This is a genomic window from Paenibacillus sp. ALJ109b, assembly GCF_010747435.1.
GTDB lineage: Bacteria > Bacillota > Bacilli > Paenibacillales > Paenibacillaceae > Paenibacillus > Paenibacillus taichungensis.
Map to the genome: position 1 here is coordinate 1 of NZ_JAAIFP010000029.1, position 50,094 is coordinate 50,094.

33 protein-coding genes and 4 pseudogenes are annotated in these 50,094 nt (G+C 42.8%); 4 read left to right on the forward strand and 33 right to left on the reverse strand.

The genetic code is table 11. The features are described from left to right. On the reverse strand, positions 1-266 hold a 266-nt coding region (locus G3352_RS25100), incomplete at its 3' end, for a MarR family winged helix-turn-helix transcriptional regulator (protein ID WP_163760977.1). 148 nt (positions 267-414) lie between these two features. Here G3352_RS25100 and G3352_RS25105 point away from each other — a divergent pair. Next, positions 415-1,887 carry an MFS transporter gene (locus G3352_RS25105; protein ID WP_163761005.1) on the forward strand — a complete coding sequence of 491 codons (1,473 nt, stop codon included), beginning with the start codon at positions 415-417 and terminating at the stop codon, positions 1,885-1,887. A 542-nt stretch (positions 1,888-2,429) separates the two neighbouring features. Here the strand turns inward: G3352_RS25105 and G3352_RS25110 are convergent. Next, positions 2,430-3,401 (reverse strand): aldo/keto reductase, encoded by a 972-nt coding sequence (locus G3352_RS25110; RefSeq protein WP_163760978.1) that lies wholly within the window; start codon positions 3,399-3,401, stop codon positions 2,430-2,432. A 299-nt stretch (positions 3,402-3,700) separates the two neighbouring features. On the opposite strand from G3352_RS25110, the gene G3352_RS25115 reads away from it, so the two are divergent. Continuing rightward, positions 3,701-4,237, forward strand: a complete 537-nt coding sequence (locus G3352_RS25115) for a MarR family winged helix-turn-helix transcriptional regulator (RefSeq protein WP_240343215.1) — start codon at positions 3,701-3,703, stop codon at positions 4,235-4,237. Positions 4,238-4,626: 389 nt separating this feature from the next. Here G3352_RS25115 and G3352_RS25120 read toward each other — a convergent pair whose 3' ends face one another. The 16 genes from G3352_RS25120 to G3352_RS25195 form a co-directional block, all read right to left on the reverse strand. Continuing rightward, positions 4,627-4,926 (reverse strand): immunity 53 family protein, encoded by a 300-nt coding sequence (locus G3352_RS25120; protein WP_240343216.1) that lies wholly within the window; start codon positions 4,924-4,926, stop codon positions 4,627-4,629. 204 nt (positions 4,927-5,130) lie between these two features. Next, the gene (locus G3352_RS25125; protein ID WP_240343217.1) at positions 5,131-5,913 is read right to left on the reverse strand and encodes a protein kinase family protein; all 783 of its coding nucleotides are present in this window, start codon (positions 5,911-5,913) and stop codon (positions 5,131-5,133) included. A gap of 276 nt (positions 5,914-6,189) precedes the next feature. Next, positions 6,190-6,621: a hypothetical protein gene (locus G3352_RS25130; RefSeq protein ID WP_205525051.1), complete on the reverse strand. Its 432-nt coding sequence runs from the start codon at positions 6,619-6,621 to the stop codon at positions 6,190-6,192. 368 nt (positions 6,622-6,989) lie between these two features. Then, a complete protein-coding gene (locus G3352_RS25135) occupies positions 6,990-8,492 on the reverse strand; it encodes an IMP dehydrogenase (RefSeq protein WP_163760982.1) in 1,503 nt (500 codons plus the stop codon). A 1-nt stretch (position 8,493) separates the two neighbouring features. Further along, a complete protein-coding gene (locus G3352_RS25140; RefSeq protein WP_163760983.1) occupies positions 8,494-8,955 on the reverse strand; it encodes a MarR family winged helix-turn-helix transcriptional regulator in 462 nt (153 codons plus the stop codon). A 442-nt stretch (positions 8,956-9,397) separates the two neighbouring features. Next, entirely contained in the window at positions 9,398-10,288 is an 891-nt protein-coding gene (locus tag G3352_RS25145) for a GNAT family N-acetyltransferase (protein ID WP_163760984.1), read from the reverse strand. A 404-nt stretch (positions 10,289-10,692) separates the two neighbouring features. Continuing rightward, entirely contained in the window at positions 10,693-12,813 is a 2,121-nt protein-coding gene (locus G3352_RS25150; RefSeq protein ID WP_163760985.1) for a galactose-binding domain-containing protein, read from the reverse strand. Between the two features lie 112 nt (positions 12,814-12,925). Beyond that, complete coding sequence (locus G3352_RS25155) at positions 12,926-15,979, reverse strand: glycosyl hydrolase (protein ID WP_163760986.1); 3,054 nt, start codon at positions 15,977-15,979, stop codon at positions 12,926-12,928. An 18-nt stretch (positions 15,980-15,997) separates the two neighbouring features. Then, on the reverse strand, positions 15,998-16,999 hold the full coding sequence (locus G3352_RS25160) for a glycoside hydrolase family 130 protein (RefSeq protein WP_076291348.1): 1,002 nt from the start codon (positions 16,997-16,999) through the stop codon (positions 15,998-16,000). Positions 17,000-17,031: 32 nt separating this feature from the next. Continuing rightward, entirely contained in the window at positions 17,032-17,859 is an 828-nt protein-coding gene (locus G3352_RS25165; protein WP_163760987.1) for a carbohydrate ABC transporter permease, read from the reverse strand. 12 nt (positions 17,860-17,871) lie between these two features. After that, positions 17,872-18,774 (reverse strand): carbohydrate ABC transporter permease, encoded by a 903-nt coding sequence (locus G3352_RS25170; RefSeq protein WP_163760988.1) that lies wholly within the window; start codon positions 18,772-18,774, stop codon positions 17,872-17,874. Between the two features lie 72 nt (positions 18,775-18,846). Next, a complete protein-coding gene (locus G3352_RS25175; RefSeq protein WP_163760989.1) occupies positions 18,847-20,211 on the reverse strand; it encodes an ABC transporter substrate-binding protein in 1,365 nt (454 codons plus the stop codon). A 172-nt stretch (positions 20,212-20,383) separates the two neighbouring features. Then, the gene (locus tag G3352_RS25180; protein ID WP_163760990.1) at positions 20,384-22,045 is read right to left on the reverse strand and encodes a response regulator; all 1,662 of its coding nucleotides are present in this window, start codon (positions 22,043-22,045) and stop codon (positions 20,384-20,386) included. Then, a complete protein-coding gene (locus G3352_RS25185) occupies positions 22,042-23,856 on the reverse strand; it encodes a sensor histidine kinase (RefSeq protein ID WP_240343218.1) in 1,815 nt (604 codons plus the stop codon). The genes G3352_RS25180 and G3352_RS25185 overlap by 4 nt, the downstream gene beginning before the upstream one ends. Before the next feature lie 239 nt (positions 23,857-24,095). After that, entirely contained in the window at positions 24,096-24,968 is an 873-nt protein-coding gene (locus G3352_RS25190) for an AraC family transcriptional regulator (RefSeq protein WP_163760991.1), read from the reverse strand. Beyond that, positions 24,965-25,807, reverse strand: coding sequence for a serine hydrolase domain-containing protein (locus tag G3352_RS25195; RefSeq protein WP_345940806.1), 843 nt, complete (start codon positions 25,805-25,807; stop codon positions 24,965-24,967). Before G3352_RS25195 ends, G3352_RS25190 begins: the two co-directional genes overlap by 4 nt. A 781-nt stretch (positions 25,808-26,588) precedes the next feature. On the opposite strand from G3352_RS25195, the gene G3352_RS25200 reads away from it, so the two are divergent. Continuing rightward, positions 26,589-27,188, forward strand: a complete 600-nt coding sequence (locus tag G3352_RS25200) for a hypothetical protein (RefSeq protein ID WP_163760993.1) — start codon at positions 26,589-26,591, stop codon at positions 27,186-27,188. A gap of 397 nt (positions 27,189-27,585) precedes the next feature. Here the strand turns inward: G3352_RS25200 and G3352_RS25205 are convergent. The 13 genes and pseudogenes from G3352_RS25205 to G3352_RS25265 form a co-directional block, all read right to left on the reverse strand. Next, positions 27,586-28,015 (reverse strand): annotated as a pseudogene (locus G3352_RS25205) (MFS transporter); the annotation flags it as partial. A 251-nt stretch (positions 28,016-28,266) separates the two neighbouring features. Next, positions 28,267-29,050: pseudogene (locus G3352_RS25210) on the reverse strand (alpha/beta hydrolase). A 400-nt stretch (positions 29,051-29,450) separates the two neighbouring features. Then, on the reverse strand, positions 29,451-30,008 hold the full coding sequence (locus tag G3352_RS25215; protein WP_163760994.1) for a dihydrofolate reductase family protein: 558 nt from the start codon (positions 30,006-30,008) through the stop codon (positions 29,451-29,453). A 461-nt stretch (positions 30,009-30,469) separates the two neighbouring features. After that, positions 30,470-30,643 (reverse strand): annotated as a pseudogene (locus G3352_RS25220) (alpha/beta hydrolase family protein); the annotation flags it as partial. A 480-nt stretch (positions 30,644-31,123) separates the two neighbouring features. After that, a complete protein-coding gene (locus G3352_RS25225; RefSeq protein ID WP_163760995.1) occupies positions 31,124-32,086 on the reverse strand; it encodes a glycosyl hydrolase in 963 nt (320 codons plus the stop codon). 36 nt (positions 32,087-32,122) lie between these two features. Beyond that, positions 32,123-33,774 (reverse strand): annotated as a pseudogene (locus G3352_RS25230) (ABC transporter substrate-binding protein). Between the two features lie 96 nt (positions 33,775-33,870). After that, on the reverse strand, positions 33,871-34,809 hold the full coding sequence (locus tag G3352_RS25235; protein WP_163760996.1) for a carbohydrate ABC transporter permease: 939 nt from the start codon (positions 34,807-34,809) through the stop codon (positions 33,871-33,873). Positions 34,810-34,825: 16 nt separating this feature from the next. Continuing rightward, a complete protein-coding gene (locus tag G3352_RS25240; RefSeq protein WP_163760997.1) occupies positions 34,826-35,785 on the reverse strand; it encodes an ABC transporter permease in 960 nt (319 codons plus the stop codon). A gap of 226 nt (positions 35,786-36,011) precedes the next feature. Then, positions 36,012-38,174: an alpha-galactosidase gene (locus G3352_RS25245; RefSeq protein ID WP_163760998.1), complete on the reverse strand. Its 2,163-nt coding sequence runs from the start codon at positions 38,172-38,174 to the stop codon at positions 36,012-36,014. Positions 38,175-38,274: 100 nt separating this feature from the next. Further along, the gene (locus tag G3352_RS25250; RefSeq protein WP_240343219.1) at positions 38,275-39,891 is read right to left on the reverse strand and encodes a glycosyl hydrolase; all 1,617 of its coding nucleotides are present in this window, start codon (positions 39,889-39,891) and stop codon (positions 38,275-38,277) included. 224 nt (positions 39,892-40,115) lie between these two features. After that, entirely contained in the window at positions 40,116-41,684 is a 1,569-nt protein-coding gene (locus G3352_RS25255; RefSeq protein ID WP_163760999.1) for a response regulator transcription factor, read from the reverse strand. Beyond that, positions 41,645-43,435, reverse strand: coding sequence for a cache domain-containing sensor histidine kinase (locus G3352_RS25260; RefSeq protein WP_163761000.1), 1,791 nt, complete (start codon positions 43,433-43,435; stop codon positions 41,645-41,647). Before G3352_RS25260 ends, G3352_RS25255 begins: the two co-directional genes overlap by 40 nt. Before the next feature lie 403 nt (positions 43,436-43,838). Further along, positions 43,839-44,510 (reverse strand): NAD(P)H-dependent oxidoreductase, encoded by a 672-nt coding sequence (locus G3352_RS25265; RefSeq protein WP_163761001.1) that lies wholly within the window; start codon positions 44,508-44,510, stop codon positions 43,839-43,841. A gap of 240 nt (positions 44,511-44,750) precedes the next feature. On the opposite strand from G3352_RS25265, the gene G3352_RS25270 reads away from it, so the two are divergent. Continuing rightward, positions 44,751-45,104, forward strand: coding sequence for a winged helix-turn-helix transcriptional regulator (locus G3352_RS25270; RefSeq protein ID WP_163761002.1), 354 nt, complete (start codon positions 44,751-44,753; stop codon positions 45,102-45,104). Positions 45,105-45,230: 126 nt separating this feature from the next. Here G3352_RS25270 and G3352_RS25275 read toward each other — a convergent pair whose 3' ends face one another. Together G3352_RS25275 and G3352_RS25280 are read right to left on the reverse strand one after the other, a co-directional pair. Next, positions 45,231-45,629: a VOC family protein gene (locus tag G3352_RS25275; protein WP_163761003.1), complete on the reverse strand. Its 399-nt coding sequence runs from the start codon at positions 45,627-45,629 to the stop codon at positions 45,231-45,233. Positions 45,630-45,813: 184 nt separating this feature from the next. Then, a complete protein-coding gene (locus G3352_RS25280) occupies positions 45,814-50,052 on the reverse strand; it encodes a golvesin C-terminal-like domain-containing protein (RefSeq protein WP_163761004.1) in 4,239 nt (1,412 codons plus the stop codon). Positions 50,053-50,094 lie beyond the last annotated feature (42 nt).

Here is a 50,094-nt window from a genome sequence, read left to right on the forward strand (position 1 = left end):
TAAGAACGACGATCGCGAGAGTCCACCGAACGGTAAATGTATCCAGCATCCTCTAGCTGCTTGACGCAACGGGTCGTAGTCGCTTTATCGAACTTCACTTCATTTGTGAGCTGGTCCTGGTTGAGGCCGGGATTCGACAAGATCGCCTTAAGATAATTGTGGTGCCCGCCCCCGCCGATATCAAATGGTTTTAATATGCTAGCCAATTCTTTTTGGTTAATACGATGAATGTAGGACAACATTTTGCCAATCGAAGGTTTCTTCAACCCAGTACCTCCTTAAGATCTTTTGTATCCAAAAATTTTACCTCATACAAGTTGCGTACGCAACTAACTTAAAGTATAATCAAAACCAAATTAGTTGCTAATGCAACTAATTGTTTTTGACGATAGTAAGGAGTGATTTTTAGTGAAACTGGAAGACGAGAATCGTTTCATTACTTATCAAGATGACCCAGTAATCCAGAAAAGACGTTGGGTCATCCTGATAGTCCTGAATTTATTTACATTTATGTCGACGCTCGACGGCAGTATCGTCAATATTGCTCTGCCCGTTATCGCGAAGCGGATGGATCTGACAGTCGCTGAAGCGGAATGGATAGTCACCGCTTACCTGATGACCATTTGTGCAGCGATCCTCTTTTTCGGCAAGCTCGGCGACATCGTTGGTAAAATTAAAGTGTTCAAATGGGGTATGATTATTTTCACGGTTGGTTCCCTTCTGTGTGGGCTCAGCTTCAGCCTGCCGCTTCTCCTGGGTTCACGACTACTCCAAGCCCTTGGCGCAGCGATGACGATGGCCAATAGCCAGGGCATCATTACAGACATCTTCCCAACAAAAGAACGGGGAAAAGCGTTGGGGCTGATCGGTACATTTGTCTCGCTTGGCAGCATTGCTGGACCGAGCCTCGGCGGTATTATCGTATCCGGACTGGGTTGGGAGTACATATTTTTGGTGAATATCCCGGTTGGACTGATCGCGATTGCGATTGGGTGGAAGGTACTTCCAGCTGATCGCACCAAGCTGAAGGTCCGTATCGATAAGGCCGGGGGTTTGCTATTCCCTCTATTTATCATAGCTTTATTTTCAGGTCTACTGCTCGGGCAGCAGGTCGGTTATGGGGATATGCGGATCGTCGCTGCGTTAATCATCTCCGCCATTGTTTTTGTTATTTTCCTATTCGTTGAGATTCGTAATCCAGAACCCATGCTAAAGCTCGACCTGTTTAAAAATCCGCTGTTCAGCTTAAGCATTTTATGCGGTTTTCTGGTATTTGTGGCCAACTTTTGTTTTAACATCATCGCACCGTTCTACACACAAAGTATTTTGAATCTTACACCCTCCCACGCTGGGCTCTTGCTAATGCTGTTTCCAATTGTCATGGTAATCGTAGCTCCACTCAGTGGCGCACTATCGGACAAAATTGGTTCCGAGCTGCTCACTTTCGCAGGACTCGTTGTGATGGTCATCGCTCAAGTCGGACTTGCTCGACTCCATAGCGGCAGCTCTATTATTCTGGTTGGGAGTTGGATCGGTATGCTCGGTCTCGGCAGCGGTTTGTTTCAATCTCCGAACAACTCGTTGGTAATGTCAAAAGTCCCCAAAACCCAACTCGGAATAGCAGGCAGTATTAACTCGCTCGTCCGGAATATGGGCATGGTCGTGGGAATTACGGTTGCTACTACCACCCTGTTTGGTGTTATGAGCAACTTGGCTGGTCGTAGGGTTACAGGACTTGTGCCGGACCGCCCCGATCTTTTTCTATCAGGCATGCACGTGGTCTTCATGACCTCCGCTTCAATATGCTTAGTAGCCGCAGTACTTACGGGTTGGAGGCTGTGGTCGGCAAAACGGCCTTTACGCAGCGAACATTTACGGTCACGATAATAATATACTGGAACTGTAAATCAACTGAGGTGCTGTTTTAGTCAAAAAAAATAAATTATTTGAAAAGTAAAAATATTAATTAGTAAAATTATTGATGTACTCTTTTTGTTTCGGGCATAAATTAGATTGATACCCAATCATAAAATAAAGGCACTCAGTAATTGCGTGCCTTCATGCCCGAAAGATACAACCCTTTTCGCTTCTAATCTCCGCCAAATGGAAAAACCTCTCTAATATAGCTGACCTCGTGTTAATTGTTAACAGTATTTTTTGCGCTATCGATCATCAATCCATGTTCAATAGATTAGAGGTTGTTCCAGAAAGTTCCCCGCCATTTGGCCTATAAGGTATGCCTGAACCAGGTTTATCTTTTTTTAGTCGGCTCCCAAATGTCTTCAACTGCTTGTCACATCGAAAAAGCGAATAAACTCTTCAAGGATCGCATCCAAGAAGAGTTTATTACAAAAGTTTTAGCTTATAGAATCGATGTTGGTGAGGATATCGATACAGAACGGTATCTTAGTAAAGGATATGTGTCCAATTTATACTAATGGATGTGGTATATAAAGTTCTTCTAAACGGGTAATCTCTTCAGACGTTAATTTAACCGATAACGCTGAAACCGCATCTTCGAGATGGCTGATTTTGGTCGAACCGATTATTGGTGCTGTGACCTCTTCCTTTTGCAGCAACCATGCAAGAGCAACTTGTGCGCGCGGAATCCCTCGGTTAGCGGCAACTTCCGCTACTCTTTCAGCAACTTTGCGATCAGCTTCTTCCGTTTTAATAAACAACGCTTTTGCTATTTGGTCATTCTCGGATCGCGAGGTCTGCTCATTCCACTCCCGGGTTAACCGGCCTGCCGCGAAAGGCAGGTAAGGAGTGATGCCAACGCCCTCATCTTTGCAAAGGGGGAGCATTTCTCTTTCTTCTTCACGATAAAGCAAGTTAAGTCTATTTTCCATGGAAACGAAACGTGTCCAGCCATGGCGCTCCGCGACATGCTGCGCTTTGGCAAATTGCCATGCCAACATGGAAGATGCTCCGATATATCTAACCTTTCCCGACTTAACTAAATCGTGAAGAGCCTCCATTGTCTCCTCAATTGGTGTATTAGGATCCCACCTATGGATCTGGTACAAATCGACGTAGTCCGTTCCAAGCCGTTTTAGACTGTTATCAATTTCGGTCATGATGGCTTTACGGGAAAGCCCCATTGCATTCGGACCTTTGCGCATCGGAACAAATACCTTTGTAGCAATGACGGTTTCATCACGACGGGCGAAATCCTTTAATGCACGTCCAAGAATTTCTTCACTTGTTCCGTCCGAATACATATTAGCAGTACTAAAAAAATTAATGCCCATTTCGATTGCTTCTTTAATAATCGGTCTGCTGTCCTCTTCATTCAATGACCATGGGGTATTGCCGCGTTCAGGTACGCCGAAGCTCATGGTTCCAAGACTTAATTTCGAAACATCCAAACCGCTTTGTCCCAGTTTCACATATTCCATTTAATAACACACTCCTTATATTTGTAGGCGTTACGCCTAATATTCTCCGAGGATCTTCTAGTGAGTCAGTACTAGAGATTAACTCGCTGTCGTTTCTCATTTGAGAACGTTGATGAGCACGGTAAATCCTTGTGACGCGAGATTTTTCGTTATTTAGTGCCCGTTTCCTTTGTTTGCCCCAGTGACCAAGGCACAGGTTTATGCACTTTTCTCTCCTTCCTATACATCTTTTGCAGATCTTTATAACCCTCTTAAGTTGACATATCAACCTAAAGACAAATTCAACCCCTTCGGTTGACATGTCAACTCATAAAACAAACTCTAACACCTTGTGGTTGATGTGTCAACCATGGTATTATATTGGCATGGATATTAATGAACTAAACGAAGACGAAATGCGACTATGGAATACGTGGAAAGGCTCTTTTAAACGCGTCTTCGGTCGCGTTGTAAAAGAAATGTCTGAATATACAGGACTTTCAGAAGGTGATTTTGGAGTATTAGATCGGTTAGTTCAATTTGGGGATGGTAAACTTCGCCAACAGGAACTAGCTGACTCGATGGACTGGGATAAGAGCCGACTATCTCATCATCTAACGCGTATGGAAAAACGAGGTCTAGTTCTGAGGAAACCACTAGACACAGATCGCGGTGTGCAAGTCATTATTACTCCCGTCGGAAAGTCAGCCTTGGATGAAGCCCTTCCCATAGTCTCAAAGGCAATACGCAAGTATTTTCTAGATCTATTAACTGATCAAGACATTAAGTCAATAACTGAACTGGCGGAACGAACCAAAAAAATTGACAGATCGCCTAATAACAACTCTTCATCTTGATCGCTGTTTTGGAGGGCATGCACAATATATAAGTACTGCAATTGACAAGTAACGGGCCTCTCTCGCTGAAAATAGCGGAGGGGTCAGTTTAATTTTTCCAGTAGAAGCCGTATTGGTAAAGCAGCCGAAACTTTATTAAATAATCATCAAACAAATCAGTAATCAAACCACGGTCGTATCCTTTACGGAAATAAATCGGTACAAGTTCTTGTCCTCGATTCGGGACACAAAGATGTGGCGATAAAATAAAAAAGTCGCTAAAAAAGCGACTTTCAATGGGAATTGTCTTGTTCCTTGACATAAAAGTTATTGTTTTTTTATTATGGCACTAGTGTCCTAAAACAATATTAGGGCAGCTCGATAGAACACATCGATAACTTCCGTAATTATCATCTTTCTATGCTTGAAGCCCAATTTTTAAAGTGAATTAGTATCTCTTCTAGATTCGTAGCTCCGCCTGCACCATGAAATACTCCATCCCTCACAATACAGTAAAACCAATCTTCATCAGTTCTCTCTTCTTCTATCGAATCAAATGGCGTATCCTCTAAATAAGTTTCCGCCAAATTGATTTCAACATACCAACCGGGATTATCGACTGTATCAATTTTCACACCATATGAATGTTCCCAATCTCCATTACAATTTTCATAATACCAGTTCTGAAGCCATTTTAATGCATTCATCATCTCTACCTCTTCTTTGGAATTCCATCTGGTCTAGTTGGTCTAACTCCCCCAGGTATTGACTTACCATTAACATGAGGTGTTGGCACATTCTGTTTTGTTATTTTATTGATGTGGCCTTTTCCTTTTCCATCAAAAAGTTGTACTTTTTCAAATCCACTTCTAGGAACTAACAAGACCTAAACTTAACTATAAGATTCTAAAGTACTAAACAAGCTTTGCACCTGAGTAAAATGGATCGAACCCCTTTTTTGTACAGATCCGTTCAATCTCCTCAACTGGAAAAATCGTAGTTCTGCTCATCGAAACAAAATTGGTGTAGAAATCATTCATCACTACGGCTATTGGAGCGTACCGCATGATAATCTTTGCTGCTGAATCCATCAGCTCAGGCAACTCGTCGCGCTCAGCACAACGGCGTATGAAGTCTATACGTTCAGTTCGGTTTACCATGCCAACCAATGCCGTTACAAGCCAGTTCACTAACGTTGTTACCACATAACACCCATCATGAGTCTTGTTCGCTTCAAGAAAATTCAATTCGGAATCAGACAGTTCAAACCTAGAAGACGTCGCAAGACCAAAGTCCGAAATATAAACACGGTTTCCGTCGGTTAAAACATTCTTAAAGTGAAGATCGAAATGCTGTAACTTGTTTGGATCCATAAAGGAGACAGCGGATCGCAGATTCAAATCCACCATGGATAGTGCTGAAGCGGCTTTACTCTCACCAATAGCAATCTGTTCGGAAAGCCAGTCGTGCAGGTTGTAGGGAATGTTCTCACAGAACAGTACAACACTGTACTCGGATTGTTCAAGTGCCTCAATACGGTCACGCATTTTTGAAGTATCCCAAAACTCAACAATACCGGAAACATCGCTCAGTTCATCAGAGATTGGAGTTCGTCGTTCTGGACTTTTTAGCACCCGCCAGTGGTACATTAACGGAAAACTCGCACAGTGATTTGCCAGCACCCAGTTGGTGGTCATGGTATGGGCTGCAACCTCGCGCCACACACTAAAAGCTGGAGAACCTAGGCAGTGGACACGATAGCATAGCGGGTAAGGCGAGTGTCATGAGACACATAAGACTCCTTCGGTGATGATTTCATAGGGGGTATTCTCCTTTTTTCCCAGATCGGATGGCGTGAAGTATGTACATTTTGTACATTGACATAAAGTTCCCGACTACCTCCCTGAAAGACAGGAAAGATATATCCACTCTTAAATACGGCCGAAAGAACAGCTCTTTACATAAGGTACTCCCTAACTTTCTCTGATCATAGCATATTCAACGACGTTCCATTGCCCTTGCTGGTAAGCAAGTTTCATGTCTAAAGAGATTGATCCCTCGTTTGCACGATACTTACTAACCTCAATAGTCATCTCATCTGGGTTGATCGATTGCTTCTGCTTTTCAATGGTTAGAAGAATGCCTTTAAGCATCGTTTTCCCCTGCTCATATAACTTTTGCTCTATTAATTGTTCATAGGTGTAGTTATAAATCTTGATGTTATATTCTTTTTGTAAGTATTCTTCAATAACTTGTTTATCAGAACTTTTCAAAATAACTCTCTCTTCCCAAACCAGAGAAATATACTCCATATCGGCATTAAGAGCTGTATCATTTGAAATCACTTCATCCAACGCTACGCGATAAGGTCCAGTAAGATCCTCCTGTGAACCTGAACTAGTCAAACTGCTGGAGCAAGCTGATGTTAGAATAATCAGTATAATGTTGAGAATAAAATATAAATATTTTACTTTTATTATAATCCTCCACCTTTAAAGTACTCACTTAAATGAACGCAATACAACTATATAATGTTGCCAAATAACGAAACAATGCTCTTGTCCCGTGACACGAAATGGTTGGGGTTCCGGATTAACTACTCTTCTACGGTCTCTCGAGTCCCCCCAATTAAAAAATAAAGTGTCGAGTAAGTCCCTAAGACTTTCTCGACACTTTAAGGAACTGTGATCACAGTTCTCAAACATATATAAGCTACATCTCATTTATATAAAAATCTAATTTATTCAGTGAACGATTCGCTAACAATGATGTGTTACAATATCTGACGACTATCTTTAAGTAGAACATCGTGTGCACTACCCTCAACAATACTTGTAGAAGAAACTAAGGTTATCTTCGCATTTTTTTGTAGTTCAGAAATTGTCAGGAAACCACAATTACACATTGTTGAACGTACTATGCTTAAAGAAAGTCCAACATTATCTTCTAAACTTCCTGCATAGGGTACAAACGAATCAACTCCTTCTTCAAAAGAAAGTTTTTCGTCACCGCCTAAGTCATATCTTTGCCAATTTTTTGCCCTTGTACTTCCCTCTCCCCAATACTCCTTCATATAATTACCGTTTATATTCACTTTTTTAGTGGGGCTCTCATCAAATCGGGCAAAATATCTGCCTAACATTAGAAAATCTGCTCCCATAGCTAGCGCCAATGTAATATGATAATCGTGTACAGTACCTCCATCAGAACAAATTGGTACATAGATTCCTGTCTCATTAAAATATTCGTCACGAGCCTTCGCTACCTCAATTAATGCGGTAGCTTGACCTCTCCCTATACCTTTTTGTTCTCGTGTAATACAAATTGCACCGCCGCCAATTCCTACTTTTACAAAATCAGCACCAGCTTCGGCTAGGAAACGGAAACCTTCTTTATCAACTATATTTCCTGCCCCTATTTTTACGGTATCACCATAATTCTTCCGGACGTATTCAAGAACAATCTTTTGCCATTCTGTGAATCCTTCGGAACTGTCAATACAAAGAACGTCTACTCCAGCTTGAAGTAATGCTGGAATTCGTTCAGCATAATCTCTAGTATTAATACCTGCACCAACCATATATCTTTTTGATTCATCAATCAACTCATTCTCATTATTCTTATTAGTATTGTAATCTTTTCGAAACACCATCGAAATCAATCTTTGTTCATCATCAATGATTGGAAGACAATTTAATTTGTGTTCCCATATAATATTATTCGCTTCTTTTAATGTGGTATCTTTATTACCACAGATTATTTCTTCGAACGGTGTCATAAAATCTTTAACTTTAGTGTCTAAAGTCATCCGACTAACTCGATAATCTCTGCTAGTTACAATGCCTACTAATTCACCTCTAGAACTTCCATCAATTGTTACTGCTACAGTCGAATGATTTGTTTTCTTCTTTAACATTAACAGTTCGTCTAAAGTAGCTTCAGGAGATATATTTGAATCACTAACAACAAATCCAGCTCTATAACTTTTACCACGAGCAACCATTTGTGCCTGACTTTCAATAGATTGTGATCCGTAAATAAAAGAAAGTCCACCTTCTTTTGCTAAAGATATTGCCATTGTATCATCAGAAACAGACTGCATAATTGCTGATGTCATAGGAATTTTCAAAGAAATAGGAGGTTTATTTCCCTTTATAAATTTTACTAAGGGTGTTTGTAAGCTAACATTTGCCGGTATACACTCTACAGATGAGTAACCTGGTATTAGTAAATACTCACCAAAGGTGCGCGATACTTCATTCAGATAAACTGCCATATTATTTTCCCCCTTGTTCTTGAGCTGTTTTTTCCATAAGTTTATATAGACCTTGATACAATCCCATAAGCATCTCATCATCGAAGTCAGTAAATAACTCCTCTATATACTGTTCTTCCTCCTTACCTCTTTCCAAGTAATACTTTTTACCCTCAGATGTTAAAGCAACACGTAAACTCCTTCTGTCAGTTTCATCTTTTCCTACTGTAGCAAAACCTTTTTTCTCAAGAATATCTATGATTTTTTTCACATTCTGACTCGAAGTACCGACAATTTGAGCAATATCTTTTAGGTTCAGAAAGTAATCATCATAAAGAGAAATATTCCACAACACAAAAGCTTGTTTTAATGAAAGATCCTTATATCTTCTATCACCTAAAAGTTGCAAACGGTTAGACAATGTGAAAATTGATCCATAAACATAGGCTTTAGGTGTGATTTTTTTTTCGATTGGAAATTCCAATATTTCCACCTCCAAAATAGGTAACTGGTTATGTATTAAAATATCTAACCAGTTACCTTTTGTCAAGTAATTAAGAGGATACAAACGAAAGTTTTAATAAGGAAAGTGGATTTTTGCCGGCTGCCTGCGTCACTTCGTTTACTTATAATGATAGGGAATGAAGATATAATTGCATTGCTTGCAAGTGTTAAATGGTTTGGTAAAACTGTTCATTCTAATTTTTTGCTCGAATTACTTCTTAGCTAAAATATCTCCAGTTTTGTTCACTCTGTACTTCAGTTCAACAAGAAGACAGCCGATCGTGATCGGCTGTCTTCTTGTTTTTATCGTTTCCCTTTAGCTTAATGATGTGTGTTGCTTTATTTCTTGAATCATGACTTCAACGAATGCTTAAAAAATTTGTAATTGAATATTACTATTATCTATCTGTTTCTCTTTTATCTCATCTAAAATTCATATTTCGCATCATGAGCACTTGCTCAACATTTGTTGTAAAACCTAATTTTATCAATAGATCGTTCAGAGGTTGGTTGGATTTACGCAGGTTAGACGTCCCTCGTCTGCAAACATAGTCTAACGGGGCGAACAGTTCACTGAGAGCAAGCTTATAAATCTCCTCTGCATCTTCCCGCCCAGGAAGGACCTCACATTGATAGAGTGAAATGGTTACCAATTTACCCTCTTGATCAAATGTTCGCTTATACAATGCATAGCATAAAGGCTCGCCATCTTGTCTAATGATTATAGATTCACCCTCCTTCATGCTAGGCCATTGTGTCTGCCAAGAAGATAAACCTCGATAGAAGTCTAGCGCATATACATCACGGGGCAATCCTTTGGTCATAGAAAAGGGATGCGCAAAAGATCGCTTCAGTAATTGAGGATCTATTGTACCCGTATGTTGTAAAATCATTAATCGATCCGTAATTTCATACCCCACATACTGATATAGCTTGATCGCACTCTCATTCTGGGTAAGCGCTTCAAGCATCGCAAGCTCCACGCCATGTTCTCGGTACAACTCTAGATTTCTTAACATGAGCGCTCTGCCAATGCCCTGCCCTCTAAATGCAGGCGCAATACCTGTCCCACCGTTCCATGCCACTTTCTTTCCATCTACGTCACGAAATCCATTCATCACAAACCCTGCAGGTTCACCATCCACATAAATAGCAATTGAATTCTCCAAGGAAAGTCCTTCGTTAACAACCCTAGTCATCAAAGCCTCAACCGTCATGACCATCTGTATAAAATAGCCCTCGAATCCTAGATTCCAAATACGTACATTTTCCTCGATCGATAGCTCACTCAGTTTCCTAAACGTCATTGTCATAAGTACAAACCTCTCTTTTATCTTCGTTTAATGTGATCATTTTCGTATTTTCGCCCAACCTATATGCATTCCAATTTAATAGCTCAACAATGAAAAGTAAAGGAGCCATGGTCGAATCGAACAACTAGACATTTCCAATCCAAGAGTATCTTAATTGATTCTGCTTTTCAATCTGACTGACAAAGGTGGACATTAAACACCATAATAGTAGCTGCGTTCAATTTCGTTCCAATTCCAAGATGTCTTTCACAAGTTCGACTTCGTATAGGATCGCGGTCATTCACAGCGTGGGATTACCTACACATGGTCAAGATCGATTTCAGAAAAAAACTAAACGACCATTCCCCGGTGGATTACCGGGAAACGGCCGCACTTAAAGATATCTTTTTTTCTATCTACTCGAATTATTGTGCCGGTCCGTATACCTCGAATTCCCAAATTGAATACCCATAATTCGTTGCCCGAGCGGTTCCGTACATACGGACATAACGTGCTTCCACTTCGTTAAAAGTAATCTTCTCTAGACCACCTTTACCGTTTGTGGTGCTATAAACGTCTCTCCAATTTGCCTCTTGGGTTGGAGCGTCAGCTACCTGTATGCGATAACTTTTACCGTAAGCAGCCTCCCAGTATAACCTGACTTCATTGATCTTTTTGGTTTCCCCGAGATCCACATAAATCCATCCTGGGTCCACTCCGCGCTTTGAACCAAAGCGGGTTGTTAAGTTGCCGTCGGTCACATAGGGTGCGGTGTTCTCAATCCCGTCATTGGATGAAGCGACCGCTGGACGATGAAGTGCCAAATTAGTTAAGGGAAGCGGCTCATTATTCTGAACCGGCTTAATCGTTACTCCGCTGTAATACTCTTTATTTAGAAAATTCATCTCATGAAGCGTACGCGCAGGGGTACTGCTACCAGGCATATAGACATTCTCAAACAGCAGATCTGTGATCTTGGCTCCTTCCACTCCTTTAATCTTGGCAAAGCTTTCCCCTGCGTCACGCACCGTAATATTTTTCACAGTGACTCCTTGAATGGGTCCCACTCCATGGTTGCCACCATTAACCGTGAAAAGGGTCATCCAGGCACTATTGTCTTCGTTACTTCCACTGATGTCCTCGACATCCATCGATTCAAACCTCACATCACTGACGACTCCGGTTCCATATTTATGATGGATAGCGAAGCCCACTGCGGCTTTATAAACGACTCCGTTTCTGAATACAATATTAGATTGATCCTGCATGACGCCTTGACCAATCTTGTAACCATAGCATATTGTCCACGCTATCGTATCCTCAAATAACACGTTTTGAACCGGTTCTGGATTTCCCGGCCAAGGTACTTTACCTGAAGCAATGTCAGTGTCCTCTTTCCAGGCTTTCGTAGAAAATGGATCATCCAAGGAAATACCGATCGCATTTTGTACAACTACATCCTGGGATTCGCAAATATCAATGCCGTCATTCTCTCCCATTCCCAGACTGTTGAACAATTTTAAATTTGTGAAAGTTAAATCGTTAGAGCGAACCGTGACAACGGCCCAGCCGGATGATTCCCTGATAAGGATACCATCCATATCAAAATTGGAAGTGGCGATTGGGACAATCAGATTATTGATCATTCCTTTACCATTGGTGGTCTTATCATCGTGCAAAGCTTGCCCGTTGCCATCGAGTGTCCCTCTTCCATATATCCGGATATTTTCGGATTGGAAAGCAGTCGAGATCCACCAGGTAGCTGGCCTACCCATGGAATCCTTAAACCAGTGCTCCTTATAATCAACTGTTTTACCTGTACCAATGAATGTTGCTCCGGGCTCCATATAGACTGCTGTATTACTTTTTAATACCAGATTGCCAATATAATAGGTTCCTGCCGGTATATAGACTATTCCTTGTCTACCGTCTCCTTGAAGAGTACCGTACTGGCTTGCATCGTCAATCGCTTGCTGAATTGCAGCCGTTCTTGTGGATACTCCGGATCCTGGTGTGCCTGAGGACACCACATGATATGGTGCGGCTGTAACATTAAAAATGCCGTCCCCACTTGAAGCCGGAATATCCGTCTCCATCGGATCCGCAGCGATGACCATGCGCGTTTGACGATTATTCATCGTCACGATCAGGTATTCGTCAGATTGGGTTGTGAAGGTAATCGTTTTTCCCTCTACCTTTTCAGCTTGTATACCGAGCTTTTTTGGACTTATGGAGTATTCATGTACTTTATCGGTATTTAAAATCGTTAATTCATACGTAACAGGCCCTTCCGACATGGAAAAGTGTGCATAGTCATAGTCACTGAATCCCTTGACAACTGGTACAACAACCCCGTTCGCCTTCAGCGTATAGTTAGCCGAGTTGGTATAGCGCACTGATGGTTGATAAGTGTGTATTGTAGCTGGTGCTACTTGACTTCCTTCTGGAGTAATGAGTCCAGATTGGGCATTCGAGGTAAGTGTAAAAATGGTGGCAGCTAGCATTAACCCTAAAGTAGAGTATAGAAATTTTCTAATCATTGTCATCACATTTGCCTCCTTCAATTTTTTGAGAGCTCTTTCAAATTATGAGGGAATCATTGATTAACAAGATATGTCCTTTTATAAATCTCAAACCGACCACGTATCTTCTTGCTCTTCATGTCATCCTAACTATTCGTGGTAAAGTACTTAGTCCAAGACGAACAAAAGCGTAATGAGATTGATACAAATTGATATTTGGGTCTAGGTCTCTATCCGTCCAACCGACTCTATTTTTAAAACTGTCTGGGCCAACCTTCATTGGTTCCCCTTTCACATGATGGTGTGGCCCGAGCAAGTTTCTACAACTGCTGGTCAACTCCAGCTCAATCAGATTTTCTCCTTGTTGGAGATATTCTGAAATATCTGCTTCATAGGGTTCCCATAAAAAAATGCGAACTTCTTGTCCGTTAATTGATAACCTTGTGACAATCGCATCTGGAGGTGAGCCGAACTGCCATAGCCATGAAGCGCTGTCTTCCTGTTTTATTGCAACCTTCTGCATCAGTCGAATGCTGCCTGCAAAAAACGGTAAGCCCTGGCAGCCTAAATCAGTTGTCAGTACAAATTGATGAGGAAGTTCTTCAAGTATAAATGGACCATCTGTATACATGACACCATGCTCGCCATTTTTATAAGGTGATTTCGATTTCACAGCAAAATGTCCAACTAGATACACGCTTTCAAGCTCCGTATCGAATGTCATCTTATTCCCTTCAGACTCAAAACGTTGAGCACGTTCCATAGCTGCATATGTTTCGGGGGAGTTCCAGAAATCCAATGTTAACCTGATAGTATTTCGACCATGCTGAAGGAAACCACTTAGATCAATCTTCTTGAAGGATACATCTCTCCACCAATCACAGCTATGAGATGATATCTTGCACTCATTAATTAAAATTTGCGCTTTCTCCGGATTTTCCATCACCAGATGCATTTCCCGAACAATCGTAGGATTATAGGCGATCTGAAATTCGAATTCCAATTCAACTTGAACTGGATATCCTATTTGAAGCAGTTCTTCCTGAATAAAAATAATAGGCTTAGGCTCCGACCAGTCGCCATTCTCCAGCCTGTACCTGCAAGTATCCATCGTCAAGCTATTGTGATCGATATGATCAATTTCCCATAACTCATTTAGTTCCTGAATGGTATTAGTTGTATTGTCTGTTTGGAGTAGAGTTACCACATCCAGTTCCAGTTGATCTTTCTTCGGAACTAGTCTGATGACATAGGATTGTGTAGGGCACAGAGTCATTTTCAATTTGACACCGTTACCTGCCCCCGTATAGTTAAGTGGCCTAATATCACCAGTCTCCAAATCAATTAGGGACAGTGTACCCTTTCGAGGGAGAGTCACCTCTGCATCTGGATAACACTTATCTCCGGAATTCACTAGGTAATAGAGATAGGCATCTTCTAACTTAAGTGTCTGGATATTGACCATGTCCGAAGCGATAGGGAGTCCTTCCTTATCAACGATAGAGATTGATGGAGAAACAGTTCTGGAAACAGATTCTACCAGGGCACTGCGATTCCAATCGGGACTCACTGCAGTGTTCACTAAACGACTGATTTCTTCACTAGGTTGACCATTGATGAGGAACGGAGCAGGTTCGAATACGACTAAGCTCCCTCCTTGCAATACAAACTGGTTGAGCAATTTCACCGTCATCTCACTTAAGGTCACACTCGGCGGAACGACAACGACTCGATACCCCGACTCTCCTACAACAAAAAGATTTCCCTCTACTCTGCCATGACGTTCAATAATTCCTTCGCTTCCATAATCATGCTCGATAAACGATTGGCACAACCAGCGAGACAGCTGAGCAAACGATTCATGATATTGCTCAACCCGTGATGAGTTAGAACCCTCCAGTTCCACCCAAACAGTTCGGATAGGATGAAGCAGTAATACCTCAGCCTGCCGTGTACCTTCCACAAGGAGCATGGATAAACGGGCAAAGTAATCATTAAAGTGAGAATAGTACCTCCACCAAGGCTGCTGGTAAAACAAGGATGGTGGATAATCCCGTTTACGAAGTCCCCTTAGCGAGTAAGCTTGCAAGTGTTGGCACATTAGATTCATCCCATGAACAAATTGCCATTCCCCAATTCGCTTTAAATCCTGAAAGCTGACATTCCACCCGGAACAGCCGTAACTCTCCGTGATGGCTTGCTTTTTGCCCAACTGGCGAACAACAGAGCTAACTTGCTTAGGAACAATCGGATCTTCGCTCACAGAACGTCCAAGCCAATCACAACCGGGGATTTGCAGATATTCGTAGAAGAGCAATGGATCGCCCACTGAAGTTGCTTGACCCATCAGGGTTTGCTCGTCCACAACATGACCAGTAGCTAACCATCCCCTTTGCTCACACCACTCTCCAATTTGCTTCGCGTAAGACTCAGTAAACAATGTGGTAACACATGACCAATAATCGTATCTGACCCTGCGACAGTCCTTGGTTTCCAAGAATAGAGCTGGGAGCACCTTACGTAGCGTATACCCGTGCTGGTCCTGAAAAGCATCTTCGAGTTCTAGCGACCATGGAAGATCTCCACGTCCAAATTGCGGTTCGTCCGTGAATATTCCTTTTACCACAGAGCCGAATTGATCACCGAACTCCGACCAGTAGGCCTTATAGGTTGAATCAATGAACGCAGCTACAGCCTTTTTGCTTAACGTGTCGATATAATAAGGGTTCAACTCATAATAAACTCGGAAGTCAGGATTATGTGTATCTGCAGCGGTAAGTAGGTGCAGTTCTTCCTCCGACTGGACATAGGAGGCAATCGTAACTTTATTGCCTCGGCTAAATGGAGCCCATTCATAAGCCAATCGCTTCTGTTGATAAGCCACCCCAAGTGCAGGCACCTTTCCATCAGCGAAACCGCTAGGCCAACCATTCTCATCATAGAGCCATGTTTCCATCCCGAGCTCCTGACTTTTCTTGATACAGATCCGTATGAGCTCCATCCACTCTTTTCCCATATAAGGTACAGTGAGCCCGCCGCGAGCATGTATGAAAAAGCCGCCGATTCCAGCTTTATGCATCTCTTCGATCTGCCGTTCAAGTTCATTTTTATCCAGATCGTCATTCCAGGACCAGAATGGCACCGTACGATAATCAGCAGGAGGATGTTGAAAGAGATTCCATATGGTCATTATCTCATCACTCTCCTGTTAACCTTTCAGACATAACCGGATCAAATCATCGATATGCGCTGTTGCGAGACATTCAATCGTGTCTGCCGCACCATAATAAATCTTAACCTCACCATCATCTTCGAGTACCATTCCGCCTGGAAAGATGACGTTGTTACGGAATCCTCCTTCGATCTCATAGCTAGCTTCTGGTGTCAGTAGCGGCTCCTGATACATGCCGATGATTTTTTTGGGATTATCCAAATCAAGCAATATTAATCCCGCCGTGTACCGTTTCTGCCATGAAGGTTCCCATCCGTTTTTGCCTCTCTCCGGATCAATATCAACGGCATGAAATGTTGTTAACCACCCCTGCTCTGTCTTGATGGGGGGAGCTGCAGGACCGATCTTATCATTGGCAAACGGTACATCTTCAACAGCAAGCAGCAAATCGGAATTTCCCCAGTATCTCAAATCCGGAGATTCCGATATCCACATGTCGAATCGGTCGATTCCCCCGCGACTGTAGACTGTGAACGGTCGTTCAAGCCGCATAAATTTCCCACCAATCTTCTCCGGGAATAGCACCATGTTCCGCAAATCCGGTGTCGACAAACTCAATATTTCAAACTCTTCAAAATCGTCAGTAACGGCCACACCACCTCGAATTCCATGCTGTGTGTCTACGGCAAAACACATATAACAACGGCCATCAATTACGGTAAGCCTTGGGTCATAGGCACGGATAATCTCTTGGTCATGTAGCTTAAAACACGGCTTCGGTTGCACCTCCCAATGAATTCCGTCATCACTAAAGGCAAAACCAAGATCTGTTGTATGATGTGCCTCAATTGTCTGCTGCTCCAACGAGCCATAGTCGTTTCGAAACACCATCACATATTTTCCATTGAATTTCGTTACGCCTGCATTGAACACAAGTGCAGTGGGATATGGGACACGAGAAGCATCTAGAATCGGGTTGTTCTGATAGCGTTTAATTACAGAACTTGATGCGAGTTTTCCGATATAAGTTGAATTCATTTCCATTCCTCCTAATGATGTTAAGAATACCACTAGCCTTTTAAGGAGCCCGCAGTCATTTGCATAAAGGATTTGTTAGCAAAAATATAAGCAATAAGGATTGGGAGAATGGATAGGCACGCCCCCGCCATCATAAAATGTGTCTGTGAAGCAGCGGCAATACCGTACTTCAGATTGGCTAGTCCGACGGTCAAAGTCTGCAGCTCGGGTTTACTGAGCGTAAACACAAACGGAATCAGGTATTCGTTCCACGCTCCCCGGAAAGCGAACAGTGCACACACACCGAGGCCGGGCGTAAGCAGCGGAATAATGATTCTCCAGAATGTTCTGCCCGGAGAACACCCATCGATGCGTGCAGCCTCATCAAGCTCTTTAGGAATCCCGTTCATGAAGCTAAGCAGGATAAAGAATGCCGAAGCATGGGTGCTGATCAAAATCAGAACCACGCCCCACAGCGTATTATGCAGATGAAGTTTAATCATCAGATCAAATTGTGGTCGAAGAACGACAGCTCCGATCGCTACAAACATAGTAAATCCCTGAATACTGACGTATAGTTTCTTGCCGATAAAGTCCATTCTGTTCACGACATAGGCTGCCATGGACGAAACAATTAATGTTCCTATGGTTGACGCGACGGCAACAAAGACACTATTTAGTGTGTATGTTGAAAAATTTGCCTGTTTCCAAGCTTCAATATAGTTGGAGAAGTGCCAAATTTCAGGGAGTAATGTCGCTCCGGCAGTAAGTTCTGCATTCGTTTTAAATGAACCGAGCAGGGTGATCATTATAGGAAACAGTGTTAGAAATGCGACAATTAGCAGAAACGCCCACAGTACGGTGTTCCATGCGACTTTCATGAACGTTCCTCCTTATTCGTTATGACTCATCCGTTTAGATCCATAAAAGTAAAGTATCGTGATGATGCCGACAATAACAGCCGTGACAAAAGCTACTGCGCTACCATAGCCAAATTCTTGAATTTGTGTAGATGCCGTGGAACCTGCAGGTGGGAAAAACAATTTATATACATATAAGAACATGACATTGGTTTTTCCAATTGGTCCGCCATCGGTCATCACCATAATACTCTCATAACCTTTTAGTGCATTAATAATAGCTAGCATAATTATCATCTGCATGACAGGACCCAGCATTGGAATGGTAATGTAGCGAAATTGTTGGAATTTGTTAGCACCATCTAGTGAAGAACTCTCGTACACATCTTCCGGGATATTTTGAAGGCCTGCCAAAAACAAAAGCATATAGTTACCTACCGCCCCCCATACAGCAACGAGGATGATCGTCAGCATGGCATAATCAACGCCCAACCAATCGATGGCACTGCCGATCAATTTATATTTCATAAGGAACTGATTGAGGATGCCATTATACGAGTTAAAAATGGTGAAAAACACGACCGCCATAACCGCTGTACTTATGATCGTAGGCATAAATATAACGGCTCTTAGCAGATTTCTTCCTTTTATTTTCCAATTCAGGATGACGGCCAATATCAGAGCGAGCGGTATCGATAGCAGGAGCTTGCCTCCAGCATAAATAAACGTGTTGGCAACTGAATCCCAGAACTGATAATCCGTCATGACGCGTTCTAGATTTGCCAGTCCTACAAATCGTGCAGTTCCAAACCCTTTGTAATCGTAAAACATATATCTCATAGCCCACATAATCGGGTAGATCCCCAGAACAATGGTTAGAATATAGCTGGGCAAAAGAAAGCTGTATGAAAAAGCTAGATTCTTTGCTTTATTCATATCCTCTCAACTCCTTGAAATCTGTGTATGATTTAATGAAAGGATGGAGCACGCTTCACCCTATGAAACACCTTATTTTACGTATTTTCCTGCAAGTTCCGCTGGATCGAAATCCGAAATAGGTTCTGCTTTCGCTTCCCCGCTTGCAATTGCTGTATCCAAAGCGGCATTATAACGTGTATTCAAATCGTTGATAATAGAATCTAAATTGCCTCCACTTAGGATGTACTTAACAAAGGCGTCATCGGACTTCATACCATGTACTGGAACGGATGGATAGACTGGCCAGACACCGTCGTATTTGTTGGGTAGGAAACCTTCTATACCTTTGACCTCTGGCTTTGCAGCAACAGCGCTTACTGAAGGAACCATGGAAATTCCAAAGCCATTCTCTTGATATTGTTGAAGAACAGATTCATCATACATATACTCAAGGAACTTCCAAGCTGCTTCCTTATTTTCGGACTCTGAACTTATTGCCAGCCATTGGCCCCCTAGAAATCCAGACGCACCATTGAAATTGCCTTCAATGGAAGGTACAGGTGCTGCGGCCCATTCGATTTTGGCTGGAAATTGAGATTGGTACACCCCCGCTTCAGCAGAAAAGGACAAGTACATCCCGATTTTCCCCTCAGCGAATTGAGCGCGTAACGGATCAATATCAAGGGACTCGACACCCGGTAACATACTTCCGTCATCCTTGATTTGCTTAAATGCTTCCATGATGGGTTTAAAGCCGCTAAAGTCATAACGAGCTGTCTTAAAATCATAACCATACCCACCATAACCACTTACTTCTGCAATAACACGGGCAGATCGGCCCAAGGCACTGGAAGGACTCTTGAAATTCTGTGCGAAACCATAGGCTCCGTTTGACTTACCCACTTCCGTAATTTTTTTAGCTGCATCGACCAACTCATTCAATGTAGTCGGTGGTTTTTCAATACCTGCTTTGTCGAAAAGCTCTTTATTGTAAATCAGACGCATCGTTGTACCATAGTTCGGCAGGCTATAGCGTTTTCCATCGAAACTGTTCAGATCCTCCATGACAGGAAATGTGTTTTTCATTTCTTCTGTGAGGAACTCGTCAATCGGAGCAAGGAACCCTTTCTTATAGAAAGTCTGTATGGTGTTTTCTTTAACACGAATGACATCCGGTGGCTCTGAAGTCTGAAAAGACATATCCAGCGCTTGATCGAAATCATCCCCCTTGATGATCAGTTCCACTTCAACGTTATCCTTATTAGTTTCATTGAATTTATCAATCGTTTCTTTCACAAACTCAGAATCGTGACGGTCTCCAGTCCAGTAGGTGATCTTGGTCTTAGCTGATGAGCCCTTTCCTTTATCTGTGGATTCAGAACTACTGCAAGCGGCAAGGCTCCACGATAGGACGATACACAATGCAGATATAAGGAATTTCTTGTTTAATTTCATTCATATTACCTCCCTTTTTTATATACTGATTCTCTTTCTTCTTCATTATAGTTTCTTGTAATCGTTTACATAATGCGGTAAACCACACATCAAGGGCAGGATTTCTTATGTAACTACATTAAAAAACTAGCCCTGCATCCGAAACTTACGGAAACAAGGCTCATCTTACGAATTATGATTGTTTATGAGCAAGATCTAAAGGTTGGCTGATCTTCCCCGTACTGTATAGCTTGAATTCGGATGGAGTCATATTGGTATGTTTCTTGAAAATATCGCTAAAATAACGACGATGCTCATATCCTAATTCCCTTGCGATCTCCTGTACCTGATAATCATCGATAAGCATCTCTTTAGCCTTTTCCATTCTCTGATGGATTACGAATCGTTGAAATGAAATATTGAGCACTTTTTTGAATAAATTCGAAAAATATCCGGGACTTAAATTGAATTGCTTTGCACAATAATCAAGTGATAAATTTAAATGCAAATTGGCGCATATATAATCCTTCGCCTGATAGATCAACTTCGTTGATTCATCCGAGCGTTCCTCCTCAATCCAAGAGCATGCTTCAAGACAGATGTCTTTAACCGTATCCCGTATAATCTGAAATGAAATTACACCTGTACGCTTCACATGGTTCCATCGCTCTTCAAGTCTCTTCACCTGATCGGACGGGAATTGTTCTAACATGACTCGACATATCTTGGATGACAGTTCATAGCAAAGGTTTTCGACTTGTTGCGGTTTGGGAAGAGGATCACGCTGCAACAGATCATTGAAGATTTGCTCCAGGATAAGCCGACATTTTTCCCGATTGCCTGATCGCAAAGCCATGAGAAACTCCTGCTCAGTTGACGCAGTATAATTAAGTAGTGTTTTCTCTTCATTGGCTATACCTGAATAACTGTTAACTCCATTTCCGTCTGAATAGAAATGGTAGGCCAGAGCACTTAAAGCTTGCTCATAGGAATCCGGTAATTCATCGATAGAAGTAACACAACTGCCAATGCCGATTGAGATGGTAGAGTTCGTGAATTGATAAATATTCAACCTGCATGCCTCAGAAATTTGCTCTGCTATTCTCATATCTTCACAATTAATCAAGCAGATGAATCGATTTAATGCTTCGCTAAAAACAACACCTCCACTTATGAAAGATGCGATGGTTTCCTCCAAAATATTTCGAAGGCTGAACCTGATCAATTCGACTTCCCGTGCGGGTTGTGCTTTATATTTGTCCATGAAACGGTCCAGCTCTACTATAAAGAGGTTGAAATTTTGAGGGGCAAGTTGAATACCGAGTGTTTGCCATTTCTGATAAGCAGCGACAGCATTCGTCCTGTGATGAACTAGCAATGACAAATACTCCTGCTGGAATACCGGTAAACTTTTCCTTACCTGTTGCTCCATTTCAATCGCCTTACTCTGGCCCTGCCGTTCTTCTTCGAATGAAGCCTTTGCTTTCAACACAACCTGAACGATCTCATCTATAGAGAAAGGTTTCTTTACAAAATCAAATGCACCTAATCGAATCGCTTGTCTCGTAAATGAGAAATCGGTATACGCGCTGAGAATGACAATTTTCGTAGAGGGGGCGCTTACGAGAATTTCCTGCGTCATGGCCAACCCATCCTTTTTAGGCATCCGTATGTCTGTAAGAACAATATCAGGTTTGGTTTCTTTCACCAATCGAATACCGTCCTCACCATCTAGGGCAGTTCCAACCACTTCAATATGATGTTCTTCCCAGGGCGGCTTCTGAGAAATCATATCGACTACACTTCGAATATCATCAATAATACATAATTTAATCCGTTGGGGTTCATTTATCATGATTCAACTTCTCCTTCTCTAATCGGAATCCAAATGTCTGTTCTAGATCCTTTGCCAGGAAGGCTGCAGAGTTCAATTCGCGCTTCTTCTCCATAAAACAGGTTGAGCCGATTTACGATATTGTTCAGAGCATAACCCTTCTTGGAGACGGGTGGCTGCAACATCGCTTGACTTACCATAGCCGCATCCATGCCAGAACCATTATCCTCTATAATCAGATGAACCAAATTGTTTTGCCTGTCCACCTGTATATGAATCTGTCCTCCGAAAGTCATGTCCTTAAAGCCGTGTTGAATGCTATTTTCCACAATCGGCTGCAAGAGAATCTTTGGCAAAAGGCAGTTCAGCACAGATTCATCTAATACAGTAACTTCAAACTCAAACAGCCCTTCATAGCATTTTTGTTGGATTAGACAATACTGCTCTGCGTGCAGCAGTTCATCCTGCAGAGTATTCCAATCTTTCCCTCCGCTCAGGCCAAGTTGGAACATCTGGGACAAGGATAGAATCATCTCATTGACTTCCTCATTTTCCCCCAGAACGGATTTGCAATAAATCGTATTAAGAGTGTTATACAAAAAGTGTGGCTCCATTTGCGCGGTTAAAGCTCGCATCTCTGCCTTACGTTTTCCGGATTCGCTTAACCTTACATCATCGATGAGTCGGTTGATTTCATCCAACATGCGGTTGAATTGAAACCCAACCTGTGCAACTTCGTCGGAGGAACGGCTCGCAAAGCGAACATTCAAGTGGTTATTTTCTACCTCATGCATTAGTCGTTGAAGTTTGTATAGAGGATTTAGCAACAGCGCCGTCAGTTTATTGGATAAAAGGCTAGTGAACAACAAGAAAAAAATCATAAAATAAAGGGTGGTACGCTTTACTCCGTTCATTTGTTCAAGTAGTACATCCTTCTGTTGAATACCAAACAGGCTCCAGTCTTTGACTACTGTTGATCTTGTGTAATTAACCAAGTAATCGGTTTCATCGAACTCATGGAAGAAAGAACCCTGATTACTCTCAGATACATTGTATAAGAACGGTTTATCTTTCATTAGATTATGGCTAGATGACCATGAAGTCCGGATTACTTCCTCGCCTTTGGAATCGATTACAAAATAATCGCTATCATCATTTGAAGAATGTTTGTTAACCAGCCCAATTAATCCACTCTCATTTACATTCACGACAATAAATACATTTGTATTGGGGACATTTTCTTGAGTTCCCTTTGTAACAAATGAAATTGAACGCTTGTTCCCAGTAAAAAACTTATCCGTATGCCCTTTTATCCACTTTCCACCATAATTCTCAATCATATCGAAATACATACTGGATTCATAAAAGGACTGTACCTGAGAACGTCTTTGTGAAATGGGATAAAAATCTCCAATAGGTGTAGCAATTAGTATACTTTCGATTAGTGGTTCGTTGAAATAGACCTGTGAAAACACATATTGGAGTTCGGACAAATGCACATAGTAATTAGAGATATCGTTACTCTGTACATCCAACATCATGTCCTTGAAGGCATAGCTGAAGGTCAGTGAACGTATGGAGTTGGAGATCCCCGTTAGTTTATCGTCCAAAATCTGGGTCGTTTTATTTATAGTTTCTTGACTAGTCTCAAATGCGTTCTTTTGGAGCTCCTTGGATGCAATCCAATAGGTTGTCATGCCCACTGCTCCGATTGCAAGCGTTATCATGGTAATGATGGATAAGCGAATTCTCTGTTTGAAAGAGCTGTTGTACATCAAACGATTAAATTTTTCAGTAAAAAGATATGCCCACAGTCGTCTCATAAATTCCATATCAACCTCTCTTGAAAATAAAAGAAGTCTTACCAGATTAAACGAATCTATTTCCGAATCATTTTAGTCATTTTACATTAAAATATCAATTTAGCAATAGATTGTTCATATATTTGTATAACGGAAAAGGGACAATACTTGGTATTGTCCCTTTTCCAATCATATTCCAGGGTGGTGTTTTTTCTTTGTCTGCGAAATAAATCTATTGCTCCCACTCTCACATATAAAGTCGTGCAGCTTTATCGCTTCTGTATTGGTATCCATATTTCGCTCCTGTATTGCAAAGAAGTCGTATCCTTGTGCTCATTCCACAGGATTTCCGGTCCTTCGCTCAGCTCATAATCTGAAGAAGGAAACCACTCGGAATAGATTCTTCCCCATACATCCTGAAGCGTACCCGGAAAAGGACCAATGGAAGTAAACACTGCCCACGTCGAGGCAGGCACTTCCAGCTGTGCCAAACCCTCAGGAGCCTCTTGGGTCGTGGCTGCACCAATATAATGATCTAGTTCCCCCTTTTCCTCCATCCGTTCCTCACTAAAATGAGCCGAAGCACTGATTATCCCAAGTGGCTGAACATTGGATAAGCCCTTAATCGTCTCAATTAATTCCGGCGTAAGGCGTTGATACATCGCAGCAATGTCCGGGTTCACCCCGTTGAACACGATGGGCACCTTTTTACTGATGCCCACAATCCGAAAGGGCTCTTTGTCTTCAATACGGTAGTTCATTTCGCTTCCTCCTTGAATGGTCAATTGAAATGTCATTCGAGGGAAGGCTTTGAGTGATGGACCATGATTTTTCGCTTCGGAGGGCGTAACCCCATGCAAGCTTTGAAAAGCCCTAGCAAAGGAATCCGGAGAAGTATACCCAAATTTGAGCGCAACATCAATGACTTTACTGTCATTCCGGCTTAGTTCCAAAGCTGCCAGCGTCAAGCGCCGACGTCGGATATACTCTGACAAGGTAATGCCGCTAAGAAAGGAAAACATACGTGTAAAATGGTATTCCGAGCAACAGGCGATTCGTGCTACCTCTTTCATATCCACGGAATCCATTAGATTCTCCTCAATGTAGCTCAAGCCCTCATTCAGCCGTGCTAGTGTATTCATGATCTTTCCCTCCCTCGTTGATCCAAGCATATCAAAGCCTTTCTTCTCACATCCGACATTCCCTGCACCATTCTGTAGGCTATGGAGGTTACGGCTTGGTTTCCTTCTTCATCAACGAACAACTGATCTCCGACTGGTTTTAATGTGTGTGTTCCATTTGGACCTGAAATCGAAAGTTCCCCTTTCCGTTTCACGATGTCAAAGAACAAGTAAGGCTGGCGAAGATATCGATAGGTTCCTGTAAACTGATCCAACTCACTTGAATGGAGCGGCCATTCCTTTACTTTCTGTTTGTCTTGGGGGTAATAGTGATCCATAAATGCTGTAAACAATTCTTCCCCTATGTCTTGGCTTGCATCACTATTGGTTATAACGAATCCACCAATCCTTTGGTCTGGAATCAACCACATCCATGAATGATAGCCGGGTAAATCTCCCCCTTTTCCAATAACCATTTGGCCATGATATGCGTGCAGGTAAAATTTTTCGAAACCCAAAGCCATAGTGGGCACCTGCTCTTGAACTTGGACTTGCGTACGATGCATTTCTTCTGTTGCCGTTTTGGAGAGGATTTGAGAGGTGCCGTAACTTCCTTCATTCAAATGGGCCAACATGAATTGAGCGATGTCGCCGCTCGTGCCAAACATTCCACCGTCTGGCATAATAACCGGGTCATTTGGATACTGCTCCTTGGGTTGGCCATTTGTTCCGTAGCCCGTGGAGAGCTGTTTTTTGACTTGTTCAGTCATGAGGAAATCACTATTCTTCATATTCAATGGTTTAAAAATATTCTTTTGTATGTATTCTTCAAAGGGAAAACCAACCATTCGTTGAATAATGTATCCCTAAGATCAAAAGCAAAATTATCATACCGGTAATTCTCGCCTGGTGTTCGTATAACAGTCGCAGGTTATCTTTAATAACTCCTCTAATGATTGTTTGTCATTTACATTGTTAGATGAAATATAATCACTGAAATCAAACCCTGATGTATGCGTCATAAATGTCTCATGGTGACAGGTCTTCCCGTGTGATTCGTAATCGTCACCCCACCAAAAGCTTATTTTTGATTTCAGGCCGATTAAAGAGAAATCATCCGTAAATTGCTCAGCTTCGACCGAAGACATCGGCCCTGTATGGGCGACTGTCTGTTCTAATCCGGCCTTACTCTCACTCAATAAAACCGTTTTTCCAGATGCTGTTGGTCCAGCTAGTAAAGAAGAAAATAACGCACCAACTGTTATTAAAGTAAATCCCTTTGCAATTCTTTCTTTTTCATTGAAAACCCTCGTTTCTTAGTAATATATATTTTACATATATAATAATATTAGACCCTTTATTTTCCATCATTCTTAAGCAGGATTACATCTGCGATTAAGGTCTGAGAAGTTTCCCCCGCTTAAATCCAGTACGGACTCGTCTTTAGTCTAGATCAAACTAAAGAAACGCTGTTTGTTCCATTAACTCCTTCCTTATTTAATCTATGTAATTATATCCATGATTAGTAGGTTCTCCTTACCCCGTTTTCAGGAACCGAACTAATAAAAAAAACTAGACAATAAGGAGGAAGGATGGTTAGATAAATAAAAATATAAAATTCGATCAAGGAGTCTTAAAATAATGAGTGTGGTAAAATTACCGAAAGCTGCGGTCTTTGGTGCTGCAAATGGTGTGATGTTCATGACTTTTTTTGGGGCTCTTTGGGCTTCCATTGGTATTATTGGTTCACATGGACTTGGAGATCCTTGGTCACTTGTTCTTTCAGGAGTTATGACATTAATCTTACTTAGCGGGGCAATATCACTTTTTGGTAAAGCACGTAATATAAATCACGCTGTTACACCAGAAGAGATAGTACAGAGGAGAAATATAAATCGAAAATTTGGGTTGATCTTTGGTCTAGAAGGGCTTGCTATCTTTATCGCAAGTGTAATTTGTAATATGATTGATTATTTTGAAGTCTTTTTTCCTATCATGGCAATCATTGTCGGGATCCACTTTTTTCCTTTAGCTCGTTTGTTTCGAGTAAACTTTTATTATGGTACAGGAGCAACACTCTGTATTATAGGCGTTATTACTTTATTTTTACCAATTAATGCTACTATCAACAATGTAACCCTGATTGCAACATCTACTTTTGCCGGTTACAGTTCTGCTCTGACGCTATGGGTGACCGGTCTAAGAATTTGGACTGCTATGCTTAAACAATTGAAATCATGACCACCCGTCCAACGGGTGTTTTTTTGTTTCACGCGTTTCACGCACTCAACTGGCTAAAGCCATATAATGAAAAAGCAGCTATAAAATAGCGACTTTCAATGGGATCATGTTCTTGTCCCTCGACGTATATTGCACGGTGAAGCAGGCCAAGCTGCGAGGAATCGGCCGTCAGCAGCTCTCTTTCTGGTGCTTCCGGCGAATCGGAGTATGTAGCCCCGCCAGATTGAAGACGACCACACCTCTCAGCGCTTCATATGCAGGATCTCCCTTAAGATGAACTATTTCCAGGTTAATCCCCCCATGGCAGCTTGAGTTTGTTTGTCTCGGGCCTTTTAAACGGTTGCATCGAGGAGTTTGTTCCTTATTTCAGCTTTGCGCAGATATCCTATAAAAGCAGGACCGATTGCGCCATACCAGAAAGTTTCGCTGCTTGATGCGCATTTTCAGTACGGAACCCAAAAAACATCATGGACAAACTAAAGGCGAAGCCTCCACCAATTCCGAGGATGATGATCCACAATAAAATGATATTGGAGCTTCCGTAAAGAAGTCCGAGCGTTCCTTAAAAAGCAAAATAGTTGTGATGACCACTAACAAACGTTGGCTGGACATACGCCCAGCGATAATAGGGACAATAAAGGTAAATGGAAGCAGTGCTAACTGCATGATCGAGAGGTACCATCCTGATTGGTTTGAGCCAATTCCTTGCTCTTTTAAAATTTCAGGCAACCATGCGATCAACACATAGAAAATCATATCATGGACTGTATACCCATAAACAAGGTTACTTGCCAGGCAAGAGGAGACCGCCAAACATTGACATCGTTGCTGGCCATGTGTTGACTCGTTGTAGATGTATGCTTCGTTTGATTAATTTTTCCACATTAAATTGATTACCTCCAAATAAGTCTACTTTGCACTTTTGTTGAATAACTTCTCTCATATAGTATACAGAATTCAGCCATCATAGGCATGTTCCCAGCAGCTTTAAGCTGATCTAACGCTTAATATTAGCTCAAGGATAGGTGCTAAGAACACTTAGAGTATGACTCCCCTTCCAATTATTGGACAGTAAATGTTACAAACGATCCAAGGGAAGCCATTTCAGTACGTCTTGAATGGTCTTATCCCAGAATTCCCAATCGCGTACGCCCGACTCTTCAGCGTATGTATAGTTCAGTGAAGATCGCTCAAATGATTCCTTCATTTCGAATATTTAGATTGTAAAGGAATTCTTGCGTACCGCATGCTTGGTAAAAGGCAGGTTTCGGTCCAACCGCACGATCGCAAGTCTGAACAAGGTGATAAAGATCATTATCGGTTCCCGCATGTGGTCCTTCTCCAAATGCAAGCCGAAGAAACGGAGGAGACTCTCCTCCCAGCCCGGGACTCCAAAAAGGGAAATTACCGGTCGACAGTCCAGCAGCAGCGGCGAACATGTCAGGTTTGCTCAGCGTCCACCTGAATGCGCCGAAACCTCCCATTGATAGCTCAGCGACAAAATTATCTTCGCGAGCATCCGACAGGGGGAACAAGGACCGGGCAATCTAGGGAAGTTCTTCCATGAGAAATGTACCGTACTTTCCTCCGTACGCCATATCCGTATAGAAGCTTAGTTGGACTTGAGGCATAACGACAGCAAGTCCCAACTCGGAAACATACCGTTCAATCGATGTCCGTCGCATCCAGATCGTATCGTCATCGGACCCGCCATGCAACAGCCAGAGGACGGGATGCCTCTTCCGGTTGGCAACGCCTTTCATTCCAGACTTGCCCCCTCGTCGCTTGAGGCACAATAACGGTCATAGACGTGCTGAGTGTCCTAACGTTTCCGAGAAATAATTGCATCGAATCATTGCCATTGTACATTCTCCTCATACCGTGTTATGGAACTGAACAACCACATCCCTTTGCCAATCAGTCTATGTTGGTTGTTATCATTGCTATTTCGGGCCTATTTGTGTTTGATTCTATTGTAACGGAAACGCTTTCTTGGCCATATACCAGGAATTCGACTAATCTTCATTTCATAATTCGAGTTTCCAGAAAACAATTGCAAAATCCAAAGGGCTCGATTAGTTCTTCATCATTGATTGTTTCGAACTTGTTCTTTCTGAATGTAGAAAGTTCTTCTCCCTCGACACGATAGGAAAACCTACGCCGGGGTTCTCCCTAAAAAAACAGCGGACAAAGATCATAGAATTTAAAATTCTAAGACTGGCCGCTGTTAATATGAAACTAACATTCTGCCATTGGGCAATATTATTTGTTCCCGTCTACATGATATATTAATTGTACAATGCCTGAAGAGAACGTTCTTGTATTAACCAGTTTTAAATTCAACCTCTGTTTTATATCAACAAACAGTGGTTTTCCTTCCCCTAAAACAACAGGGTGAACAGATAAACTAAATTCATCAACAAGTCCTAAATGGATAAAAGTTGTAATCAGACTTGCTCCTCCATATAGCCAAATGTCTTTACCGGGCTTATTTTTAATTTTATTCACTTCTTCAAGAATATCATTGTTTATGAATATCGCTTTATTATCCGTTCCTTTACTTGATCTGGAAAACACATATTTTTCTTTACTATGGACTAATCCCCAAAATTCTTCATCCATATCACTCTGGTCAACTTCCGGGGTAAATTGCCCCCATAAATCATAGCTTTTCCTTCCATAAAAAATGGTATCAATTTGATTTAAAAAATGATTAAACCCCAGCTCAGAATCCATAATGCACCAATCAACTTCACCATTTTTGCCTTCAATAAAACCGTCTAAGGTAACCGCTAAATCTAAAATTATTCTTCTTTTCATGATGTGTTACTCCTTTCGTTAATATAGCCTCATTATAGATCTAATTCACGACAAATTATGTCATAGTTTAGATGGAAATTTCTTTCACCCAAACAATTATTCCATACATGTTGCAATACCACCTTTATTACTGACGAGCGACAGTGATTTTCGTGATATGTCATCCATTATCCTACCTGTAAGCCAAATTAGGCTTGTACAGGTTGGTTTTCTCATAGGCCTTGACCAGAAGTCCGGAACAGCATCCTCGGCTTCCTGTATGCTTGAAAGAAGCCTCCAACAGTACGTGAAAATCTGTTTTTGGTATTTTTGGTCCATGTAGACATAATCCTGAATCTTGCCCGCTTGAACCCTTTTAATTCTATATTCGGATGCGCGGAGTTGAATCCATGTGTCCTTTTATAATTCATTATAAAATGATTTTGTACTTATGTTGCCAAACGTTATGCCTATTCCGTAATTTATAATAGCGAGGTAACGAACTGCACCTCCGGAAATCGGCTATATTGTTCTTTTATTAAGGTTCCGCTTTAATTTTTCAGATACATATCGAAGAAATCCAGCATATAGGCATTGATAATGGAGTTCGCTCTTTCGGGCGCAATCTTTCCTGTAATGCCCAGCATGTTGAAAAGAATTGCTTCCGCAACCGAGGAAACTTCAGCCATGGCCGAAGAAGTCACGGCAAGTGCTGAGGAGCAACAGCGGTCGGCGAACGAATTGTCGAACATCTCCGGGCAGCTCTCCAGCCTTGCAGGGAACCTCAAATCATATTCTGATCAATTTCAGATCGAAGTCCGTAAAACTGATCTATATTAATGAAGAACCCCGTTACCTGTCGAATCAGACGACAGGGTTTTTGCTATTTCTAATTGCCTTCTGAATAATACATTTCATAAGCGCTCAGCACCTCCATTGATGAAAAGATCGAAACCTACAGGCGTTTTTGGAGTATTTATTTGAGCCTATTACAAACAAAAAAACTGACGCCGGTGGAGTACCGACGCCAGTTTGCTTCAACATCTACCCTATGCAATGTACATTTGGGACCAAATCAATTTTCCTCGACACGTTACATATAACGGATAACACCCTTTTTAGCGTGAAAAAATTGTTTAATATAGCTTCGGTAGCTTATCCAATGTTATTGCGTAGTCACAGTGATAGGCTCTCTGCAGCTCCTCTTTTGTCGTAAACTTCTCCGTTTTACCAAAATCCTGGGACCATGTCATAAACCACAGCCACGGAATACGCGAGGTAGATAAACTTTCAACACACGGAATCGGACCAATCTCCCCGATAGCAGCAAGCTTTGATGTTCGTGTGATGGCAACCAGCTCCTCATACTCCTTGCTTAGATCCGTATGTTGATGAGCCGGGGGATACATATCCCTGGAAATAATGTCAACGACGTCATCCCCAACATAACCTTGGACAAGCGGTGAATTCCACACCCAAATTAAATTCGTTAGATTATGATAATTCGTATATCTCTGGTACATGATACGGTACAACTGTTTTGCAATCTTGGGACCTTGGCTTCCCCACCAGAACCAGGTTCCATCCGCTTCATGAAAGGGTCTCCACAAGATCGGAATGCGTTTGTCGCAAAATTCCCGGAGGATTTCGGCCATATGATCCATATCGGACAGCAGGGCTTTGTATTCTTTGGTCCCTTCTATAATCGCCTTACTCACGTTAAAATCTGTATGTTCCGTGTAGAAGCTTTTATCCCTTCCATTAAGCGGAGAAAACCAATGCCAGGTAAACGTAAGCAAACCTTTGCTTTTCTGCGTCCACTCCCAAGCTTTTTGCAGCGTATCCTGATTTTCAGCGACTTCCAGCAAACACTCTTCACCACTATCTTCATAATTGATGTTCGGTGAATAACCGAGAAGCTCAAATCCACATAACGCTGGCCACTTCCCTGTTACTTGATGAATATAGTCCAATTCCTCCTGTGCCATCGTTTGCGTGTGCTGTCCTGTAATGATGCCCTTCCCTTCAATCTTACTGAAATAGTTCAGTACAGAGCGTACTTCATCCGAAGCTTTTGGATTGCAAGGTATCGTTTTCATCTGGTCCTGCCTTTCTGTCTATCGTTTGTAACGTGCTCATTGATCGCTCCATAATTTAACGCGGTCTTTAACGTATTGTCCAAAAGCCTCTTCCATCTCTTCTACTCCTGCCTTTTCCAGCTCTGCCATGTAATCATCCCAGACTTTATCAAAATTTTCCGGTTTGGCCATAACAGCTTCAGGAATTCGTTTCCATGTAATATCCTTCATTTTGGCCATGAGAATGGTCGCCTGGCTGTCACTAGGCAGAGCAATATTGTACACTGCGCCGGCTTTACGTTCAGGAAACTCCTCTTCTTTTGGGAAAAGATCTCTCCAGTGCTCGACTTTGTAAGCAGCCAAGGCTTCTTTTTCGGATTCACTGTATGTAGCGGTTAGAAGATCACTATTGGTTTTCGTAAAATAATTTCCTGTGGAGTCTTCAATTCCGTCACCAAAATGAACCGAAAGGTTCCAATATAAGCCGAGACCCGATTCCTTCATGTAAGCACTGCCTTCACTATCCATCTTTTCTTGTACTTCCTTCGGTACGGTTCTTTTTCCATCCTGTACAATGTAATCTTTCCTTCGATCCCCCAGTTCATAAGGATCTGCCCTTCTTCCGAAGCAAGATAATCCAAAAATTTAATGGCAGCTACAGGATCCTTGCATTCGCTGGAAATCGCAATCCCGTATCCTCCGTCAAAACCGGCTGACCAGAAATTTGTATCCTTGTACTCCTCAGACAACGTTACTGGATAATGGCCGTAGGTTTGGTCAAATTTGCCTGCAGCTTTCAGGGCTTGCTGTGCATCTCCGTAGTCCCATGCAGGGTCGATTAGTCCAAGTACTCGCCCTGAAGATACTTTGGATTTAAACTGGTCCGTCTTTTGAACAAAGCTTTCTTTATCCAGCAAACCGATATCGTTCATGTGATTTAACCATCGGAAATATTCCCGTTCCTCCGGACGGCGGAAATGATAAGTGACGTCGAATGTTTCTTGGTCCACATAATACTCACCATCATCTGGCGCACCTGTCGTAAAGAATCCCATGTTCGTTACCTGATACATATGCCAGTCATCCGCATTAATGGTTAATCCGATATTTTTGTTGCCGTTTTCGTCGGTTGGATGTTTTGCCAGATAATCTGTAATCACCTTCTCATAATCCTTTATCGTACGAATCTCAGGATAGCCTGCTTCTTTTACAACACGATGCTGGAGCTGGAAGCCGCCATCGGCTTTAAATTTACGTTCATCAATCGCAGACCAGGTCGGAACGGCATAAATTGCTTGATCATCCAAACTGTATTTGGCGCGAACAATCTTATCACCCAGCATTTTTTTAATATTGGGAGCATGCTCTTCTATCAAATCCGTCAGGTCGAGAACTGCTCCAACGTCCACTAACTTTCCAATATCCGACTTGGCAGCAATGAGATCGGGAACTTCACCAGTAGCAGCCATAATAGATACCTTTTGCACAGGGTCTCCAACTGCGAATTCGGCATCCAACACGACACCTGTTTTCTCAGTAATAACCTTCCCTATACGATCTTGCATGTTATTCCAGTTGGGACTCCCGTCCTCCGAAAAGTAGGTTAACGTAACGGGACCCGTACCGTTACCAGCTTTGCCGGAATCGGCGCCATCTTTAGCCCCCGTACAGCCCGCAATCAGACTCAGCGCGAGACCAAAGGACACCATTGAAACGATTGTCTTTTTTCGAATTGGCTTTTGCATCATGACATGAACACTCCCTTTTTTCATCCTATATTAGCTGATTTCTCAGGACATCTTTACTCAGCTCTTGACAGCACCCAGTGTCATCCCTTTAACGAAGTACTTCTGCAAGAACGGATAGACGATAAGAATCGGAATCGTTGCAATAATTGTAATCGCCATCTTGACTGAATCCGGAGACACCTGTGACATCAGTTGAGACATATTTTCCCCTCGTACATTGTTAGAGCTGACCGTGGTGCTCTGAAGTACTTTCATAAGCTCATATTGCAGCGTTGTCAGGGATTCATTGGAGCCATTAAAAAGATAGGTGTCAAACCAGGAATTCCATTGGCCCACGGCGAGGAACAATGCGACCGTTGCGAGCGCCGGCTTGGATAGCGGAAGAATGACACGCCAATAAATGGTGAAGTCGTTTGCTCCGTCAAGCTTTGCAGATTCTTGAAGTGCATAAGGAATCCCGTCAATAAACGAACGGATGATAAAGATATTGAAGGCGCTTACTAGCCCCGGTAAAATATACACGGCGAACGTGTTGATCAGATCCAGATTTTTTATCAGAATAAAACCTGGAATCAATCCTCCAGATACGTACATCGTGATCGCCAGGAACACAGAAACAAAACGCCTTGCTTGAAATTCTTGTCGGGACAGCGTATAGGCCACCATCGAGCCACTGACGAGCCCCGCGAGCGTTCCAACGACTGTTCGAAGCACCGAAATTTTAAATCCGGTAATTAACCCATCGTAGCTGAAGATCAACTTGTAATTCTCCAGAGTGAACTCCCTGGGATATATCGAAATGCCTCCCCTAACCGTATCTACGGAATCATTGAAAGAGATAGCGAGTACATTCAAAAATGGATACAACGTCGCGACCGTAACGATTCCAATGAACAGGTACACGAAGGTATCGAAAATCCAGTCTTGGGGAGACCTGAAGGACAGCTTCGATCGTTTGCTCTTACCGGTGGATGCTGTCGATTCGGATGCGTCCATGTCTAAAAATTCCTCCTCACATAATGCTTTCGTTTGCAAATTTTTTGAAGAAACCATTCGCAACGAACAACAGAATCACGCTGATCATCGAGTTGAAGATACTGATAGCAGTCCCGAAAGAATATCTCCCCATGGATAAACCGTAGTTCAACGCATATAGATCCAGTACCTCAGAAAAATCGCTTACCATATGATTGCCAAGCAGAAACTGTTTCTCGAATCCAATTCCAACGAGATGGCCAATCGACATAATAAAAAGCACGATAATGGTTGGCCTGATGCCCGGAAGCGTGATATGCCATATTTGTCTGATGCGACTGGCGCCGTCAACCTTAGCTGCCTCATACAGTTCAGGTCCAATACCGGAGATGGCTGCCAAATAGATTATTGCGTTCCAGCCTGTTTCTTTCCAGACGTCCGCTCCAGTCACGATCCCCCAAAATAATTGACCCTTTGCCATAAACTGAATGGGCTGATCGATAAGATTCAGTCCCAAGAGCAGGTCGTTCACGGCACCTCCTTCAGTCGATAGCATTTTGATGACAATTCCAGCTGCGACCACCCAGGATACAAAGTGTGGCAGATACGAAACCGTTTGCACAAATCGCTTCATGACCTGAACTCGAACCTCGTTTAGCATGACTGCGAACAGTACAGGAAACACGAACCCGGCCACAAGTCCCATAAAACTCATTGCCAGCGTATTTCTCAGCACCAAGTAGAAGTGCTCATCTTGGAACAACATCTGGAAATGATCGAATCCAACCCATTTTTGCTCAAAAAATCCTTTGCCCGGTTTGTAGTTTTGAAATGCCATTGTCCAGCCCCACAGCGGCAAATACTGAAACACAAAAACCCAAATTACAAAGGGAAAAGACATCATGTACAGGTATTTCTGATTTTTGAATACTTTCCACTTTTGTGTGTTTTTACGCCTTTCATTGTGGGTTCGACTTTTAGCTGTTATCGCTTTCATTTTGTCCCCCTCCTTTCTTTTTACAATCATAAGGCAAAGGTTAATTCGACAACATATCAGGGATTTCGCATCATTTCATTCCACAATCTCCTTAATTTTCAGAAAAAATCATGATTTTCATTTTTATTCAAACGAATCCCCTGCTGATCGGAATAACCTGCAGGGGGTTCCAGTCTCTGAATATATGGAATGAAAAACAGAATAACTCTGGCTCCGACCTCTCCTTTTATAGGGTAGCGATTAATTTAAACCATACACTGCAATAATCACCCGCAAGTTGAGGAAGGATCATTCCTGCATGCATCAAACGATCTCCACCATAAGTTCCAACGATCCCTCCCGACCCTTCAATGGTGTAGGCAAATGAAGGATCAAGCCCTTTTAGCTTGAGCATTCTAGGTGCAGGATTAGGTTTGGCAAGAACACGAAAGAAGAACACAAGTGCCTCTGATCGATCTTCTGTAACGAACATCCAAGACGTTTCATTGCCTGCAAATGGGCTGCGGAGCCGGTAAAGGTCACCTTGTTGTACAAGAGAACGCAGCTCTTTGTACATAGCAATTTGCTCTCTAACCTGAGTCTTTTCGTCGTTGCTGAATGTGGTCAGGTCAAGTTCATAACCAAAATTGCCAGACATCGCAACATCACCACGGAATTTCAGCGATGTTTCACGATTAACCTGATGATTCGGTACCGCGGAAACGTGGGCTCCAATAGTACTCACCGGGTAAATCAGGCTGGTGCCATATTGGATTTTCAGACGTTCCACAGCATCCGTATTGTCGCTTGTCCATGTCTGAGGCATGTAATATAACATACCGGGATCAAATCGCCCTCCACCACTAGAGCAGCTCTCAAACAATATTTCCGGGAAAGCCGAAGTCAATTTTTCCAGCAGTTCATATAGACCAAGCACGTAGCGATGTGCCGTTTCCTGCTGATGCTCCGGCAAAGCCGTCGCCGAGCATATCTCTGTCAACGCACGATTCATGTCCCATTTGATATAAGAGACAGGTACGTCGGTGAAAATGCTGGCTAATGCATCGTATAAATAATCGCGCACCTCCGGCCTTGTAAGGTCAAGCACCAATTGCCATCGCGCTTCCGTGCGACGACGACCAGCAACATGCAAACACCAATCAGGATGTTTGCGATACAAGTCGCTGTCAGGCGAGATCATCTCCGGCTCAAACCACAGACCGAATTTCAGTCCATGACGTTCGATCCGTTCAGCCAAGTCACGCAGACCGTTCGGAAGCTTCCGGTGATCTTCCACCCAATCGCCAAGGGAGCTGTTGTCACTGTCACGTTTGCCAAACCAGCCGTCATCCAGGACAAAAAGCTCAATTCCGAGTTCAGCGCCTGTCTCGGCAATGGCCTCAAGCTTCTCGGCAGTGAAATTAAAATAAGTGGCCTCCCAGTTATTTACGAGGATTGGACGATTTTTGTCCCGATGTATCCCGCGGCATAAGCGATTTCGATACAGCCTGTGATAGGTTCTAGACATTCCTCCAAGTCCTTCATTGGAATACACCAACACAGCCTCTGGGGTCTGAAAGGACTCACCCGGTGGGAGTATCCAGGTAAAGTCAAATGGATTCAGACCAATGGCCAACCGAACGGTACCGAAACCGTCAACTTCAGCCTCGGCATGAAAGTTACCACTATAAACCAGGTTTGTCGCATACACTTCGCCGTGATCCTCATCCGTGCCAGGACTGACTATGGCCGCAAACGGATTATGCTGGTGACTGCTCATTCCCCGACGACTTCCAAGGCTCGTTCCTCCGGGACCAAGCGGCCTGCGTTGTATATGTGCCTCTCGCGCCCAATGGCCAGCCAGATATAACAATTCAAAATTACTTTTTCCATACAGATCTACACTTGCGCTAAGGGCCCGAATGAGTTTTATATTTCCCTGCCCATGATTGGTGAAACGAACGGACCGGGTAATGGCTCCTCCTTCAAAGAGGCTGTACCGCAGCAAAACTTTCATGCCCGTGTAGGCATCTTCCAGCTCCAATTCCAAAGTATCTGCTTCATGATCCGCTTCTGTATAAACATAAGGTAAACCTTCAAGAGCAGGTTTGCCTGCACAAACGGTGTAACCTTTATATTGAAGTTCTGTGATGCGACTGCCGTCTTCAAGCTGGACTTGATAAGCAGGTGAGCGGAAATCCCCCGTACCATATTGCGGGTATTCTTGGGGCATGGAATCCAGGGATAACGTGCTCATACCTGGAACAAGCTCCTCCAAATTACCTTCATTCGATAACTGAGGTCCCCAATAACTAAGCAATGGATAACCATTTTTTATCTGAATAACATAGCTCATGTCTTGAGATTGCAAATGGAAAATCTGATTTAATTCATCAATGTGAATAGCCAAAATAAATGCACTCCCTATTTCCTTCTTGGTTTGATCTTTTACTTCTATCCCAGATAATAATTCCTTAAGAGATTGTCTAAGTCCGCCCGGCTGAACTCGATTATTTAATCGAAGGACTCCTGTACAAATCTTCAGGAAGTTCATCAAGCGTAATCACCTTGTCGTGATTGTATACCTTTTTTAGGTGTTCCACCGTATTGGCTTTGCCATCTCTGATGTGTTCGCCGCTCCATGTATTGAAAAAACTCCAGGGAGCTCCGTAAGTCCACAGTAAATCAGGATCGGGGATGGACCCATTTTCGGCTAATGCAACTATTTTTTTATGGTTTGCCAGAGATAAAAGCTCCTCATATTTGGCTATGCCTGGATTGTAATCCCCTGCAGGATTGTAGATATCTACACTTACGATATCTACGACATCATCACCCGGATACCAGTCCTTTTTAACTGAATTCCACACCCAGATAAGATTGTTCAGTTTATGTTCGTTGGTTAAACGGTCATACATCAGCCTGTATAGTTTTTTGGTCGGTTCTGGACCTTTGGCTCCCCACCAAAACCAGCCGCCCTCCGCTTCGTGTAAAGGCCTCCATAGAACAGGAACATTATGTTCTTGCAAGTGCTTCAACTGTGTGGCAATGACATCAATATCCCGAATTAGAAGTTTGTAGTCTTCTGAATTCGGATGATTAAGAGCATATTCGACGTCAAAAGTCGTAAACTCCGTATTGAATCCTCGCCACCATTCGTAACCTGGCTCTTTGCCGCCGATTCCTTTCGGTGCGTTCCAGTGCCAACTTAAAGCTACGATTCCTCCACGTTTGTGCCAATCGATCATTTTCTCCACTTCCGTAGAGGAAGAGCCGTTCTTCACACGCGAAGGGGAATAATCCATCAAATCGCTGGCAAAGATCGCGGGATATTTACCAGTTTGTTGTTTGACCCACTCTACGTCCTCAAGGGTTTGCTGACCTGAGATTATTTTCTTTCCGTATTGACTAAGCATATAATTCATCAAAGCCTTTGTTTCAGGCGTTGCTTCCGGATTATTCAATGCGTATCGAGCAATCATATTCGAGGAAACTGGTGAAACGGCCGGTTGAAGTTTGATATGTTCAATGCCGAAATACCCCCAGCCTCGCGAGATCTGGATCGTATTACTCCCAGCCTTCAGCAGCACTTTGGTCATCATTTTTTCAGCGCGAACATTTCCTGCAATTGGTTCATCCAGGGTGAGTTCACCCGTACCTGTACCATTCACTTGAATTTGGGTTACTTTGTCTCCGTTACCTTCTGGGATATAGTAGCCTAGACTCAGCTCGTACAACCCGGCTTTCGGAGCAACGACTGTAAACGTCGCGCTGCCCATTGCTTCCGCTGCACTTGAATCCTCATCAAAAAAGAATGAGATATATCCCTCTCCATCATATAAAGTGTCCTTTTCGGCAGGAACCTTACCCCGTTTTTCGACACCATAACCTTCTAAAAATGCATCTTTAAAGGTCATTTTGATGGTTTTTTTTGAACTGGTCTGAGAACCTTCAGCAGGATCAACGACATAACCTGGTACGGTTATTGCAGCGTCTGCTGTATAACTGGATGAACCCATTGCAGCTGTCAAAGAAAGAAACATAACAGAACTCATCATCAAGAATTTGTTGTTTGATTTTACTGAGTTAAAATAAGAATTAGATTTCATTTTCATTTTTCCTTTCATCTCCCCCCGTATATATTTCTGTTATCGCTTTCATGATTTGTTAACATTCCCTCCTTCGTGCCTTAACTATAGGGTTTAAGAAAAGTTTGGAAAATACTACTTATTTAGAGCATTTTCATTATAAAATTTGTAATGTTTTCGGAAAGTATCATAAATTTTCAATATCAAGGGATAAAAGCTTTATGCCAGATGCAAACCATTTCCTCGCAAAGTCGTTTTGCATTTTAAGATTTTGTCTGATAAGACGATGGGGACCTCCCTTCCCTCTTTTTGAATTTGGTGTGAAAATAATTCACGTTGGAATACCCTACCTTTTCAGCTACCTCGTATACTTTCATCCCCTGAGAGAGCATTTCTTTTGCTTTTTGGATTCGAACCCGGTCAAGATAATCGTTAAAATATTCACCTGTGTGGCTTTTGAATAATTGACCTAAATAGGACCTGCTGTAATTAAACAGCCCTGAGAGCATTTCGAGTCTGAGATTATCGCTATAATGCCGATCGATATAATCAAGCATACGTTTCATTTCGTTGTCCCGGCTGTTATAATCCGCGCAATGTGCCAACTTTTCCATCAGTGTGGAGACATCATTGACGAGCTCCCGGATGTAATGGGAAATATAAATTTCAGCCAGGTATTGAGCCGGTTCGCCAGGATAACCTGATGTAGACCCGATTCGCGGATAAATTTTTCGAATGGTCTCATTAGCAAGATAAAAGAAATATTCACGGATGTCTTTTTCATCATTACGATTTACTACCATTTGTGCAGCTATTCCATCCAAGAGTGAATGTATGGCTTCTGAATGTCCAACATCTACTAAATAATGAAGACGAAATGCCGCTTCCTCTTTGTCCAAAAAAGAGGTATTCATCGTAGAGGATCCTGCACTCTGGTAGCTTTCTGGAGTATCCCTAGTCAGCAGCCTTTCTTTATCGTAAAAAAAACTGCGCTCCAGCAGCGAACGTGCGGTGCGAAATGAATGGATAATTTCATAAAATGAGCGAACTGATTCTCCCACGGCAACATTCATCTCATAGCGTAGTTCTCCAGAAAGGAGTTTCAATTTTCTATACAATTCATCCCACCCCGACTCGCTGACAGGCGGCTGCCCGAGCAACAGAACAATATAGGGGCTAAAATAGAAAACAACGCCTTGACCATCCAAATGATAGGTTTCAGTCAACAAATCCCGAAAATGGTGAATGCGCTTGTCTTCCTCTTGCTGCATCCCCGGAAATGACATCAATAGAATCTGATACTTTGTCCAGTGTTCACCGAACAATTCTTTCAGTGGAGCGTTTTCTGAATCATACGTTCCTGACAGGAGCGAATACATTGCCCATTCAGGTGAATTTATTTTATTCTGCTTACTCTCCACTTGCCGCTTGGCAGAAAGTTGACTGTGAATTTTTTGAAGTTGTGCAGACAGTTCTTCCTTGTTTACGGGTTTAAGGAGATATGCTTCAACACCGTATTGCAGGGCACGTCGTGCATACTCAAAATCAGCATAGCCGCTAAGTACAATCGCACGCGCGTCCCAGTTACGAAGGCGTATTTCTTGAAGAAGCTCCAGTCCGTCCATGCCTGGCATACGAATATCGACCAAGAGTACATCCGGGATCTGCTCTTCGAGAATGCGAAGTGCTTCATTTCCTCCTGCAGCCGATCCGATGACCTCATACCCAAGTTCTTTCCACGGAATCAAGGTTTGTAACCCAAGCCGTAACTTTGGCTCATCATCAACAATCATTACTGAAAACATTGTGGTTCTCCTTTCTTGGGTATACAAAATGTAATTTCGGTTCCTTGGCCCTCGATACTTTTGATAGAAAGTGCAGAACTTGGTCCATAGGTAAGCTGCAGCCGATCGTTAACATTGCGGAGCCCAATCCGCATCCCGCCTTCTTCTGCTTCCATTAGCTGTCTTTGCAATTCCTTCAGCTTTAATGGAGAAATTCCCGCACCAGAATCCTGGATTTCCACCATTACCTCTCTATCCTCTGTAAACTTCGTTCGAATGGTGATCCATGTCGCCCCCTCTTTACGATCCAGCCCGTGAAGAATCGAATTTTCAACCAAAGGCTGGATGATCAGCGGCGGGATCTCTACTTCCTCGGTTCCCGGCGCAACCTCCATGTTATACAAGAGTCGGTCCTCGTATCTAAACCTGTGAAGCTCCAAGTAACAGCTGACCATATGAAGCTCTTCGGATAGTCGAATTTTTCCGCTGCCAACTTCTAAGCTTTTACGCATCAAGATGCTAAGTTGCCATACAGCTTGCGCCAAATCCTCTTCCCCTCGAAGATGAGCTTCCATTCGAATGGATTCCAGGGTATTGAACAGAAAGTGGGGGTTGACCTGGCTTGCCAACATTTTAAATTTGATCTCGTTTTGTTTTTGCTGCAGCAGCTGTTTCTGTTGATTGCTATCTTCCACTTCCAGCATCAATTGGTTTATTCGAACAACTAGGGAGTTAAACTGTCTTGAAAGCTGTCCTATTTCATCTTTACCGTCTATGTCGAGGTAAGTATCCCAGGACGTGGTGCCTACTCTTGACATGTGTTTACTTAGACGAAGAACCCTGCTTGTTATCAGGGATGCTGAAGCATAGACGAGTAAAATCGCAATGATCAGGCAGCCGACCACTACCAGTGAAGCCACACGAATGACTTCATTTGCATCCCTAATGATATCTGATACTGTAAATACAGAGATAACCCTTAGTCCATTCCAGCTGCTCTCGGGAATCAAGCTGGTAATGACAACTTTTGACGCATTTCCATCCATAATTTCATCGAAGCTACCTTCGGTTTGCGTCAACATATTGTTCCCGACGTTCACTTCGTCTAGGTTTCTGCCATAAAGATTTGGTCGGTTGGCTGCCACAATATTATTGTGGTAATCAACAATCATAGTAGAGAATGACTCTTGGGCAAGAATAGAGTTTAATACATCAGAATTGACATTGATGACCAAAACACTTTCTTTTTTAGGTTCGTCAAGGCTGATCTTCCGCACAAGACTCAGATAATATTTTAAATCCCGCTCATCCTGCATATATGCCCAGCCGGCTAATCCTTTTTTGCTCAGCGCAGTTGTATACCACTCGGCTTGCATGGTCTGAGAGTCTGGTTGCATGAATTCCCAGTTATTGAGCATTGTCGGATTGGGCGTATACAGCCGAATTGATTTAATGCCTTTGTATAACCGCATATAATCCCGAATGTCAGAGTATTGGCGATACGTTTGAATGACTTCAATATAACTATCATAATTACGACTAGCGACAGACTTCATTCGGCTATCATTTGAAAGTTGATAGGAAATATCAAGAGGGACCTTAATAAGCTCTTCCGTTCGTTTCCGAACACGTTCAACGTTGTCAGTAGCCTGTTCGAAAGCATTCATTATCATCACTTCACGCAGCTTGCTAGTCAGATATACACCACTTGCCAGAAGCGGAAGTACAGCAACCGTAATAAACATCAAGGATAGTTTTTTCCTAATCCTGATATCATTTAACAATCGTATAAAACTCATTTATGGCCTCTTTCCATCGAATAGTCTGATAATAAGACAAAAGAAAACAAGATATTCAATTGATAGATAACATAATAACACGTTTTATATATTTTGTTATTGAGTAATATCATTGTTATTAAACGTTTTAAATTGATATTTATCAGATGAAATCAATGTATTCCGCATCGATGTACTAAACACATATTGTATTTTGTTATTTAATTGTTATTTTCATTGATTGGAAACAGTTTTCTCTGACTATACATTTTTCTTTACTAACGCTACTACAATCTTGCTTCAGATCAGTGTTTAAAATATAAAAAAACCGTTGATCATGATCAACGGTCATTGCGAAATAACAGAGAACCCTCATTCCAAAACAGAGAAATGATTTCTTATTGGAGCCGATTTTCTAATCCTTTTATGACCAGCTTATCATCTGATCCATATTGCTTCTTGTTTTAGCTCGTTTGGGTTCTTCGCTGCGGTATCCAAAAGCAACCATGACGGATGCTTTCAAGTTACCTCCCTCTAATAAACCTTCTTCTTCCAAGATATGGTCGACAGCTGCGTAATCAAATCCTTCAATCGGACAAGAATCAATTCCGGCTAAAGCAGCGGCGGTCATCATATTTCCCATAGCAATATAAGTTTGCTTCGCAGACCATTCATATAGTAAACGTTCATCTTCCAGCAAACCACGAACTTCCTGAACATCTTTTAATGCGCCAGAGATAAATGTAATAACCTCTTCGGGCATGTTTTGTACATTTTTCAATTGATCAAGCACATATTTCGAATCATATCTAACATCTGTCCGGGCGAGAATGACCAGAAAATGACTAGCCGTATCCAATTGGCCCTGGGCACCTGGTGAAACTTTTTTCAGCTTACTTCGTAATTCCGGATTTTGCACAACAACAAACTTCCACGGTTCCAAACCAATCGAGCTGGGAGATAACCTTCCGGTTTCTAGTATATAGTTAAAATCATCCTCGGATATTTTCTTGGATGTATCGAAAGTTTTGGCAGCATGTCTGTATTGGAAAGCCGAAATAACTTGTTCTTTACTAACGGGTATCATTGTGTTCATCAGTGTGATCTCCTCTTTTTTATTTTACTTCCAAAGTAATCTTCCCTTGTGGTGCCTGCTGTCATAAATATGGTTTGGTGACGAAATGTTTCATATGCTCCCTCCAACTCTTTTACATTGTTCAAATAAATATCATATGATAGAATTCTATCGTACAATAGTATTATAGAAGTATCTTCAGAGGGTTTCTACGCTATAGAAGCAGCGTTAGTATGCACTTGGATACCGGAAAGGATAGCTATGAATTATACCAATGAAATATTAGAAGAATGTGGCTTTACAAGCGCTCAAAAAATATTGTCTGGGAAATGGTCTATGCTGATCATCCTATTTTTACATGAGAGAACGATGCGATTTAATGAAATTCAACGGTTGTTCCCAGACATTACACATGCAACCTTAACCAAACAGCTTCGCATTCTGGAGGAGTATGGTGTTGTTGTTCGTAACGTATACCCTCAAATACCACCAAAAGTCGAGTATTCGTTGAGCGACATCGGGAAAAAACTCAAGCCGATATTAGATTCGGTTATGGTTTGGGGTGAGGAATATAAGAAATATCAAAATGCTTATACGGCAAAAGTAAAATTGTGATAGCCATGACCTCGTAAGCATTAAAAGCCCTCATTATGTTCACGTACGATCCAGCTTCCTGAATATCTAAAGCAAAAAGACTGCGACAAAGGGCGCAGTCTTTTGGTGATCTCTGTCTAATTCAATTCATTCCAGCACCTGTGCAATCTCCCACAAGTGCCCGTCCGGATCGGAAAAACAAGCCGTACGCCGACCCCAGGGACGCGTTATCGGTCCATTCAATAACTTCACGCCACACAATTTCAACTCATCACATACTCGGTCAACGTCTGGCACTTGGATCGTGAATTGAAACCGCGCGCCATCTCCGCCGTGACCAACCTGCGCCGGCTCAATTAACTCGTGGGCATTGGATTGATCTAACAGATTGATGCTTGTATTGCCATGATCGAAGACCGCGCAGCTTTCATCTTCATATATGATCTCAAGTTCGAGAGCCTCTTGGTAGAATACCTTTGAACGATGCAAATCTTGCACAAACAATGTGATTTCGGTAATTTTGTTCGCCCAGCCAGCTCTCGTCATCCACATCTCAACCCCATTTGAATTTTTTTACAATCCACTTGAATCATACGAATTGCTCGTTCCATTGTCAATGCTATTCGCCTCAGCCACGGTGACAGTATGTGGATTAACTGAAGTGGTTCCATACAAATTCGATAACACACAGTATATGGTAACTGCCTCATGTAAGCTTGTTGCAGCACCGCTATTCTTCAGAAAGTGTCGGTTCACCTGGCGCCTCATTTGCAAGCAGCTCCGAACCATCGGAGTGCCGTTCGAACATAACTGCGTCAACTCTTGTATAGATCATATCCGCAGGAAGCGTTGGCGGGTCTACCGTTGTAGGAGAAACCCTGGTTAACCGGACATACTCGCTACCGTCACCCGTAAAGTCGAACGTTCCTAGATCAACCCAACCCGATGAGCCGACCGTTGCATCGATATAGGTGACCTCGGTACCCGTCTTATGCTTCACTTCCACTTTGACATGATTATCATTTCCCGTCGTATGAACGAGCTTGTAGATCGAGACCGTATATTTCCCCTCTGGAAACTGGCCTTTCCACGTTGCGGATGATCCTTGAACTGTTGAATAGCGGGATTTAACCCCAATTTTGTATCCGGCTAAATTGCTTTGGCTCCATGACCCTTCTGTCGTGTATAACCCAGTTGTATTTGTACTATCGACGATAACCGTTAGGTCCCTGATCGTGATGTTCAAAGGCGGTGTGGTTAAGGTCACTCCGTCAATCGTGACAGTAGCCCATACTTCAATGTGATCCGTATCCCCATCGAGATTAAGAAGGGTCAACAGCCCACTGCTATCCACTTCGGCCAGATCCGTACGATCAACGAAATACTGCACATTGGCCTGTGTTAGATCACCGATCAAACCGTTATCCAAATAGCCGGTTACGCTCAGCTGTGCGGTTTGAGTCATCTGCAACTCGTTCCGATCGGACAGGATCACAGCAGACTCCAATTGCGGTATCTGGTTCGCGTCCACCCACATGATCGCATCGGCAACGACCCTGGACTTGTTGGCCTTGTTGGTTAGTTCCACGTACCCGCTATCGCCTGCAGCAAAAGGATAATCCCCTAGATGCACCCAAGTACCATTCGCTGCTGTCTCATCAACAGTAACCGTCTCGGAGCCCCCGCTATAATAAACGGTAAATGAGGCATTCGTTGCCCAATTTTCACTCGCAGCGGTGATTTGCGGAATCTTGTAATACACACTGTAAGTGACACTTTCTGCCAGCTCAGGCCGCCATCTCATTTTGCTTGTCGCTGTACCAGCTGTAGTTTTGGCATACACATAGTTATCATAGTAATAGTTGTCAGCCGTCGTATCCCTTATCCAGACACCCTCTGTCTCCGCCTCCGTATTATCCACAATGATGGATGAACTATCCTGCCCATCGGGTTGGACTGGAGTTTCCGTAACCTGATCAGGCAGATAAAGTGTCCGCTTGCGGGTCTGTTTCCCCTCTGATTCCACGTAATAAGTGAAGGTTTGGGATAAATCATTCACCCGTATCGACCATTCCATCGGGTATATCGTATCTGGGATGGTCGTGTACATGGCCCCGCCATCCAAGGAATAATGGATTGTCGCTGGTTTCGTCGTTTTTGCCTGCACATAAGCATCATAGACCGTTTCGTCGGGCTTAACCATCAGCATGCCTTTAACCGCATCAATTGGACTGTGGGTATCAAAGAAATAACTTGCATCCGATGTATCAGCCGTTCTAACCTGATGCAGCGGCACATCAATGTTAAGTCCTTCTACAATAATAGCGGTGATGCCCTTGCCTGAAACCGTGGCTTGAATGATTCCGCCACTCATAACTGCTTGCTCTGGTGTACCATTGTCGCGGATGATCGTTACGGTATAATCTTGTGCCGGGTTGAATCCAATGATTTGTTCATTCAATTCAATCGAAGTCTGAACTTCATCTGACGATGCGTTACTTAGCCCGATGTAGAATTTATCCCCGCTCTCACCCGTGATCCAGTTCAATTGAGGATGGTTGGTCTTAATAATCCCCTTGGGCATCCAGAGCCAAACATCGGAATTACCATAAAATTGACCTGGTTTATTCCCATAGAGGTGATATTTGAACCATAAAAAATTCGTTTCAAATACGGAAGGAAATGTAATACTCCCATTTGATTTTAACGATAGTTCGCTGATCAAATAATCCATCGTTTGCCCAAGCTGCCCCGGAATATGGTGATAATAGATGGATGTAGCCCCGCTTGGGCCTTCCAGAGGAAAGTCCGGTTCAAGTTGGCTAACGGCGAAGCCCTTATAGTAATAACCTGGATAACTGGAATATCGGCCAATAACCGCATTATGGGCAATATCCTGCAGTAGTTTATCCCCTGTATAGAGCGACAATCTCAGCATGAATGGAGCTTCCTGAGCATTCATCCGATAATAACCGGTCGTACTTCCTGCTTCAAACGTCAATCCGCTCGGTGAAACAAGCCAACGATCCGCTTGAACGCCTCCGGCAATATCTTCTGGAAGCTTCAGCCTAGGATATTGAAATTTACCACTTTCCGGCCAATGGAACGACTCCGCGTAATTATATGTCTCAGGCTGAGGAATCGTAATGTTACCTTCAGGAACTGGACGAGCAACGAACATGGTTGCATACCGTTTGGCTTCCTTATAAGCGGCATTCAAGTATTTGGGATCCTGAGTTTCCTCATAAAGCTCCAAGATCTCCATCCACAGCTTGCTATAATAATAAATGAACTCATTTTTACTCACATCGACGGTTGCAGGCGTATCGATATGCTGCGTGATATAGCTGTCGGCTGCATCTTTGGCAGCTTGTAAATACTGCGCGTCTCCTGTCATACGATACATCATCAGGGGTTGAATGACAGGCCCCCGGTCTTTCTGGTCAGGATCACGCATGAGGTACTCTTCCTGTGCCAGCGCCCCAATTCCTGCCGAAGTACCCATCATCTGATTGACAGCGGCTACGCTTGAAACGTCAAACGGCAGAGTAGCCATTTTCCATAAGGAAGGCACACCGTATACTTTCTTCTGCGTCGGCGACCAACCGATACCATTTCGCGACACGCCATACTGGACGGACGGCAGTGCTCTCGTATCGTATAGTTGGTCATCCCCTGTCAAATAGTAAGCTCCCAAAAGAACCGCATTCGAGCTTGTTCGGACGCTATCCTCGTTTTCGATATCAATAAAGCCCTTGGCACGGCTCCACCACCCGCTGGGTGATGAAACATAATTAACAGAGTCGTCCCCTTGCGGCTCAATCTTAAGCAAATCGATCATATTAAACATCGCGTCAGTAAGCGACTGATCTGACACATTTTCGCGGTATGCTGAATAACCGTACTCATTGCGAAGAATATCCGCGTAGGACTCATACAGATTGCTTTTTTGAGCGATTAGCCCCATATGAAATTGATAAGTAATTTCTGCGGTCATTTGCGAATAAGTCCCTAATTGAGGCGCATACAGGATTGGCTGCACGCTGCCTTCGTTGTTGACCAGGCTCATGCCAAGTCGTTGTTTCGTAACGCCTCCCGTCGGTTCAAATTCAACCGGAAGCTCTGCCGAAGGTACAAATACACCATACGTTAATGGATTTCCCGAACCATCATTTTTCTCAACCAGGCTCATCGGAGCACTCAGCTCTCTCAAGCTTGTTGATTCCACCGTACCTACCATTTTGGCATGTGACCGGAATCCATTTAACACTTCATTGATGCCCGAGACTGCCTCTGTTGTGAAGGACTGATATCCAATCACATAATTGCCGTCGCGGCGAGGCGTAAAGGCAAAGGAAACATCTGGTTTTTCCCCTGCCATGGACCAGTTCACTTCAAAATCGTAATCACTGCCATGCGTAGAATCGGTTAATACCGCCGTGTGGCTGTCTGAAAAATGGACCTCGTCGAATGTAATCCAGCGTTTGTTCATCGTATCGTAGTAATTGGTTCGGCTGCCCGCATTCCCATCCAATAAAACCCATTGCTCCTCAAGTCTTTCCGACACATTATTGATTGGCGTCCAGTTTCCCGTGTCCGTGTTCTTGTAAAACATGTCACGAACGATGGATTTGCCTCCATCCCATGCTGCCTCATAGAAGGTCGCCTTATAGTTCGCATTTTCGATGCTGCCTTTTTCCGTGTAACTGAGATTTGCTAATGTGCGGCTCCGCAGCGGGGGCAACGGTGGTGCTTGCTGCCGGATATTCCCTTCGAACTTGACTGCATCGGCCCGTGTAATAATTGTACCCGTCGTAGGTTGCGTTCGAGTCAGCCTGACAAATTCGCTATCATTACCACTAAACTCATACTCCCCCAGATCCACCCATCCAACCGATGGACCTGACGAAGGTCTTAGATCCATAAACTTGACATCCGTTATTCCGTTATGAACAATCTCAATTTTCACATTACTATCTGCTTTATCCGCCCAATCCAGCTTATAGAACGA

Coding starts and splice junctions, on each gene's coding strand:
- G3352_RS25185 (WP_240343218.1), bottom strand. CDS start 23,856: ATGGAATTTATGAGACGACTGTGGGCATATCTTTTTACTGAAAAATTT.
- G3352_RS25125 (WP_240343217.1), bottom strand. CDS start 5,913: ATGACCACCAACTGGGTGCTGGCAAATCACTGTGCGAGTTTTCCGTTA.
- G3352_RS25225 (WP_163760995.1), bottom strand. CDS start 32,086: ATGAAAACGATACCTTGCAATCCAAAAGCTTCGGATGAAGTACGCTCT.
- G3352_RS25275 (WP_163761003.1), bottom strand. CDS start 45,629: ATGACGAGAGCTGGCTGGGCGAACAAAATTACCGAAATCACATTGTTT.
- G3352_RS25180 (WP_163760990.1), bottom strand. CDS start 22,045: ATGATAAATGAACCCCAACGGATTAAATTATGTATTATTGATGATATT.
- G3352_RS25165 (WP_163760987.1), bottom strand. CDS start 17,859: ATGAAAGTCGCATGGAACACCGTACTGTGGGCGTTTCTGCTAATTGTC.
- G3352_RS25200 (WP_163760993.1), top strand. CDS start 26,589: ATGAGTGTGGTAAAATTACCGAAAGCTGCGGTCTTTGGTGCTGCAAAT.
- G3352_RS25270 (WP_163761002.1), top strand. CDS start 44,751: ATGAATTATACCAATGAAATATTAGAAGAATGTGGCTTTACAAGCGCT.
- G3352_RS25170 (WP_163760988.1), bottom strand. CDS start 18,774: ATGAATAAAGCAAAGAATCTAGCTTTTTCATACAGCTTTCTTTTGCCC.
- G3352_RS25120 (WP_240343216.1), bottom strand. CDS start 4,926: ATGATGAATGCATTAAAATGGCTTCAGAACTGGTATTATGAAAATTGT.
- G3352_RS25265 (WP_163761001.1), bottom strand. CDS start 44,510: ATGAACACAATGATACCCGTTAGTAAAGAACAAGTTATTTCGGCTTTC.
- G3352_RS25160 (WP_076291348.1), bottom strand. CDS start 16,999: ATGAATTCAACTTATATCGGAAAACTCGCATCAAGTTCTGTAATTAAA.
- G3352_RS25235 (WP_163760996.1), bottom strand. CDS start 34,809: ATGGACGCATCCGAATCGACAGCATCCACCGGTAAGAGCAAACGATCG.
- G3352_RS25110 (WP_163760978.1), bottom strand. CDS start 3,401: ATGGAATATGTGAAACTGGGACAAAGCGGTTTGGATGTTTCGAAATTA.
- G3352_RS25215 (WP_163760994.1), bottom strand. CDS start 30,008: ATGAAAAGAAGAATAATTTTAGATTTAGCGGTTACCTTAGACGGTTTT.
- G3352_RS25250 (WP_240343219.1), bottom strand. CDS start 39,891: ATGAAAGGAAAAATGAAAATGAAATCTAATTCTTATTTTAACTCAGTA.
- G3352_RS25260 (WP_163761000.1), bottom strand. CDS start 43,435: ATGAGTTTTATACGATTGTTAAATGATATCAGGATTAGGAAAAAACTA.
- G3352_RS25115 (WP_240343215.1), top strand. CDS start 3,701: ATGTCAACTCATAAAACAAACTCTAACACCTTGTGGTTGATGTGTCAA.
- G3352_RS25150 (WP_163760985.1), bottom strand. CDS start 12,813: ATGACAATGATTAGAAAATTTCTATACTCTACTTTAGGGTTAATGCTA.
- G3352_RS25145 (WP_163760984.1), bottom strand. CDS start 10,288: ATGACAATGACGTTTAGGAAACTGAGTGAGCTATCGATCGAGGAAAAT.
- G3352_RS25240 (WP_163760997.1), bottom strand. CDS start 35,785: ATGAAAGCGATAACAGCTAAAAGTCGAACCCACAATGAAAGGCGTAAA.
- G3352_RS25155 (WP_163760986.1), bottom strand. CDS start 15,979: ATGACCATATGGAATCTCTTTCAACATCCTCCTGCTGATTATCGTACG.
- G3352_RS25175 (WP_163760989.1), bottom strand. CDS start 20,211: ATGAAATTAAACAAGAAATTCCTTATATCTGCATTGTGTATCGTCCTA.
- G3352_RS25190 (WP_163760991.1), bottom strand. CDS start 24,968: ATGAATACACTAGCACGGCTGAATGAGGGCTTGAGCTACATTGAGGAG.
- G3352_RS25135 (WP_163760982.1), bottom strand. CDS start 8,492: ATGGCAGTTTATCTGAATGAAGTATCGCGCACCTTTGGTGAGTATTTA.